We start from the raw sequence: 50,633 nt of genomic DNA, 5'->3' as shown, positions 1-50,633 counted from the left end.
GGAGGTGGGACGACGAAATCGAATTCTAACGAATTACCGATTTCTGTCCCACTCTCTTTTCTTATTTATTCACGTTTTCCCATTTCCAGTTTTGAACTTCTGGAATGTCGTCTCCGTTTTCACGGATGTAGTCATGGTGGAAGGCGATTGTTTCATCCATCTTCGCTGCAAATGCGCTTGCTGCATCTCCAAGAGCTGCATTAGCTGCATCTTGTGCCAAGTGGAAGCGATCCAACTCAGACATCACACGCATATCAAATGGTGTGGTGATATCCCCGTTTTCACGGTAACCATGTACACGAAGGTTATGGTTGTGACGGTTGAAGAAGATATCACGGATCATGCCTTCGTAACCATGGAAAGCAAAGATGACTGGTTTATCCGTTGTGAAGACTTTGTTAAATTCTTCATCTGAAAGTCCACGCGCATCAACGGATGGGTGACGCAATTTCAAGATATCCACAACGTTGACAAAGCGGATCTTCAATTCTGGGAAGGCTTTGTGCAAGATTGTGATGGCTGCAAGAGCTTCTAAGTTTGGCTCTGTACCTGCAGCTGCAATAACAAGATCTGGCTCTTCATCTGCTGAAACAGTTGATGCCCAATCGATCACCTTGTATCCTTCACGAACCAATTCTTCTGCTTCAGCTGCTGAGTAGAATTGAGGACGTGGGTGTTTAGAAGAAACAATCAAGTTGATCACATCTTCTCCCTTGAAGGCTTCATCCATTACCGCAAGCAAGCTATTGGTATCTGCTGGCAAGTACTCACGGATATATTCAGGAGTTTTCTCAGCCAAGTGAGTCAAGATACCTGGATCTTGGTGAGTGTAACCATTGTGGTCTTGTTGGAAGACAGTTGAAGTTGCAATCAAGTTCAAGGCTGGGTAGTTTTTACGCCATGTTGTATGTGTCTTAGACTTACGCAACCATTTGAAGTGTTGAGTGATCATAGAATCCACAACACGAAGGAAGGATTCGTAAGAGGCGAAGAATCCATGACGACCTGTCAAGACATATCCTTCAAGCATACCTTCTGCTTGGTGCTCTGACAATTGAGAGTCAATGACACGACCAGCAGGGCTCAAGGCTTCATCGTAGTCTGGTTTCATACGTCCTAACCATTGACGGCTTGTACGAGTGAAGACTTCTTGAAGACGGTTTGATTTGGTTTCGTCTGGACCGAAGATACGGAAGTTATCTGGGTTCGCATCTACCAAGTCTGCCGCATACTTACCAAATTCGATCATGTCTTGAGCCATGATTTCACCTGGTGTGTTGAATTGAAGGGCATGTTTCTTCCAATCAGCTGTGTTCATTGGTTTGATCACACCAGCATTTGTGATTGGGTTCATCGCCATGCGACGGTCACCTTTTGGTGCAATTTCCGCAATTTCAGGAACTAGTTTACCAGTTTCGTCGAACAATTCAGCTGGGCGGTAAGATTCCAACCATGAAAGAAGAGCATCGACATGCTCCATGTGGTGAGCATCTACTGGGATTGGAACTTGGTGCGCACGGAATCCACCCTCGATAGGTGTTCCTTCCCATGCTTTTGGACCAGTCCAACCTTTAGGAATACGAGCAATCAAGACAGGGTAAACTGGTTGAGTTGCTTCTTCAGCAGAACCTTTACGAGCTTCTGCTTGGACTTTCTTGATTTCTTCAATTGCTTCGTCCAATTTTTCAGCGAACAAAGCGTGTGCAGCTTCATGGTCTTCTGAAATTGCAGTGACATTCGCAAAGATTGGTTTCCAACCAAGACCTTCAAAGAAGAGGGCCAATTCTTCGTCTGTTTTGCGTTCGAAGATCGTTGGGTTGTGGATCTTCCCACCATTGAGGTAGAAGATTGGAAGGATCGCCCCATCGTTGACTGGGTTCAAGAAGGTATTTGACAACCAACCAGCCATCAATGGACCTGTTTCACCTTCACCATCACCGATAACTGTGGCAGCAATCACATCCGGATTATCCAATACAGCACCTGCAGCGTGAGAAAGGGCATATCCAAGTTCTCCACCTTCGTGGATAGATCCTGGTGTTTCAGGCGCTGCGTGAGAAGCGATTCCTCCTGGGAATGAGAAGATCTTACACAAGTGTTTGAAACCTTCTTCATTTTGTGGGATGTTTGGATTCAATTCAGTATAAGAACCATCTAAGTAAGAGTTCGATACCATTACTTGTCCACCGTGACCTGGTCCTTCAATGTAGAACATATCCAAGTCGTATTTGTTGATGGCACGGTTCAAGTGAGCATAGATAAAGTTTTGCCCTGGTACAGTTCCCCAGTGTCCGATTGGGTGAGCCTTCAAGTCATTTTCAACGACTTCGCGCTTCAACAATGGGTTATCTTTCAAGTACATTTGAGCAGCTGAAATGTAGTTGGCTGCACGCCACCAAGCGTCTACTTTATCCAAGTAAGCTTTGCTGTTATAATCGACAGTCATCTTGTCTCCTCACAATTTCTAGACAGGTCTGTTGAACAACCTGTTCGTTTGATCAATAGTTTAAACAATCTGTTTTCACGACAAACAGATGATATTGAAGAAAATATTCAATATTACTTCTATTCTATCAAGAATTTCCCTTTTTGTACATCAGAAAGTAAGAAAAATATTCTTTGAACGTCAAATTTTAATTTCCCACTAAAGTGGTTCCATTCCCTACAGGGATAGGTTTTAAAAAAAGACTTTGCTGATTTTTGCAAACGAGCAAAGTCCCAAATGAAATGGAGGAGGTTAAATGACTTTTTGACCTTTCTTGTAGACATCTGTCACGAGATTTGTCGCAAAGAAATAGAAGAGATAATCTAGATTAGGTGCATCGTAAATCGTGATGTCGGCCTGTTTGCCAACATCGAAAGAGCCGATTGTTTTAGCACGATCAACTGAATAGGCCGCATTGATGGTCACCGCATTGAGAATTTCTACTGGAGTTAGGCGCATCATGAAGCAACCCAGATGCATGGCAAACTGGAGATTGGCTGTTGGACAAGACCCTGGGTTGCTATCTGTTGTCAGGGTGATGGCCATGCCAGCGTCCAACATCTTACGAGCCGGTGCATAGGTATCTTCCATGAGGCTGAAGGTTGTAGCTGGCAAAAGATTTCCAATCACTTTTGCTGCAGCTAATTTTTGAATGCCTTCATCGGTAATCACCATCAAGTGTTCTGCACTAGTAGATTCCAATTCCGCCGCCACATCCACGCCACCAATGGATTCGATTTCATCGGCATGGATCCGCAGCTTGAAGCCCATCTCCTTAGCTTTTGAAAGAAGATAGCGAGATTCATCTGCTGTAAAGACACCTTTTTCACAGAAGATATCACAGAACTCAGCTAGCTTTTCTTCCTTCACTTTGGGAAGCATTTGCTCCACAATGAGATCTAAATATTCTTGGGAACGGCCCTTGTATTCTATGGGAATCGCATGGGCTGCCATAAAGGTCGAAACCAGATCAATTTCATGGTCACGGTCCAAGGCAGCCACAACATCCAACTGGCGTTTTTCCGTTTCCCAATCCAAACCATAACCACTCTTGGCTTCAACAGTAGTCACCCCATGACGCAACATGTAATCCAACAGTCGTTTGGACTTGTCATAGAGATTTTCAAAAGAAGCTTCCCGTGTCGCCCGAACCGTGCTCAGAATTCCACCGCCTTGGGCGAGGATGTCTAAGTAAGAAACACCCGCTAATTTTTTCGCAAATTCATGTTCCCGACTACCTCCATAGACCAAGTGGGTGTGGCAGTCAATCAGGCCAGGAGTCGCAACTTTTCCTTCACAGGATTTCACTTCCGTATGGTCATCGATCAGTTCAGGGTCTGGTTGACCTGTCCCAACTGCAAGAATCTTTCCATCTTTAATGGCGATATAAGCATCGGAAAGAATTTTTGCCTCTGCCATCTCCTTGCCATAGAGAGGATGACCCAGATCATTCGGACAAAACAATTGGTTAAAGTGGGTTAATAGGATATCAGCAGACATATGAAACATTCCTTTCTATTTCCATTGTTATTCATTTTACAATTCTACAGGAAAAGCGTCAAAAAAAAGTCAAAAAGTTTTTCCCTCATTTTTTTTTGCTTTATTAAAAATTATATTTTTTTTTGACTCTCTATTGACGTTTCTTGGATACAATAAAGAAAATATAAATTCACAGTCCAACTATAAGGAGGGTTCTGCTATGTCATTTATAGACGAGAAAGAAATTGCAGCTGCTATGTCTGTCAAACTTGACTTTGATGTCCTACCCGAAAAGGCGACTTTTCAAGAAGGCATCCGTCGTGCACCTGATAGAGGCTTCCGCTTAACGCAAGCTCAGACTGAAATTGCCCTTAAAAACGCTTTGCGTTACATTCCTAAAAAATTCCACCAAGAGTTGATCCCAGAATTTCTGGAAGAACTGAGAACGCGCGGTCGGATCTATGGCTATCGCTTCCGTCCAAAAGATCGCATCTATGGAAAACCAATCGATGAGTACAAAGGAAAATGCACTGCTGCTAAGGCTATGCAGGTCATGATCGACAACAACTTGAGCTTTGAAATTGCTCTTTATCCATATGAATTGGTCACTTATGGGGAAACAGGATCTGTCTGTGCCAACTGGATGCAATACAACTTGATCAAGAAATACTTGGAAGTCATGACAGAAGACCAAACCTTGGTGGTTGAATCGGGTCACCCTCTTGGCCTCTTCAAATCAAAACCAGAAGCTCCTCGTGTCGTCATTACCAACGGTCTCTTGATCGGTGAGTATGATAACATGCGCGACTGGGAAATTGCTGAAGAAATGGGCGTTACCAACTACGGTCAGATGACAGCCGGTGGCTGGATGTACATCGGTCCACAAGGGATCGTTCACGGTACTTTCAACACCCTTCTCAATGCTGGTCGTCTCAAACTCGGTGTGCCTGATGATGGCGACTTGACCGGTAAACTCTTCATTTCATCTGGTCTCGGTGGAATGAGCGGAGCTCAAGGGAAAGCAGCTGAAATCGCAAAAGCGGTTGCCATCGTTGCAGAAGTGGACCGCTCTCGGATCGAAACTCGTCACTCTCAAGGCTGGATTAGCCAAGTGACCGACAGTGCGGAAGAAGCTGTGAAATTGGCTCAAGCAGCACTGGAAGCTGGTGAATCAACTTCGATTGCCTACCATGGTAATATCGTAGACTTGCTCGAATATGTCAACGAACACAATGTCCACGTTCATCTCTTGTCTGACCAAACCTCTTGCCACAACGTTTATGATGGTGGCTATTGCCCAGTTGGCATTAGCTTTGAAGAACGGACACGTTTGCTGGCAGAAGACAAAGAAACCTTCCGCCGTTTGGTTGATGAAACCTTGGCTCGTCACTTTGCAGTGATCAAAGCCTTGACAGCTAAAGGTACCTACTTCTTCGACTACGGTAATGCCTTCATGAAATCTGTTTACGACTCAGGTATCAAGGAAATTTCTAAGAATGGCTTGGATGACAAGGATGGCTTCATTTGGCCATCTTATGTAGAAGATATCATGGGACCTATGCTCTTTGACTATGGTTATGGTCCATTCCGTTGGGTCTGCCTCAGCGGTAAACATGAAGACTTGATTGCAACCGACCATGCAGCTATGGAAGCGATCGATCCAACTCGTCGCTACCAAGACCGCGACAATTACAACTGGATCCGCGATGCTGAAAAGAACCAATTGGTGGTTGGTACACAAGCACGTATCCTCTATCAAGATTGTATGGGCCGTGTCAACATTGCTTTGAAATTCAACGAACTCATTCGCCAAGGTAAGATTGGACCAGTCATGATCGGACGTGACCACCACGACGTATCTGGTACAGATGCTCCATTCCGTGAAACATCAAACATCAAAGATGGTTCGAACGTCACTTGTGACATGGCGGTTCAATGTTACGCTGGTAACGCTGCTCGCGGTATGAGTCTCGTCGCTCTCCACAACGGTGGTGGTACTGGTATCGGTAAAGCTATCAACGGTGGATTTGGTCTCGTCCTAGACGGTAGCCACCGGATCGATGAAATCATCAAGTCTGCCATTGCCTGGGACACTATGGGTGGGGTTGCTCGTCGGAACTGGGCACGGAATAACCATGCCATTGAAACAGCGATCGAGTACAACCGTCTCCATGCAGGAACAGACCACATCACCATTCCGTATCTGGCAGATGAAGATTTGGTCAAAGAAGCCGTTCAAAAATTGTTTTAACATCAAAAAATAAAAACTGAGAAAGGGGAGGAAAATGCAAAGACTCCTCCTCCCCAACTTCTCCTATAAAAAGAGGTAATCATATGGCAAAAATTGTTGAGTGTATTCCAAACTTCTCTGAAGGACGCAATCAAGCTGTGATCGACGGATTAGCAGCAACAGCAAAAAGTATTCCAGGTGTCACTTTACTAGACTACTCGTCTGACGCCAGTCACAACCGCAGCGTCTTTACACTCGTTGGGGATGAAGAAAGCATTCAAGAAGTGGCTTTCCAATTGGTGAAATACGCTTCTGAAAACATTGATATGACCAAGCACGAAGGCGAACACCCTCGTATGGGGGCAACAGACGTTTGTCCATTCGTTCCCGTTAAAGATATCACTACAGCTGAATGCGTTGAGATTGCTAACAAAGTAGCCGAACGCATCAATCGTGAATTAGGTATTCCAATCTTCCTTTATGAAGATGCTGCAACTCGCCCAGAACGGAAGAACTTGGCGAAAGTGCGTAAAGGACAATTTGAAGGAATGCCAGAAAAATTGTTGGAAGAAGACTGGAAGCCAGACTACGGTGAACGCAAGATTCACCCAACTGCAGGGGTTACAGCTGTCGGTGTCCGTATGCCACTCGTTGCCTTCAATATCAACCTTGATACAGACGATCTAGAGATTGCCAATAAGATTTCTAAAATCATTCGTGGATCAAGCGGTGGATACAAATACTGTAAAGCGATCGGTGTCATGCTAGAAGATCGCAACATCGCCCAAGTCTCCATCAATATGGTCAACTTGGAACAATTCCCATTGTATCGTGTTGTGGAAACCGTTCGTTTCGAAGCGCAACGCTATGGTGTTCGCATCATCGGAACAGAACTCATTGGACTGGCTCCTGCTAAGGCTTTGATCGACTCTGCTGAATACTACTTACAATTAGAAGACTTTGACTACAGCAAACAAGTCTTGGAAAATCACTTGTTGGGTTAGAAAGGGAGTTCTATGAAACTAGTTGACTTAAGTATTACGGAGTTTGCCAAAGTTCTTGGTTCAGATGCTCCAGCTCCAGGTGGTGGTTCTGCTGCTGCTCTATCTGCTGCGAATGGGATTTCCCTTACAAAAATGGTCTGTGAACTGACCATTGGAAAGAAAAAATACGCAGAATTTGAAGACCACATCAAAGGGGTTCATGAAAAAAGCGCTCAACTCCAAGACCAATTACTAGAAGCCATCGATAAAGATACAGAAGCTTTCAACGTCGTATCAGCTGTCTTTGATCTTCCAAAAGAAACGGAAGAAGAGAAAGCCGCTCGTCGTGAAGCCATGCAAAAAGCTTTGAAACACGCGACAGTATCTCCTTTCTCTATGATGGAGCTCATCGTTGAGGCTCTTGAAACCACCAAAGAAGCTGTTGGCAAGTCCAACACCAATGCGGCTAGTGACCTAGGGGTAGCTGCTCTGAATCTTAAAGCTGGCCTTCAAGGTGCTTGGCTCAATGTCTTGATCAACATTTCAGGAATCAAGGACCAAGACTTCGTCCAAGAATACCATAGCAAGGGACTCGAACTCCTCCAAACCGGTTCTGATCTTGCAGATAACATTTACCAAACCATTTTAGAAAGTCTATCTTAAACCTAGCAAATAAAAATAAAGAAAGAAGGGATTCTATGGTTTTATCGGATATTGAAATCGCCAATTCTGTCCAAATGAAGCCCATCACCGATATCGCTGCTGAACTTGGATTGACCGAAGACGATATTTCGCTCTACGGAAAATACAAGGCAAAAATTGATAGCAACCAACTGGAACAACTCAAGGATAAGGAAGATGGAAAGCTAATCCTCGTGACAGCCATCTCACCAACACCTGCTGGAGAAGGAAAGACAACCACCTCTGTTGGCTTGGTCGATGCTCTTTCAGCTATTGGTGAAAAAGCCGTCATTGCCCTGCGCGAACCTTCTCTTGGCCCTGTTTTTGGGATCAAGGGTGGAGCTGCCGGTGGCGGGTACGCCCAAGTGGTTCCAATGGAAGATATCAACCTTCACTTTACCGGAGACTTCCATGCCATTGGGATTGCCAACAACTTGCTTGCAGCCTTGATTGACAACCATATCCATCACGGCAATGAGTTGGGCATCGATTCTCGTCGCATCACCTGGAAACGGGTGGTCGATATGAACGACCGTCAACTCCGTCATATTGTCGATGGTCTTCAAGGAAAAACAAACGGGGTTCCTCGTGAAGATGGCTTTGACATCACCGTGGCTTCTGAAATCATGGCTATTCTCTGTCTCTCAGAAAATATCCTTGACCTCAAAGAACGCCTCGATCGCATCATTATTGGGTACAACTACCAAGGACAACCAGTCACAGCTAAAGACCTCAAGGCTGGAGGTGCTATGGCAGCCGTCCTCAAAGATGCCATCCATCCAAACTTGGTACAAACCTTAGAACATACTCCTGCTATCATCCACGGCGGACCTTTTGCCAATATTGCTCATGGCTGTAACAGTGTGCTGGCTACTAAACTAGCTCTCAAATATGCAGACTATGTTGTGACAGAAGCTGGTTTTGGAGCAGACTTAGGTGCTGAAAAATTCATTGATATCAAGTGCCGCATTGCCGGACTCAAACCTGCTGCCGTAGTCCTCGTCGCAACCATCCGAGCCCTCAAGATGCATGGTGGAGTTGCCAAAGCAGACTTGGCTACCGAAAATGTCCAAGCCGTTATCGATGGACTACCAAACCTAGACAAACACTTGGCCAACATTCAAGAAGTCTATGGTCTACCAGTGGTCGTTGCCATTAACAAATTCCCACTGGATACAGAAGCAGAGCTAGAAGCTGTCTATGAATCTTGTAAGAAACGCCATGTAGATGTGGTCATTTCAGATGTCTGGGCACATGGTGGAGCTGGTGGTCGTGACTTGGCTGAAAAAGTCATTCAACTGGCTCAAGAAGAAAACCACTTCTCTTATGTCTATGACGAAGAAGACAGCATTGAAACAAAATTGACCAAGATCGTCACAAAAGTCTATGGTGGTAAAGGCATCAGCTTAACACCAGCGGCCAAACGCGAACTCAAAGAATTGGAAGCTCTTGGCTTCTCAAACTACCCAATCTGTATGGCCAAAACCCAATATTCCTTCTCAGACGATGCGAAGAAGATGGGAGCACCAAAAGATTTCACAGTTAAAATCAGTAACCTTAAGGTGGCTGCCGGAGCTGGCTTCATCGTAGCTCTCACTGGTACCATTATGACCATGCCTGGCCTACCTAAAGTTCCTGCCAGTGAAAAGATTGATATCGATGCCCACGGCAATATCACTGGTCTCTTTTAAGAAAGAAGGCGTCCTATGGTGACTCTCCTTCATCTTACCCCCGCAGATTATCAAATTTCTACCTGGTCCGGTGGCCAAACCACCCAACTCTTTCTCTCCCCAGAGGGAGGAAGCTATCCAGATCGGACCTTTGACTTCCGCCTCTCTACTGCAACGGTAGAGGTTGAAAAAAGTAACTTTACCGATCTCACGGGCTACCACCGAATCTTGATGCCCTTGAATGCCTCCATTCGACTCAACCATCAACAGAAAGAAGTGGTTTTGAACCCCTTTCAAAGCTACTTCTTTGATGGGGGAGATCCTGTATCTAGCCAAGGGACTTGTCAAGACTTTAATTTGATTTACAAACCTTCTTATCAGGGGCATATGAGTGCTATATCCCCAAAAGAGAGTGTCAAAAGTCAGAGTCGCTATCAATTGATCTACGCTCTCTGTCCACTAACACTCGAATGGGGAAACAATCATTCTCAAACTCTCCAAACTCACGAGCTCCTGGTGATCGAACAAGCATCTCCTCTTCAAGAGATGACAATCACGTTTTTACCCCATCAGTCTGGGGAGCAACCGATTGCTATCTGGACTGGACTACAATAATGTTCACAAAGGAGAAACATTATGAACGGAGCACATAAACAGTCGATTGAGGAACAAGAAAAAGCGAAATTCAGCTTTAGCGGTGCCACTCTTTACGGTATCAACGCCGTAATCGGATCTGGTATCTTCCTCCTTCCTCAAAAAATTTATTCTGGCCTCGGACCAGCTTCTCTAGCTGTCATGTTCGGGGTTGCCATTCTCGTCATGCTACTATCAGCCTGTCTGGCTGAAACAGCTGGCTACTTCGACAAAAACGGTGGAGCCATGCAATACTCAAAAGCCGCTTTCGGAGACTTCGTTGGCTTTAACGTTGGGATTCTCGGTTGGGCCGTTACTGTTATCGCTTGGGCTGCCATGTTAGCCGGATTTGCTAAGATCTTCATCATCACCTTCCCAGCATTTGAAGGCTACAACCTTCCGATCAGTATCGGTATGCTGATTCTCTTGAGTCTGATGAACATTGCCGGTCTGAAAACCTCTAAGATGTTTACTCTGACAGCTACTGTTGCAAAATTAATTCCAATTGTCCTCTTCTCACTCTTTGCCATCTTCTTCATTCCCGGTGGCGTGAGCAAGGGCAACTTCACACCTTTCCTTCAATTGGAAAGTGGAACAAACCTCTTCAGTTCTATTTCTAGTACAGCCGTCTACATCTTCTACGGTTTCATCGGATTTGAAACCATGTCTATCGTTGCAGGGGAAATGCGCAACCCTGAAAAGAACGTTCCCCGCGCTATTCTAGGTTCTATCAGTATTGTATCTGTTCTCTACATGTTGATCATCGCAGGAACAATCGCCATGCTTGGTGGTCGCATTATGCAAACTGGTGCACCAGTACAAGACGCATTTGTCGAAATGATTGGCCCTATCGGAGCTCCACTCGTTTCTTACGGAGCCCTCATTTCAATCGCCGGTCTAAACATCGGTGAATCCATCATGGTCCCTCGTTTTGGTGCCGCATTAGCAACTGAAAAACTCTTGCCAGAAGGGCTTGGAAAAACAAACTCTAAGAATGCCCCTGTCATTGCCATTATCATTTCTGGTATCTTCGCCTTCTTACTCTTGTTATCTGGCTCTTTCGAAACATTAGCAACCTTCAGTGTTGTCTTCCGTTTCTTCCAATACATTCCAACTGCTTTGGCAGCCATCAAACTCAGAAAAATGTACCCAGACAAAAAGGTTACCTTCCGAGTACCATTTGGTCCTGTTATCCCAGTTCTAGCTGTTGTGATCAGTATCTTGATGATTGCAGGGGACAACATGATGAACTTTGTTTGGGGTGCCATCGGTCTCGTGATCGCAAGTGGACTCTACTTTGTTTTCCACGGCGATAAACTACATAAATCGAAAACCCTTCCTCACTAATTTTCTTTACACACTAGATGGGAACAGAGACGGGAGTGAAGCTCGGTTTTGCTCCCTAACCCATCTAGGACTCCACGAATGTCAAACCTGAGCCCTTTTCTCTATGACTCCTTTCAATTTTTTTAGATCAATAGACAATGGGCCCATGTTTGGTATTCAAACCGAAGTAAACAACACTACTTCCACAGAACAACTATTCATAATCGGAGGTTTTATATGACTCAATTGATTCATTTAGATGGTAATAGCTTAACACTCGAAGAAGTCATCGCTGTCGCTCGGCACGGTGCCCAATGTGAGCTTGATGAACAAGCCAAAGAAGCCGTTATCGCATCCCGTAAAATCGTTGATGACATTGTCCGGGAAAAACGAGTCGTCTATGGTGTAACCACTGGCTTTGGTTCCCTCTGTAATGTCAGCATCTCTCCAGAAGATACTGTTCAACTGCAAGAAAACCTGATCCGAACTCACTCATCTGGCTTCGGTGATCCACTTCCTGAAGATGCTGTTCGTGCCATCATGCTGATCCGTATCAACTCACTCTTGAAAGGTTATTCTGGCATTCGTCTGTCAACCGTTGAAAAACTGTTAGAATTGCTCAACAAAGGAGTCACTCCTTATATCCCTGAAAAAGGCTCTCTCGGAGCTTCTGGAGACCTTGCTCCTCTTTCTCATATGGTTTTACCAATGTTGGGCCTTGGACGTGCCTACTACAAAGGAGAACTTCTCAGTGGTCAAGAAGCCTTAGATCGTGCTGGAATTGAAAAGATCCAATTAGCTGCCAAAGAAGGGCTTGCCTTGATCAATGGTACGACTGTCCTAACCGGTATCGGTGCTCTTGCGACTTATGATGGTATCCAATTGCTCAAACTCTCTGATATCGCTGGTGCTCTCTCAATGGAAGTTCACAATGGAATTACCAGTCCATTCGAAGAAGACCTTCATTCCATCCGCCCACAAAGTGGACAATTGGCAACTGCTCGCAACATCCGTAACCTTCTTGAAGGAAGTAAGAATACCACTGTTGCGACTCAACAACGGGTACAAGATCCTTATACACTTCGCTGTATCCCTCAAATACATGGAGCCAGCAAGGATTCTATTGCTTACGTAAAAGAAAAAGTTGAAATCGAAATCAACTCTGTCACAGATAACCCAATCATTACCAAAGAAGGACACGTCATCTCAGGAGGTAACTTCCACGGTGAACCAATGGCGCAACCATTTGACTTCTTAGGCATTGCCCTTTCTGAAATTGGGAACGTATCTGAACGTCGGGTGGAACGCTTGGTCAACAGCCAACTCAGTAAATTACCATCCTTCTTAGTCAAACACCCTGGACTCAACTCAGGCTTCATGATTACCCAGTATGCTTGTGCATCCCTTGCATCGGAAAATAAAATCTTGGCTCACCCTGCTAGTGTCGATTCTATTCCATCTTGTGAAAACCAAGAAGATTTCGTCAGCATGGGAACGACTGCCGCTCGTAAAGCAGCAGAAATTCTTAAAAACTCACGTCGCATCGTTGCTACTGAAATCATGGCAGCTTGCCAAGCCTTGGATCTCAAGCCAGAAAATCATGAACTTGGTAAAGGGACAAAACCAGCTTATGAGCTGATTCGTCAAAAACTGAACTTCATTGAATTTGACAAAGATATCGAAATCTTTGAAGAACTTAATAAAGCATCTGCTGTTGTCGAAAGCGAAGAATTCTTAGCAACCATCGAAAAAGCAGTTGACTTAAGCATTCAATACTGATACAGTAAGAATAAAGCAAAACAGAGGCTGGCGATCTTCTCAGCCTCTGCCTGCTTTCAGAAAAATAAGGGAGGCGACAAGCTTGCTCACAAACTACTATCCAATGACCTACAGCTACTACCAAGGTAGCATCGAGGACAATCCCTACACGGCCAAATGGGGAATGGTCACCAAATTTTTAGACCTAAACGACGAGACCCTCACTCCATTTGAGGGGATGACCTTTGGGATCATCGGCTTTAAGAGCGACAAAGGAGTCTATATCAATAATGGGCGTGTAGGAGCAGTCGAGGGTCCTACAGCCATCCGTTCTCAAATCGCTAAACTTCCATGGCACTGGGGAACCAATGTGACAGTGTATGATGTGGGAAATATTGACGGGCCTAACCATTCACTAGAAGAACTCCAAGAAAGTCTCTCACAAGCGATCCAGCGCATGTACCAACTAGGGATCCAACCCATTGTCCTAGGAGGCGGTCACGGAACTGCTTACGGCCACTATCTAGGGATTCAATCCAGTTTAGAAAAAGATGAACAACTGGCTGTGATCAATCTGGATGCCCACTTTGATTTGCGACCTTACGACCAAACCGGTCCCAACTCTGGAACAGGTTTTCGTCAAATGGCTGATCATGCGAAAGAAAAAGGTCAGGACTTCCCTTACCTCATCCTGGGGATCCAAGAGCACAATAATAACCTCTTCCTCTTTAATTACGTTGCTAAAACACCAAGCATTGATTTTTTAACTGGCCAAGATCTCTTCCAGATGAGCCACCAAGCCATTCTGGATCGAATCGATCAATTTTTAGAAAACCAAACCGCGATCTATCTGTCTATTGATATGGATTGCTTTGCGGTCGGCTCTGCTCCTGGTGTTAGCGCCATCCAATCGCTTGGTGTCGATCCTAAACTAGCCCTCCTGCTTCTCCAACACATTGCTGCTAGTGGTAAGCTAATCGGATTTGATGTCGTGGAAGTTTCTCCTCCTCATGATATTGACAACCATACTTCAAACCTTGCTGCGACCTTTATCTTTTACTTGACCCAAATATTGGCGCAACAAAAACTGAACTAAGAAGATTTCTACACACATAAAAAGCATAGAAACACCCATTGCTAGGGTATTTCTATGCTTTTTCTTCGTTTTCAGGCACAATGATCTTTGCCTGAAAGGAGAACAGGCCACTTAGCCCTCTCTTATGATTTAGGCAAGAGCCACTACAGGTCTTTTAATTTTTTAAGAAAATGACGATCTCTGTAGGGATTCAAGTGTTGCTCTGCCACCTTCTTGTAGTAATTCTTATCTTCTTTCAAGAAGGTGCTCAGGGCAGGAGCGAGCTCTTCTCCTTTCTCCTTTTGATCAGATAAGAAAGCTAATAGATAATGAACCATCCCCTTATCCCGTGAATTAGCAGATGGTTTCATCGTCCTTTCTTTTCGAGCCAGATAAGCCGCAACCTTTTCTTGATCTCCTTGCTGACAAGCAATTAAGGATTGGTAAAATTCGAGCAATTCTTCCTTCCAAGGGAAGCGAACACTGGACAAAATCTTCTGAGCTCTGTCAAAACAGCGGCGAGCTTGGATCAAATCTCCCTTCCAATAATAGGCGATCCCAAGATCAATATCAAAGACGACACGGACGGAATCAACAGCTTGATCTCCCACCAAACGCAGAACCTCTTCTAAGTGGGTGACAGCTACTTGGAAATGGCCCCTAATTTGCTCGATTTCAGCGAGATAGGCCAAAGAAGCCGCAATTTGAATGGCATACTTGGCCTGCATGCTATTGGTCAAACTAAAGCAATCAATGGAGCGATACAGATGCCGGGTTGCCTGCTCCTCATCCCCAACCATCAGGTGATACAAGCCCTTCAAACGCAACTGGATCGCGATGACCTCATGATTATTAGCTTGGATGGCATCTTCCAAAGCTAAATCTGTATAATAGGCCATCTCAGAGATATTTTCCGTTTGAATGCAATAATAAATGATTTGCCGATAACCCTCTAAGAGGAAGTCGGATTGCTTGAGTTCCCGCGCATAGGAGATGACTTTTTGGATATCATGAATCCCCTTTTGATACTCCCCACTTCGAATAAAATAGCGACCTTCTAAGTACAAGTAACGCAGTTGTAAATGCTTGTATTCTCTATCTCTTTGGTGCCTTGAAAAGAGGTTATCTAATTCTTGGCGAATGCAGGATAGCTCTCCAAAAATGTCCAAATGGCTATTTGTACCATCTGATAGGAACCCCTCATCTACCTTGGAATAAATCGGAAACAGCTCATGCTCCAGCTGAAGGATTTCTTCTAAATAGGTCAACTCAAAAGATATGGAACGCAAAAGATTTTGGGATTGCTTGTATTGGTAGGCAATTTCCTTATAAAGAAGAAGGTCCGTCGAATCTTCTAAGCTTTCTTCCAATTTTTGCGCAATTTGTTGGTGGAAGAGCCGCCGTCTAGCTGGCGAAAGAAGATGGTAACAATACATGGCCACCAATTGCTTGCAAAATTGAACCAAGAGAGCCTCGCCTTCTTCTACGATTGAGACGATCGCTCTTTCAGATAAAGGCTCGATTAATTCTGTCAAAACAGGAAGCTCTGTAGCCGTCAATTCTGCCAAGATAGACAGGGAGATTGGCTTATGAAAACAAGATAAGTAGTGAAGAAGGGCCTCTTCCTCACTGCTCATATCCCCAAGCTCCTGAGAAAGATAGGCTTGAATGATATCAGGCAAGGGTTCTAAATTTTCATTTTCTTTCCACTCTTCGATATAGCTGGACAGCAAGAACGGACTGCCTTCACTCCATTCGACCATCTGCTCCATCACTGCCGGCTCTATTGCTCCCAGTTCCCCTTTCAAGAGAGCACGACTTTCACTTGGATCAAAATTGGTCAACTCTAGTTGAGACAACCGTTTCTCTACCTTCAAGCTCCCCAAGAAGTTGACGAAGGAAGCTGGCAGAGGCTCTTCCGCTGTAAAAATCAGTTGCCATTTCTCCTGGTTTCTTCTCTCCTCTAGTTGTTTCACTTTTTCTAGAGACACTGCATCGATCCACTGGGCATTTTCAAGCAGAATCAGGAGCGGTTTTTCTTTGCTCAGGACCTGAAGCTGATTCCATACCGAAATGAGATCATCCTCCTCTTCCAGAAGGGAAATCCCCATCTCATCCCCCAGTTTCTCTAGCGCTTGTCTGAGATCATTCCAGCTGCTTTCTTCGTAGCGTTGACTAGTAGCTCTTCCTTCTACCTTAATAAAATTAAAACTGCGATTGGACATCAAGACCAACTGCCGTAAGAGACGTTTCTTGCCTGTTCCAGATTGCCCCATCACGAGAAAAGGACCAACCGCTTCACCCGTCTCGACTAAAGAGAGGTATTCCTCGAGTTGTGAGAGTTCTTGTTTCCGACCAAAAAAGGGAAGTTCATGGATATTTAAGCGATGACTCAGTTTATGAGTTCGTTTGGCTTCCAAAACCGAGTGATAAAGTTCCTCAATTGCTCGACTGGGACGCACACTGAGCTCGCGATCCAATAAATCGACTAGCTTATAATAGGTTTCAAAAAATTTTCCTAGCTGATGATGGAAGCTATAATACTCCATCAAGAGCTGGTAGTTTTTCTCTTCAAATTCATCCAGCTCTACCAAATGATGGAGCAAGAGTTCTATACTAGGATCTGCAAAACCGACCTGCTCAATTTTTTGATAGCAACTTTCGACATAGAGCTTCCTATAAGCATCTCGTTTGCGAGAAGCCCACTGGTCAAAGTCTTCATCATCCTTGACATAGAAGCCCTCTAGAAAGTCTCCCCGATAAAGATCCAAGGCACTTAGTGGATCTCTTTCAAAGAGCTGAACATCCAAAGAAAGACTCAACTCAGGATTAAGAGCCAAACTACTTCTGCTTGGTGAGACAATGATATCTCCTTCAAAGATTTTATTGGCTTGGTAAACCGTATTCCGTAAGTTTTTGCGAGCTACTTGGTTTTCCTTATCTCCCCAAAGGATACCGGCGATTTCATCACGGTTGACTTGGCCCATGACCGCTAAATAATAAAGCAAGGCCTCCATCTTCGAAAAAGAAAACCGAATATCTTTCTGATTGAAAACAACCTTAGGGGGTCCAAATAACTTTAACGTGAGATCTTTCTTCATTGCAAGCGCCTCCAAAAACTTCATATTAATACTATAAAAAAAAAGTTGGCTTTTAGCAAGTGATTTAACCAAATAAAAAGAGACTGAGAAATTTTCTTTCTCAATCTCTACACTTCCTACTAAAAGTGTTGATTAATTCACTTCAAAATTCGGTTGATGATCAAATAACGCCTTTGTTGCTTGGTAGACGTGGTAAGCGACATCTTCATTGTTCATGGTGTAAAGGTGGACTCCAGCCACATCTTGAGTAACCAAATCAACGATTTGATCGACTGCATAAGCCAAGCCAGCTGCGCGAAGAGACTTTGGATCATGCTCATACTTGTCTAAAATCGCTTTAAACTTCCGTGGAATATGAACATTTTCACAAGTCTTAAGGAGACGAAGGGCCTGATTACGATTGAGAATCGGCATCACTCCTGCATGAATGGGAACATCGATCCCAGCCAAGGTACACTTATCTTGAAAATCATAGAAACGCTCATTGTCAAAGAAAAGTTGAGTGACCAAACTAGAGCATCCTGCATCTACCTTCTTTTTAAGATTTTGAATATCTGAAATTTGGTTGGGCGAATCCGGATGTCCCTCAGGATAGCAGGCACCAATTACCTCAAAATGGGGCGCTTCTGTTTTGATAAATTCAATCAGATCCGTTGCATAACGAAAGTCTTTTAGAGGTTCCACACCAGGGATAATATCCCCACGCAGAGCCAAGATCCGATGAACCCCGACTTCATCTAACTCATTAAGAGTATCCGCCACTTTTTCCTTGCTCAAATAGACTGCTGGCAAGTGAGCAATTGTCGGAATAGACAATTCATTTTGAATGTAATTGGCTAAAGCAACCGTCGTCTCTTTGATATTGTATTTATTATTGCTAGCGGTCACACTAATGAAGTGAGGGGCTAGCTCCTGCATATTTGCCAAGGCACGTAAGAGCTTGGCATTGCCTACTTCAGGATTTGGAGGAAAAACTTCAAATGACAGAGACGGTGTGTGTTGTGACATATTCTATCCTTTTCTTTTGTTTCTTTGATCAAGAACTCTGAGCCACTATTTCTAGGATAAGGGAACGATTCGAAAACCCTCTACACGATGATAGAAGGTCCTCGAAACAGTTCTTACAAGTGTTCACGCGCTTCTTTAGCAGCATTAACCAGTTTGATCAAGCTTTCTTTTGTTTCTTTAATTCCACGAGTCTTCAAACCACAGTCAGGGTTGATCCAAACTTTGCCACTTGGTACTTTTGCCAAGATTGCTTCAATAGTGTGATCAATTTCACCGTCTTGTGGGACACGTGGTGAGTGGATATCGTAAACCCCAGGTCCAACTTCTGTTTGGAAGTTTTTCGCTTTCAACTCATCCAAGATTTCAAGGTTTGAACGGCTAGCCTCAAATGAGATAACGTCCGCATCCAAGTTGTCGATAGCTGGGATAATATCTGTAAATTCTGAGTAACACATGTGAGTGTGGATTTGTGTGTCTGGTGCGACAGTTGAGTGTACCAAACGGAAGGCTGGAATCGCCCAGTCAAGGTAGTCTTCATACCAGTCACTACGACGGAGTGGCAATTTTTCACGAAGAGCAGCCTCGTCGATTTGGATGATCTTCACGCCTGCAGCTTCAAGGTCAAGAACTTCATCCTTGATGGCAAGAGCGATTTGAAGAGTAGAATCCTTGATAGAGATATCTTCACGTGGGAATGACCAGTTAAGGATGGTAACAGGTCCAGTCAACATCCCTTTAACCGGTTTGTCTGTACGGCTTTGTGCGTAGCTAGACCATTTCACAGTGATTGGGTTAAGACGAGTCACATCACCCCAGATGATTGGTGGTTTCACCCCGCGCATACCGTATGATTGTACCCAACCGTTTTTAGAGAAGAGGTAACCAGACAAGTTTTGACCGAAGTACTCAACCATGTCGTTCCGCTCAAATTCACCGTGTACAAGTACGTCAAATCCAACTTCTTCTTGCCATTTGATCCATTCGTCGATCGTTTCAGCAAGGAAGGCATCGTATTCTTCTTGTGTCAATTCACCCTTACGGAAGGCCAAACGTTTAGCACGAACTTCCTTAGTTTGAGGGAATGAACCGATGGTAGTTGTTGGAAGTGCTGGAAGCTTGAAGGCTTCTTTTTGGATTTCTTCACGTTCTGCGAAAGCTGGCAAACGAGTGTAGTCTGCTTCTGTCAAAGCTGCGATGCGAGCATGAAGTTCAGCATTTGCTCCAACGCGTTCTGTTGCAAAGAGTTCTTTGTTAGCAGCAAGAGCTTCTGCACCTTGACCGTTACGGATGGCATCCAAGTCACGCAATTCACCCAATTTTTCAACTGCAAAGGCGAAGTGGTTCAAAATAGCTGGTTCAAAATCTTCGTTAGCCGTTGTAAATGGCACATGAAGAAGGGAGCAAGAAGTCGTCAAGACAACCTTTTCAGCTGGAACTTGATCCAAGATTTCCAAGCTCTTTTCATAGTTGTTGCGCCAGATGTTCTTCCCATTGACAATACCTGCATAAAGAGTCTTATCAGCTGGGAAGCCACCTTTCACCAATTCAAGTGTTTTCTTGCCTTCAACAAAGTCAAGACCGATACCATCTACTGGCAAGTTTACAAGGTCATTGTAAACATCACGAACATCACCAAAGTAAGTTTGGATCAAGACTTCAAGACCTTTCTTATCAGCCAAGAGTTTGTTGTAGAGGTTCAAGAAGAGAGCTTTTTCTTCGGCTGTCAAGTCTTTAACAAGAGCTGGCTCATCGAGTTGAATACGAGTCGCACCAAGCTCAGCCAATTTGGCAAAGACTTCTTGGTAAGCAGCAACCAAGCTGTCGACGAAGTCTTCAGCTTTCACACCATCTTCAAAGTCAGATAATTGAAGGAAAGTGAATGGTCCAACGACTACTGGACGAGTGTTGATCCCCAATTCTTTAGCTTCTTGGTACTCATCAAAAATCTTGTGACCAGCCAATTTCACTTCTGTTGTTTTTTCAAATTTAGGAACGATGTAATGGTAGTTGGTGTTGAACCATTTTTTCATTGGAAGGGCACGCACATCCCCTTTTTCACCTTGGTAACCACGCGCCAAAGCGAAGTATTGTTCAAGGTCTGTCAAATCCAAGTTTTGAACAGATGCAGGCACGACGTTGAAAAGGAAGGCTGCATCAAGGAAATTGTCGTAGTGTGAGAAGTCATTTGAAGGAATCTCTGAGATGCCTTGTTCTTTAACAATGTTCCAGTGTTTAGCACGCAAGTCTTTAGCAGCTGCCAAGAGCTCGTCTGCTGAGATTTCTTTTCTAAAGTATTTTTCAGTTGTAAATTTTAATTCACGGAATTCACCCAAACGTGGGAAACCGATAATTGTAGTTGACATGTTGTGTCCTCCAAAAATTCTAATTGACACTATCATATCAGAAGATAGCCGTCTTGTATAATTGCTTTTACACGAATTTTGATATAGCCAAAAACTATAACACAGATTTAATGGGCCTTGAGAGCAGAAATCAAAATCAAAAACTAGGACTTCTTATAAATATTTCCTATAACCCAAGCATCCCCAAAACCATTTTTGAGCGGATTTTGAGCGGATTCCGCTAGAAGAACAGCCCCTAAAAAGCAAAGCAGGCCTTCTCTATCGAGAAAGACCTGCTTCTACGAGGAAGTAATTTCCTCTATTTTTTCATTTGCTTCATTAGGCTAATTTAACACAGAAGGCATCCCAAGGGGCCAACTTGCCTGATTCGAGGACTTGTTCTACCTTGGTATTGGCAATGAGAACCTCTTCAACCCCATTGACGAGCGGTAACTCTTGCTCTTGACTGGAGAGATTGACAACCACCAAATAGGCTTGCTCTCCTTCTACCCGCTTGTAGGCAAAAACCTTGTCTGCTGCGTCCACCAATTCATAATCAGCGGTCACAAGCCAAGGGTACTCTTTTCTCAAAGCAATGAGGGCTTGGTAGGTATAGAAAATAGAGTCTGGATCTGCTAGGGCAGCCTCTACATTGATCTCTTTGTAGTTTGGGTTGATCGCAAGCCATGGACGACCTGTCGTAAAGCCAGCTTCTGCTTCATCATTCCACTGCATCGGTGTCCGGGCATTGTCCCGACCAATATGGCGGATTTGATCCATGATCACTTCGAGCGGAACCCCTTTTTCTAAGGCTTCATGGGCATAATTGATCGACTCGATATCTTCTACGTCCTCAAGGGTCTTAAATGGATAGTTGGTCATCCCGATTTCTTCGCCTTGATAGATATAAGGAGTTCCCTTCATCAAGTGAAGCAGAATCGCTAAAGCCTTGGCAGATTTGACACGATAGTCCCCATCATCCCCCCAAGTTGACACAATCCGTGGCAAATCATGGTTGTTCCAAAAGAGGGAATTCCAGCCTTCCTCTTCTCCTAATTCCGTCTGCCACTTAGTGAAAATTTCCTTCAATTTAGGTACATCCAATTCCTTCGCGTAGTGCCACTTTGGTTGACCCGGTTGGTATTGAAGGCCAATGTGTTCAAATTGGAAAACCATGGACAATTCTTGATTTTTCGGATTGGAGTATTGCTTGGCAATCTCTGGAGTCGCCCCCCAAGTTTCTCCCACCGTGAGCAGATCCTTATCACCAAAGGTCGCTTGATTCATTTCCTTCAAGTAAGGATGGAGCATGGGACCATTGCTGATGATTTCCTGATCTGGGATCTTACCGATCATATCGATCACATCCATACGGAAGCCACCAATTCCCTTATCAATCCAGAAATTCATCATGTCATAGATCTGATGACGGAGTTCCTCATTTTCCCAGTTGAGATCTGGTTGCTTCTTACTAAAGTTATGCAGGTAGTATTGACCTGAAGCTTCATCAAACTCCCAAGCAGAGCCACTAAAAGCAGAAATAATACCATTGGGCTCATCGCGCCAAATATAGAAATCCCGCTTTGGACTTTCTGGATGTTCACGCGCCTCGATAAACCAAGCATGCTCATCAGAGGTATGGTTGACCACCAAGTCCATGATAATTTTGATCTTGCGTTTATGACCTTCTGCGATCAATTCTTCCATATCTTCCATGGTACCAAAGATGGAGGCAATATCCTCGTAATCCGAGATGTCATAGCCGTTATCATCCATGGGACTCTTGTAGACTGGTGAGAGCCAGATGGCTGTAATCCCTAGCTTTTCCAGATAGTCTAGCTTGCTCGTGATCCCCTTGAGATCCCCGATGCCATCGCCATTACTATCCTTGAAACTTTTTGGATAAACTTGGTAAATTACGGCATTATGCCACCATTTTTGTTCCATTTTTTCTTCTCCTTTATGATTGTGAAATCATTTTCATCATACAAAAATAGGGGTGAAATTGCAAGAGTTTACAAGTATTCATTCTCTTCACTGGAATAAATCACTTCAAAGAGACGTTGGCGCAAGCCTTCCTCCAAAGGCGTGATGACCTTCATCAACTGTTTCCAATCCTTGGCTTTTGAACAAGCCGCAAATAATTCGTTTTTCCTATCGTAGGCCAGGTTGGCAGATTTTAAGAGCTCAAACATCCGATCTTCTTTGGCAATCGGATGCGATTGCAGCTCACCCATCGCAATTTCCTGACTTTGATTGTCCACTATGATAGGGGCTGTCTCAAAGGTATGGAGCAAGAAACGGTGCCGTCTCTTTTCAGGAAGCAAGGCAATCTCACCTGTTAAATCCAGCCTAATCTTTCTTTCATCCCAATCGACTGTTACGCGGGTTTCAACCTTGCTAGCTCCTTCTCCTTCGACGAGTACGAAAGAACGATTGTCACCTGGGAAGAGATGCCAGTCCAGCATTTCTGGAAGGTCCACTCCTGTCTGTGCTTGTGCATCCATAGGGATGATAGCTCCCGCACGTGCAAAGACTGGAATATCCTGGCTGGTCCTAAAGACCGTGAGCTTGCCTCTTCCTTCATACTTCCAATCATGGAAGAAATCATACCAAACGCCGTCTGGGAACCAAACGCTCACAGAAGCACTATGAAAGACCGGATCCAGCGCTTCGGTAATTGGCGCCACCATGAGTTCACTGCCAAAGAAATATTGATTCTTCGCTTCATAAGCCTCTTCTTCATTTGGGTAGTGGTAATAGAGGGGTTGAACCAAGGGTAGCCCTTCTTCGTGCGTCGCAACATTCATGGTGTAGAGATAAGGCAGTAAGCTATGGCGCAGGCGCAAATACTGCTTCATCAAGCAACAGGTCTCAGACGAGTAAAACCACGGTTCCTTGCTGTTAAAGGCATTACAAGAACTATGGAGACGATTGATCGGGCTAAAGACCCCAAACTGCAACCAGCGAAGCGACAAGTCTTCATCATAGTAGCCCCGCATATGGCCACCGATATCATGACTCCACCAGGTGTAGCCGATATTGGAAGCTGTGCTGGTAAAATAGGGTTGAAAGGCTAGGGATTCCCAAGTCACAATAGTGTCCCCTGAAAAACCAATCGGATACCGATGGCTACCAGGACCCCCATATCGTGATAAGATGAGTCCAGCTTGGCCTTTTCGGCAATTGTCTAGATAATGATAGTGATTTAACAACCAAAGGGGATCCATCTTGCCATGACTACCTTGCTGCCAATCAATCCACCAAAAGTCCACTCCTTGATCTTCCAAAGGATGGTGGACATCTTCGAAATAAGCTTCGCGAAAAGCTGGACTATAAAAATCAAAGCTAGCCGCTTCTTCTTTTTCCGCATCCAGTCCCAAGCGTTTTGCGACCATGGGATAAGCATCTTCGAAGGCGCGAATTCCATCTGCCGGATGGACATTTAAGGTCACCTTTAAACCACGCTCATGCAGGCCATTTAAGAAGGCAGCTGGATCAGGAATCAAATCCCGGTTCCAACTATAGCCAGTCCAACCACTTCCAAAGCGAGCAGGAATCGCCGTCTTGTGCCAGTCCATATCGATCACACTGACTGCAAGAGGCACCCCTTCTGCTTTGAACCGATCCATCAAATCTGTATACTCCTGACTGGTATAAGGCCAATAGCGACTCCACCAGTTTCCCAGAGCATAACGTGGCAAGAGTGGGGGCTGTCCTGTCAGATGGTAAAAATCTTTTAAGGCGCCTAGATAATCGCGCCCATAACCGAAGAAATACAGATCCACTTCTGGATAGGGCCGTGCTCTAAAACCGCTTTCGTCATCATACAAATAGGAAGCGGAATCGTCTAAAAGAGCATAACCGGCCTTGCTCAAGATCCCATCTTGCAACTCCATAGCCCCATCGACCTCGTCAAGCGTCCGACTGGTCCCCTTTAAGGTCTCCGGCTGATCTCCATAATGCCACCGGCTCCCATAGACTGCATACTGACCCTTGAGTTCGATAAAAAGCCGATCCGGGGCAAAAGGTCCCTTTTCAAAATGGAGGTGGAGATGCTCTGTATGAAGATCGAGAACAGCTTCTGTCTCTACGACCTCACAGGCAACAGGTCCAAAATCTCGATGTTGTACAACTTGCGTCTGACCATCTTCAAAAACACCATCTTCAGAGTATTCCAAGCGCACCAAAGATTCCGTTAATACGGATATCCGATAGTTTTCTCCCTCTATGACTGGTCCTGCCATTTGTCTGTCCTCCTCTTTTTATAGGGCATCTGACTCGCCCTCTTTTCATCTGCTTCGCTTCACTAGGTAAACGCTTACGATTTTACTATAGCACTCAAAAAAAGGCCTGTCAACACTTGACAGAGCCTTTCCTAAAATTTTATAAGATCAACTTCCCCAATTGATCAAGAGATACATGAGACTCGAGCCAAACATATCTGCCAAGGCATGCATGAGGAAAAATGGCAAGAGATTCTTGACGACCTTCTTGTACATGAAGTAATAAAAGAGTCCATAAATGACGCCAATCACAAGGGCCCAGAGAAGCCCTTGATAGGTGTGGAAAGAAAAACGGATCAGGGTTGAAAAGGCCAGCGCCTTCCACTTGTTCTTCTCACTCACCGAAGTCATTAAGCCCAAAAAGAAAAATTCTTCATAAAATCCATTGAGCAAACCATAAGCAATCGCCATGGGACTCAAAGCCATGAACTTATGGAGGATCTGCATGGGATCGATATAAGGCCAAAGACTCGGACTTAGGTAATTGTATTCACCCGAGACTGTTGAGATAACATCCCCAAAAAGTCCCATCGCTGCAAAGAGCAAAGGCACCCAGATCAAGGTGGACCACTTGAAGCGGATCGGCAATTGTTTAAAATCAAAGCGACGGAGTAGCAAGTAAAGAAGAGCTAGAGCCAGCAAGATCAACTGCAAGGTCATATTGCTGGAATAAGCAGCTCCTTCACTTGCAGTATTGCTACTGTTTGTGGCTACTGCAGTCTGCGCGACTGGCTGAAAACTGGCTAAAAACAGCTGGGTCGAGCGGACAATGAATTGCCCAAAGAGAATGGCCGTCACAATGCCAATATCAAACCATTTGAGCTCTTTTAAGGGCTGTTTGGGTCGTATTCTGTTAAAAAATATCATCTTTCATCCTTCTATTCCCACCATGGAAGTATTTTTGTTTCTCTTACTTTAGCAATCATTGCTTAAAGAAGAGTTAACCTAGAGAAAAAAACGACCTTTTGGCCGTTTTATTTTATATTGAAGACAACGTCATCTTAAAAACTTTCCTTAGGTGAGGACGGACGTCAGCGAACTTCTTTGAAGTTCCATGACTTAGTTTTGAACCTCTTCGCTTTTTAATTTATAGTCTCAAAACTCCCGAGTGTTTGAAACAATCATGTTTCAAACACTTTTCTCACAGCGGAAAGTTTCAGTATATTGTTGATTCATTTTAAAAATTAAAAATCATTTTTCTGCAGAATCACTTAACCTATTTTATTTAAAACATAGGTTATCAACATTCTGAAACAACTTTTCGGCCGTTTCCATTACACAATTAGTCTAACAAATCTTGGATTCTATCCAGATATTGGTTGTCCGTCACTGCCATCACGCGTACCTCCGCTGGCCATACAAAATCTGGTCCTAACTGGCTCCGCAGGGGCTGCTCTTCTGCATCTCGATAGCCAATGATATTGAGTTGATACTGGTCTCTGACCGCCAACTCTCGAATACTCTTTCCAACCCAGGCAGATGGAACGGTAAACTCAACCACGACCACCTCATCATCCAACTGGAAAACTTCAATCCGGTGTTGGAAAAGAATCATTTTAGCGAGGGACATGCCTGCTTCTACCTCCGGCAGGATGACCAGATCAGCCCCAATCTTTTCAAGAACTTCCTTGGTCACTTCATTCTTGACCTTGGCAATGACGTGCTCGACGCCAAGTGCCTTACAGTGCATGACCGCCAGGACACTTGATTCCAGATTTTCACCTGTTGCGATGACAACTGTGTCACAGTTCCCAATATCTGCCGCATCCAGGAGGTCCATTTCCGTAATGTCTCCAACAATTCCAGTTGTAATCATAGATTCATACTGGTTGATCACATCTTCATGATCGTCAATTGCAATGATATCCACATCCTGGTCCTGCAGAGTTTTTAAGACACTCTGTCCAAAAATCCCTAATCCCAGAATTCCAATGGTTCGATTTGCCATAAGTCTCTCCTATCCGATAATGATGTCTGCCTTGGCATATTGCAAGGCATCTGCTTTTTTGGCTTTGTAATTGTTCAAGCTGACCATAAGGGTCAAGGGGCCGATCCGACCGATAAACATGAGCACCATGATGATCCCCAGCCCTGCTCCATTTAAAGTCGAGGTCACATTGGCCGTTACGCCCACTGTCGCTAAAGCCGATACCACCTCAAAGACCAAGTACAGAAAACGTTGACCATCCGGCGTCACAAGACAAAGGCCAAAGAGCCCCAGGATAAAGGTCAACTGGAAAATCACTGCTGTGCCCAAAGAGCGTTGCACCAAGTCTGGTGCGATGGTACGCTTACCCAAATTGGTATGTGGTAATCCAAGTAATTCCTTGCGAGCCAAAAGAACTAAGACCAGGAATGTCGTAATTTTCATGCCCCCTGCTGTCCCACCAGGTGCGCCACCTAGAAACATCTGCAAGAGATAGATAAAAAGTGTCACTGGCCGAACTGCTGTATAATCTAAGGAGGCAAAACCGGCCGTCCGCATGCTGACAGTTTGGAAAAAGCTGACCAAGACCTTCTCTCCCAATGGCAGGGACCCAATGGTTGCCGGATTATTAAACTCGGTCAAGAGGCTGGTTACTGTCCCAAAGAGGAGAATCGCAGCTGTTAACCAGAGAACCACCTTGGTGTGAAAGCGAAGAGTCCGTCGTCCGGATTGGTTACGGGCCTTGGTGACCAGGTCAAACCAAACCATAAAGCCCAAACCCCCTGTAATAATAAGGGCAGACAAAGTCAGATTGACCAACCAATCGGTCTGGAAGCTCATCATACTATCGCCCCCAAAATTATCAAAGCCCGCATTACAAAAGGCGGAAACCGCGACAAAGATAGAGTTAAAGATTCCATGGCCCCAGCCGAAGCGAGGAATGAAGCGAATCATGAGGAACAAGGCTCCCAGTCCTTCGATGGTAAAGGTGGTAATGAAAATAGAGCGCACAAAACGGGTCAAGCTTTGATTATTGCTAAAGCTAAAGCTGTCCCGAATAGTCTGCCGGTCCTTGAAACTGAGCTTTTGGCGGCTTTCCATAAAGAAGAGACCAATAAAGGTCAAAATCCCTAGGCCTCCAATCTGAATCAAGAGCATACAAATCAATTGCCCCCAGCCATTATAGGTCGAAGCCACCGACTGGGTAAAGAGCCCTGTCACACAGACCATAGAGACCGCGGTAAAGAGGTGGTCGATGTAGCCTGCTGTTGAGCTTACTTGCTGGACAAAGGGCAAACTCAGTAAGAGAGAGCCCATCAGGATAACCAAGGCAAAGCTGAAAAAGATCCGCCTTGCTGGAGACAGACCTTTGATCTTGGACTGCCATCGTTTAAAATATGATTTGACTAACATAACTTCATTGTATCATAAAAAGAGAATAGACCTACAAGTAATGAACCATTTCTAGGCATAATTCTAAGGCCTTCTCAAAAGCTTCTGAGCCCCAGTCACGCTGGTCATAATGTTCCAGATCTGCTAGAGAATCTGCGGTAAATAGGAGCAAGCCCCAAACCGCCTCACGAAGCTGGGCCACTGCAGCAAGAGAGGCACATTCCATCTCCACCACACTACACCCTTCTTCGATGCGATAGGCCACCTTGTCAGGTGTCTCCCTATAAAAGCCATCGGTCGACCAGGTCATGACCTCTTGATAAGGAATGGACGCTTGTTTGAGAACTGCTTCAATAGCAGTCAGTGCGCGGCCGTCCACCTCTATATAACGCGAAGGCGCGACATAATGATAACTGGCTCCTTCATCTCGCAAGGCCTTGGTCGGGATTAAAAAAGCATTTTCTTCTATGTCCACCAAGACCCCGCAGCTACCGGCCGATATGATCTTCTTCACTCCATAGCCAATCAACCAATCCATGAATTGGGCGGCAGGGGCAGATCCAACTGGCGCCTGGGCCAAGCAGATCTCCTCTCCTTTGTACTCCATAACATAGACCGGATAGATCTTGGTAGCTGAGACAAAGCTAGCTACTTGTTTGGCTCCAACAGCTTCCGCAAAGCGATCAATCTCATCTTCCAAGAAAGCATACACACATTTTTCAGGTAGGTGCAGGTCTAACCCCTCATGGGTCGGCATAATGACTGCCTGTGGATTGTCATCAAACTCTAAAATGGGTATTTCATGTTTATGGATCATTCCTTCTCCTTTTTAACGGGTATTTCTTTAATGACACGGGCTGGATTTCCTCCAAGGACCACATTGTCTCCAAAGGATTTTGTGACCACTGCTCCTGCGCCAGCAACCACATTGTCACCCAGCGTGACACCAGGAAGGATGGTGACCCCTCCTCCTGCCCAGAAGTTATCTCCTATCGTAATCGGCGCCCCGTACTCGAGACCAGAATTGCGCTCGTCTGGATCCAGTGGGTGCAAGGGGGTCAAGAATTGGCAGTTAGGACCAATCATGGCATTCTTTCCAATCGTAATGGGACATACATCCAACATGGTCAAATTGTAATTGGCATAGAAATTTTCTCCCAGATGGATATTAACCCCATAATCTACAAGAACCTGGCGATTAAGATAGAGGTTTTCACCGGTTGAACCAAACCACTCTTTGATGATAGCTACCCCTTTTGGGGGATCCACCTCTTGGTTAAAGGCTTCTTGTTTCTCCCGAGAGGCTTGGGCCAAAGCCCGTAATTCAGGGTCAGCAGGTCTATAAAAATCACCCGCAATCATTTTTTCATATTCACTGGCCATAAGGAAACCTCCACGTTATTTTGACATATTATAGCAGAATTCCCCCTTTAAAACAAACGTCAGAATAAGGGTTTGCAAGAAAAAAGATCACAAACGCTTAAAAATAATTAAAAACACTTGCATTAGCTTAATAGATAATGTAAAATATAGGCAAGAACAGAAATAAGGAGCAAGCTCATGTATCAGGAACAGCGACTCGAAAAAATCCTAGAACTTTTAGAAGAGCGAAAACAACTATCGGCCAAAGAAATGGTCGACTACTTCAAGGTCTCAAAAGATACCATCCGTCGTGACTTCGCTCTCCTTAGCCAACGCCAGCTGGTTCGCAGGACACACGGTGGTCTCCTTCCCTTAAACAAAGAACCTGGCCCTTCTTATCTAGACCGCAGTCAAAAGGCCAACAAGGAAAAGACTGCCATGGCTCAAAAGGCCCTGCAATTGATCCAAGATGGACAAGTGATCTTTCTCGACGTTTCCACCTCGATGACCCTGCTTGCTGGCTTGCTTAATAAGGAAGTCACAGTCTATTCGCATTCCCTTGACAATGCCATCCAGCTCAGTAGCCATTCCCAGGTTGACTTTCATCTTTTAGGAGGGAAATTCTACCCTAAAAACCGCTTCTACTATGACGCGAATCAAGCACAAATACTGGACAATCTTCGCTTTGATCTCGCTTTTTTTGGAGCAAGTAGCTTAGCCAATGGCGAAGTCACCTTTGAAGATGCTGAAGACGTTACAGTCAAATCCCTCGTCTTTGAACGGGCTCGTACCAAGGTGCTGGTGGCAGAAAGCAGCAAGTTCTCCCAAAATGCCAACTACTATCTTGCTCGTCTCAAGCAATTTGATTATTGGATTACCGACCAAAAACCAAGCCCTGAAATCCTTAAACAAGTCGGCAACGAAACCACTATTCTCTATTAGGAGGTAATCTTTATGTCTCACATTCGTCTCATCATCAGCGATATCGATGGCACCATCTTAAATGACCACCATCAGATCGATCCACAGTTAGCATCATTGATCCCGGATTTAAAGCGTGAAAAGATTCCTTTCGTGCTGGCCTCTGCTCGCTCTCCAAAAGGGATGGCACCCATTGCCAAAGAGCTCGGCATAGAAGACTGTCCTATGGCCTGCTACAATGGAGCCTTGATCCAAAAAGGAGAGCAGGTTCTGTTTGAGCATCCCTTAGACAAGATTGAAGCCCGTCAATTTATTGATTGGGCCAACCAACACTTTCCTCAGGTTTCGATCAACCTCTATAGTGGAAAAGACTGGATGACCGATCATCTCGACCAATGGAGCCAAGAGGAGGCCCGGATTACAGGAGAAAAACCTATCATTCTTCCCCTATTGCATCCTTTACTGGATGCGACAAAGCCCCTCCACAAATTGCTCTTAATTGGGGAAGCAGAAGAGATCCAAGCCCTCTATCGTGCTATTTCTACCGACGACTTCCCTTCTACCGCCTTTTATCTCTCCAAAGCCAACTACCTAGAAGTCACGGCTAAGCACGTCTCTAAAGAGGATGCTCTGGTTGAACTCGCCAACCACTACCACTTGAGCTTAGAAGAAGTCCTCACCATGGGGGACAACTTCAACGACCTCCCTATGCTCAAAAAAGCAGGCATCGGTGTCGCTATGGGCAATGCTCCTCAAGAGGTGAAAGACGGAGCAGCAATCGTGACAAAGACCAATAATGAAAACGGGGCTGGGCAAGCGGTTGAAACCTATGTCCTGATTTAGAAACATAAATAAAGTGACTAGCTAGTATTTTTTACGACTAAAAAATATAGTAGAAATACTGATAAAATAAGGATTCCTGCAAATTTGTGGGAATCCTATTTTCTTTCGTATGTATTGTATAATTAAATTATTTTGTGTATATTTTGCTTATTCAGCTTATTATTAATAATTAGAGATATAAAAAGCTCGCAAAGCCTTGATTATTATACCGTTGACAAGTTTTTCAAAAACCTGTATGATAGAAAAAAGTTTATTAAAAAGGGGACGTATTTTGAAAAAATATACTATTTCACGTAAACAAACTTTAACTTTAGCTTCCGTTGTTTTAGGAACTGTCTTCACAGGAACGACTATTGCTTCTGCTGATGACGTTGCACCTGCAACAACCCAAGCTGCTCCTACAGCTACTACAGCAGCAAAATCACCTATCACTACTGCAACCGAAGAAATCAACGCCAAAGCCAATACACCAGTTGTTCCTGCTGATAAAGCAAAAACTGGAGATGTCATCGCTGTGGACGTTAAAAAAACTGGCCCATCTGCTAAAACAGACGGTGCAGATACAACCACTACCTCAACAGCAACTATCAAAACCACTAGCTTAGACGATCAAGACACACCTGTTGGCACTTCAAAACCAGTCTCTTCTACCAAGACAGCTACATCAACCAAAGAAACAGCTGACTACACTGAGACAACAACTGAAACCGTCAACAAAACAACTGTAGTCGAAGTGACAAAAGAAGCAGATGTCGTCAATAAAAAAGAAGTTCAAGCAACATCAGACATCGTCTTTGTCATCGACAAATCAACTTCAATGGATTCTCACATCAGGGATACGATGAAGAATGTCGAGACCTTCGTTCGCAATCTATCGGCAAAAAATATTCAAGCTCGTTTAGGATTGGTTGAATACGAAAGAGCTAGTGAAGTTAAATACCATGATTTCAATGGATCTAAGTTCACAAGTGATCCAGAAAGTTTCATTTCTGCTTTGAAAACCATCAAAACTAAAGGCTACTATGAAAATGCTACTGTTCCATTGCATCATATTGCTACTTCAGGGGACTACAACTGGGGGGCTGGGGCAAACAACCATCGCTTTGCTTTCTTGATTACAGACGAGGACATTGATCTTACAAAGGATACACCAACCAAAGAAGCGACACTGAAGGCCCTTCAAGATGCTGGCATCTCTTTGACAGTGGTTGGTGAAACAGCTGAGAAAAAAGACTTTGATCCATTGGTCAATGGAACAAATGGTCTCTACTTAGATATCGACAAAAACTTTGCTGACTTGTTGAACGTTCAATTTGCCAACAAAGTCGTTGAAACTGTCCAAAAAGGTCGTGTCTTCAAAGTCCAAACAGACAAGTATGAGTTGATCTCAAAAACTCACCGCGTGGCGAAAGCAAAACCACAAACGCCTAGCATCCAAACACCTGCAACACCGACTCCTACTCCTCAGAAACCGGCTGTTGTCACTCCTGCGAAACCGACCGTTTTCACACCGGCTAAAGATGAGCCTGTCAAAACAGCAGTTTATATCGCACCAGCTGCTCTTCCTCAAAAAGAAGCAAGCCTTCCAAATACAGGAAGCAAGACCTCAATTGCTTTGACGACTCTAGGTCTTGGTCTTCTTAGCATGGGTGCTGCCTTTGGCCTCTCTCGTAAAACAAAGAAAGACTAACATGAAAAGCCTAATCCGTTGATTGGGCTTTTTATCACTCAAAATTTCCCCTTTGCTATTTTCATTAGAAAGCGGAAATCTTCAACTTCTACCAAGAGATTCTTGTCCCCCGCTATGATATAATGGGGACAGTACAAGGGAGGAAACCAATGTTACAAGAACTAGCCTTTACAGGCCAATGGAGACACTATCAAAAACGCGTTCTCGATAAGAGTGACGCTTTTATGGCGGATGGCCACCTGCATTTGGTAGCAGCTCCTGGCTCTGGAAAAACAACCCTGGGAATCGAATTTATCAGACGCTTTGGCCAGCCAACCCTGATCTTGGCTCCTACGGTCACCATTCGTCAGCAATGGGTGGACCGGATTATCCAAGCATTCTTGAGTGATGAAAGCCAAGCGGAGCAATTGATCTCTCAGGACCTCAAACATCCTAAGCTGATTACAGTGGCTACCTATCAGGCCCTACACAGCGCCGTGAACCAAGTCGTCGGTCAATCACAAGCTGAGGATACCGATGACCAGGCAGAGATTGAAACATTTGATTTCAAAGGCTTTGATATCTTTACTACTTTCAAAGCCATCTCACTCGGGACCCTTTGTTTAGATGAGTGTCATCACCTGCGCAATGAATGGTGGAAGAGTTTGGAAGCCTTTCGTCAGGCCTTCCCAGACTTAAAGATGATCTCCCTTACCGCCACCCCGCCCTATGAAGGGGATCCTGCCCTTTGGGATCGCTATATCCGCATGTGTGGTGAGATCGATGAGGAAATTACGGTTCCCGAATTGGTCAAGGAAGATACCCTTTGTCCCCACCAAGACTATGTCTACTTTGCCTTTCCAACCAAGGAAGAGCAAGAGCAGTTGGACGCTTTTAGCCAACAAAAGAATGCTCTCTTGCAACAACTGACTTCCGATTCCCTCTTTTGCCAATACCTCCAAACCTGCCAGGCCTTATCTGGTCAGATTAGCGATGATGAATTGCTCAATGAGCCCAAGTATCTCTCTGCTACCCTGATCTTTCTTCGAAGCAAGGGAATTGACTTTCCCAAACGTTTCCAGGACCTTTTAGGAGCCAAGAAACTACCTGCTTTCACCCTGGACTGGCTTGAAATTCTCCTGCAAGGTCTGCTCTTTCAGGTGCCTCACTGGTACAATCTACCTGAGGAATACGAGAAGCAACTGCTTCATGAATTAAAAGCAGCCAGCTTGATCGATCGAAAACAAGTCAAACTGGTCCGCAACAAAAAACAAGACCTTCTACTCAACCAATCCCTCGGAAAACTTAATGCCGTCCGAGAGATTTTCAAGGCCGAATACCAGGCTCTTGGAAGCCAACTACGACAACTGGTATTAACAGACTATATTCGTCAAGATTTTGAAGTTCATCTAGGAGATAAGGACGCCCAATTTACTCAATTGGGAGTGCTCTCTTATTTCGAATCTATTCGCAGGGAAAGCTTAGAGCAAGCAACTCCTCCTGCCATCGCTGTCTTAACCGGTAGCATCGTCATCATCCCGACGGTTGCTAAGCCAAGACTAGAGGAGCTGTTAGGAGGGAATCGACTGACTTATCAAAGTGTTGGCCAATTATCTCCTGATGACTTTCTCAAGGTTCGTTTGGTCGGTTCTCAACATGATTTGGTGACAGCTGTGACCCAGCTCTTTCAAGAGGGCCTCATCCAGGTTGTTATTGGAACCAAGTCTCTTCTAGGAGAAGGCTGGGATGCTCCTTGTGTCAATTCCCTGATCCTAGCGAGCTTTGTCGGCAGCTTTATGCTCAGCAACCAAATGCGAGGCCGTGCCATCCGAGTGTGGCCTGAGGATCCAGACAAAACTAGTAACATCTGGCACCTGGTCTCCATTAATCTTTCCCTAAAGAAATGGTATGAAAAGTCCGATCTTGAAAAGGAAGAGATCGAAGCCATCACTGATCAGTTGAAAGAATACAGTCCTGATCTGGAGCTCTTAGAAAGACGGATGAAGCAATTTTTAGGTCTCCATTACAAGGGGCCCTTCATCGAATCTGGCATTGAACGTCTAGCCTTTGACAATATCCGCTATACCAAAAAACAGTTGCAAAAACTCAATGAAGAGACCTTAGAGCGCTCTACCCATCGTCAAGAACTCCGAGACGGCTGGAAATCAGCCCTGCCGATTCTGGAGAATATGGAGATTGCTAACGAGGTACAAGTGGATAAACACTTCCTGCCCCTGGCCCTATTTTTTGACGCCAGAAAGCTAGCTCGTTGGCTGACGGCCGCAGCTTTGACCGATTCTGTCGCCAACCTTTTTTACTATTCACATAGAGGCGGAGGGAATAAAGCGTCTCTAATTCTTCTATTCGTTTTAGCTGTTCTCGCTCTCCTTGCTTGGCTGCGCTACTATCTCTATAAGAGCCCTTATAAACGGTTAGAAGTCTTCGGCCAGGCTATTCACCAAGCCCTACTCCTTTCTGGCCAGATCCAGACCCAAGAAACCCGCATCCAAGTCGTACGAGACAGAAAGGATGCCATCAACACGCTGATCTATTTGAAGGGCGGAACCATGCGGGAGAAGGAACTCTTCTCGCAAACCATGATCGAATTCTTCGCACCGATTGAAAATCAGCGCTATATCCTGAAAGCACAGGAAAAGGTATCCGATCAAACAGAATATTTCGCTGTACCAAGCCTCTTTGACAAACGGAAAGAGGATGCCCAAGCCTTTGTGGAGCAAATCCGAAAGAGCCTAGGTAAGTATGACCTCGTCTATACCCGAAGTGCCGAAGGTCGCGCTATTCTCCTTGATGCGCGCATTAAGGCCTTAGCTAATAAACAAGAGCGCACCTTCACCAAGAAACAAGTGATGTCGAATTTGAAATAAAAGTTGTAAAAAACCATATTCCCATTGAAATGGAATATGGTTTTTTGGTTTGTTTCTATCAGATCCCCCTATTTCCACAAGCCACCTAAGATTTGCTTTTCGACCAAGGAAAGATCTTCATCGGTCACTTGCCCATTAGTTCCAAGAATATAGAGCTGACCAAAATAGGCAAGCAGCGGGCCAATCAGAATACGCAGGAATTGGGAAATAGTCAGATCAGGATTGATGCGAGGGTCCGCTTTCAGTTCTTGAAGGAGGTCACCAATTCTACCCTGAATGAAACTCCAAATATGTTCTTGCTCCTGCTTGATCTTTTCATTCGAAAATATCTCCTGTAACACGATTTTTAAGAGAGCTTGATTGGTTTTGAGGTAGTTCATTCGGTCATAAACGAAATAGTGAATTTTTTCCTCTGTTGTTTGAAAATTTAAGAGTTGATCCAGAAAATTTCCCAGAAGACTAGGAAGGATCGGATGTAAAATAGCCGTCAGCAACTCATCTTTGGTCTGGAAATACTTGAAGAGAGTGGCTTGGCTAAGCCCGGCATGCTCCGCAATTTGAAGGGTTGAAGTCCCATTATACCCCTTGGTCGAGATCAAATCGACGGCTGCCTGCATAATTTTCTTCTTTCCTTTGGGATAGTCTGCTCCCTCTAGATACGCTTCAAACGACTCAAAAATACTCTCGTTCATGTCCTTCCTCACATCCTCTTATTATTTTTATACCTTACGATACCGACGCAATCCGACAATATTCAGCATTGTCAAAGCGACAAGGAAAAGCAGTAAAACACCGATATTTGGCAAAATATCCCCAAGGTTACGTCCGTAAAGAATAATCTGACTCATGGCATCACCTGAGTAGGTCAAAGGCAAGAACTTCCCAATTGTTTTTGCCCATTCTCCCATTGAATCAAGAGGAATGATTCCTGAGAAAAAGAGCTGCGGCATAATCACAAGAGGAATAAATTGCATCATTTGGAATTCTGATTTGGCCAAGGTGGACAAGAGAATTCCGAAGGCGAGTGCTACAAGAGCCAATACTACATTAACTATTATAATATTTCATAAACTTCCGACAACTTCAATATTCAACAACCAGATAGCTGCTAAAACAACAACCGCTGTTTGAAGAATAGCGATGATCCCATAAGACATCATGTAACCATAGACGATTTCAGAGCGTTTAACTGGAGTGGCTAATAAGCGATCTAGGGTGCCGCTGGTGCGTTCTTTCAACAGCGCCATCCCTGAAATCAAGAAAACAAAGAAGAAAACGACAAATCCAATCAAGACTGGAATCATACTGGCAAAGAAGCCTGTATCTTCATTCCCATACTCATAAGATTCCTTAATTTCTGGTGATTTTGCATCCAGTTTCAATTGAGGAAGGGCCTGTTTAACACGAGTTAATAGTTGATTGGTGCCTTCACTGGCGATACTGGTTCGCAATACTTGACGGGTCATAGCAGTTTTCGAAGCATCTGTATTGGCATAATCTACCAGATACTCCCCGTCTTTATAAGAAATGACGGCGTCGACTTTCTCATCAGCCAAGTCTTCTTTGGCTTGATCCATGTCTTTGTAAGTTTTCACACTGACATGGTCCATATCATCCATCTTCCTTACCAAACTAGTTGGTAGATCCCGTGTTGCAAGCTTGACGTTCACGGTTGTACTAGCCGAAAACATGAGGTTCATCAACCACATGATAAATACTGGAGCCACAAACATCATGGCAAGGGTTCGTTTGTCACGAAGCAATTCTTTGATAACTTTTTTTGCAATGGCAAGGGTTCTCATCTTATTCTCCTTCTGCTTTCAAAAAGACTTCTTCAATACTTGACACACCATAATTTTCCTTGAGATTTTTTGGTGTATCAAAGGCAATGATGTTTCCACCTAACAAGAGGCCAACCTTATCTGTCAACTCTGCTTCATCCATGACATGGGTGGTGACCAAAATGCCTACACCCTTGTCTCTAAGTGTGATTAATTCCTTCCAGATTTTCTTTCGAAGAGAAGGATCGATTCCAACCGTCGGTTCGTCCAAAATCAAGAGCTGAGGATTTCCTAAAAGCGCAATCGCCAGCGACAAGCGTCGTTTCATCCCTCCGGAATAACCAGATACGGCCTTATTTAAGTGATCTGTCAGATCTACCACCTGAGCCACATGGGCAATTTCTGTTGTTAAGTCTTTTTTGGAAAGGCCTTTTAGCTGACCGAAAAATTCCAAATTTTCTTGCCCTGACAAGGCCTCATATAAAGCATCAGACTGGGCCATATAGCCAATATCTCCCAGAATATGACGATTGGGCATGGTGCGGTCTAAGACTAAAGCGATACCGCTATCTGCCTTTTCCATTCCTAACATGGTTTTAATCATGGTTGATTTACCAGCACCAGAAGGACCGATTAGACCAATGATTTCCCCAGACTGTAATTCAAAACCAACGTGGTTTAACACCAGTTGTTGACCAAAAGATTTTTGTAAATCTTGTAAATGTAGCAATGTTTTCATATGCATCCTCCTAAGTGAGTGTTTACTCACTTTTTAAGTATGAGACTATTATAGTGAGTGAACACTCACTTGTCAAGTAGAAAATTTCATTTTTTTCAGAAAAATAAAAACACCAGATGAATACATCTGGTGTTGATAATGGAAATTTCTGCTGTTAAGCTTCTGTCTGCATCTACTCGCGATACTCTGAAATAGTCTGTCCGGTCCATTTTTTAAAGGCTCGTGAGAAGGAAGACACTTCGGAGTATCCTAGTAAATAGGCTACATCAACTGTTGTCATGTAATGACAATTTGCGTCACAATGAAATTGATTGGTCTACTCCCCTTCCTTCCATCATATACTGTCATTTTTCTGATATAATAAATTGTTCAAACATCGCAGAAAGGATAACCCATGTCAAATCTTATCAAACACAAACGGGTTGAGTATAGTGAACTCTTTTATGATCTGGTCTTTGTTTACGCTATTTCCAAAACCACTGCCCTTATCCATCATCTTCACCATGGAGTCTTATCATTAGATGCCATCTTTGGTTTCCTGATGACACTTCTGGTTTTGGTCAATTCTTGGATGATTCAGACCGTCTATACCAACCGCTATGGAAAGAATTCCCTTTTCAATATGACCGTCATGTTCATCAATATGGCAATGTTGCTCTTAATCTCAAACATGATTACCAATGACTGGCAGAGCTACTTTCATACCTTCTGCTGGACAGTGGGAACCCTGACCTTAACCCTATTTCTCCAATACTTAGTAGAGTATTTGCGTAAGTCTACTACTCCAGCCAATCGAAAAAGTATCAAGGGCTTTCTTTGGATGACAGGGCTCAGGACCTTGGCTATCTACATAGCTGCACTTCTTCCGATAGATTTTGGTATCTATGTCTATATGCTAGGGATTCTCTTGACCTTCGTCATGCCTATTATCTTAACTCGACATACAAGTCTTTTTCAGATTAATCTCCCCCACCTGATTGAACGCATCTCGCTTTTAGTTATCATCACTTTTGGTGAGATGATTATGGGCCTTGCAGATTTTTTTACACTTGAAAATTTCTCTATCCACTCTATCCTTTACTTTATCATCATGGTCAACCTCTTTATGAATTACTTTGGTAAGTTTGACCATGCCATTGATGAAGAAGGAAAGAATAAGGGAATCTTCCTAATTTATAGTCACTATCCAATTTTCATCGGCTTGATTATGGTGACTGTGTCTATGAGTTTCTTGGTCAATCCAGAAGTCCATCACCATTTTGCGACTGGCTTCTTCTATACGGGTATCGGCCTCTTTCAAGCTGCTATCCTTGCAAATGGCTATTTTAACAAGAGTCACCTCAAGTATGACAAGCTCTATTATGGTTTGCAAGCAGGGATGTTCCTTATCGGACTGGTTCTCTCCCTTCTTTTCTCAGCCAATCCAACCATTGTCATTACCATCGCAACCGTGATGACTTTAGCAATGGAAGTTCACTTTATCCATTTTTATATGACCCGAACCAAGAAATTTTCAAGTCCGGATTGGGAATTGTATTAAAAAATTCTAGTAGATATTTTCTACTAGAATTTTTTCGTTAGTCCAGTACAATCATAGCCTTAATCGTCTTACGTTCATCCATATCTTTGTATGCCTGATCAATCTCGTCCAAGCTATAACTATGAGTGAAGACGCGACCTGGATTGATATCGCCATCAAGGACAGCCTTAAGCAAGAACTGTTTGTCGTAGGTAGTGACCGAGGCTGCTCCACCTGCCACCGAGATGTTTTGAGCAAAGGTCGAACCAAGGGCACGATTATTGTAATGAGGCACGCCGACAAAACCTAAACGTCCTCCATTGTGAAGAACCCCAAGGGCTTGATCGACAGCTGCTGCGGTACCGACACATTCAAGGGCCGCATCTGCTCCACCTCCGAGGATTTCACGAACCTTGGCAATGCCTTCTTCACCACGCTCAGCGACAACTGCTGTCGCGCCTGACTCCAAGGCCATCTGTTGACGGTCTTTGTGACGGCTCATAAGGACGATTTGTGATGCTCCCCGCATTTTGGCTGCGATCACTGCACATTGACCAACGGCACCGTCCCCGATGACCACTACTTTGTCACCAGGCTTCACGTCTGCTACACGCGCTGCATGGTAGCCCGTCGGCATGACATCAGCCAGCGTCAAGAAGGATTTGAGCATAGCTTCTGTATAATCAGATGGTTGACCTGGAATCTTGACAAGGGCCCAATTAGCAAAGTGGAAACGGATGTACTCTGCTTGCACCCCGTCAGACCAGTTGGTGCCAATATGGCGGTCACAAGTCCCATCATAGCCAGCACGACAGGCATCACACTCCCCACAACCATGGGTGAAAGGCGCAATGACAAAGTCTCCTGGCTTAACCGTTGTAATGGCCTCACCGATTTCTTCCACGATCCCAATAGCTTCGTGGCCACTATTTTGATGACCTGCTTCAATATCCGGATTGCGGTAGCTCCAGAGATCGGATCCACAGACACAGGTGCGAACGATGCGGAGAATGACATCATCTGGCGCTTCGATGCGTGGACGTTCTACTTCTACTAGACCCACTTGCCCAGCTTTTGTATAAACTGTTTTCTTCATAGGAACAACCTACTTTCTATTGCTTACTTACCTACAGTATACACTTTTTCTTAGGCTTCTGCTCGTACCAACTCGTCATTAATGATGGTGATGATCATGCCCATGACCTTGATCCACTTCCAGTTCTTCGATATTTCGCTTGTGGGCGCGGTGGGTCGCCAAGTCTTCATCCACTTCGATGGTAACATTTTGAAATCCACTCTCTTTGAGCAAGGTGCGGATAGACTCTTTACAGACCTCCATATGCTTGACATGCTCCAGACAAACATGGACAATGGCGTTTTTTTCCAAACCATCCATGGTCCAAAGATTGAGCTGATTGATACTAGCGACATGGTCCAACCGCTCCAAATCACTCTTGACTTGCTGGATATCTACTCCTTCTGGCACGGCATCCAAGAAAATCTTGAGCGTGCTCCAAAAACGTGGAATGGCTTTTGACAGAATAAAGATGGAAATGGCAAGAGATAAGAGCGGATCCAGAATATACCAGTCGGTAAATCGGAGGACAATGGCCATTAGGATGACAGCCACCCAGCCCAGAGTATCTTCCAGAAAATGCAGGCTGAGAATGGATTCGTTCTTGGTTTGCCCCTTGCGAATGACGAGACTCGCTAGCACATTGATGCTGACGGCTATGATTCCAAGCCAGAGAATGCCCTCATCGTTGACAGGTTGTGGGTGAAATATTTTCGTTATATTTTCTAAAATAACCAGAACGGACCCTGTCATGAGAATCACTGCCGTTACCATGGCCCCTAAAAGGCTAAAGCGCTTGTAGCCCAAGGTATAGTGGCTGTCTTCTTCACGGTTAGAAATGCTCTCCAAAAAGGCGGAGATCCCAATAGCGATCGCATCCCCCAAGTCATGGACCGAATCCGCAAGGACAGCGCTGGATCCAAAAATCCCTCCTGCAATAAACTCAACAATGGCATAACTCAAATTCAAGAAAAAAGCGATCCAGACCGCATGTTTTGTCTTCATAATCCTATTTCCTTTGTTATAATAGATTCATGAACATCATGTTCATTATCATTATCTAACATTCACAACAGAAAGGATAGGGGCAAACCGTTTAGGGTGTACGTTACTGAACAGTTTGTTCAAAGTGTCCATATGACTGCTCAGGATCGTCGTATTACTAAGACTCGAAAAGCCATCTATAATGCTTTTTTACAACTACTCAATCAAAAAGACTACGAGGCTATCACGGTTCAGGAAATCATAGACCTTGCTGATGTTGGGCGCTCGACCTTTTACAGCCATTACGAGAGTAAGGAATTATTGCTAGATGAACTCTGTCAAAAGCTCTTTCACCATCTCTTTGAGCGTGCTGAACACCTCTCACCACAAGACTATCTAGCTCATATCTTTCAGCATTTCAAGAAAAATCAAGATCATGTGACCAGTCTCTTGCTCTCTAAAAACGATTATTTCATCCGGCAACTGCGAAAAGAACTAGAACACGATGTCTACCCAATGGTAGCCGACGAACTCATCCAATCGTACCCTAACATTCCCCACTCCTATCTCAAACACCTGGTCGTCAGCCATTTCATCGAAACCCTCAGCTGGTGGTTGAAAAAAGGCAAGTCCTACACCGAACAAGAAGTCATCCAATTTTATTTGGAGATTCTAAAAGTGGGCTCGAACTAGAAGGGAGTATTTTCAATGACCAGCGTGCAATTTTACTTTCTATTTCCATCACTCTTCATGCTTCACGAACTCGAAGAAATCGTTTGGATGCCATCCTTTGTCAAAAAAATATCAATCCAGTATCCAAACAATCGAATCCTAACTTATTACACTCCTTTTGCTTTCAACTTTATTGTCTTGGAACAATTTCTCATCCTAATGACGTCGCTATATCTTAGTTACCAGTTTAATAACTATAGCATTTACGCAAGCATCATAATCGCTTATATCTACCATGTGTTCGGACATCTGATTCAGACAGTCGTTATTCGAAAATATGTGCCTGGGTTGTTAACGGGCATTTTAACAAGTTTGTTTGCTCTTTGCAATCTCAAAAATGAATTTCCAATTAAACTTTATGGTTACTCTCTTTTTACCTTATTGGTTATTATTTTAAATCTTGTAGTATCATTTATGATTCTTCATAAAATCAGTCATAAAAAATAGTACTCAGGCAATCATATCTTAGAAAGGAAACCCTATGTTCTTCCCCATTCTTCTCGGCTTTTTTACAGCCTTCTTTGCCCTTGCTTTTGTTCTTCTTCACTTATTGGCCTCCCTTTCAGAATTTAAAAAGGGAAATCACACTTTAGGAAATACATTTCTCCTCATCGGAAGTAGCCTTGCGACCTTATCTCTCATCCTCTACTTCTTTTTACCGATTGTCTCTCTAGCCCTTTGGCTGATCGGATGTGGTTTGATTTGCTACGGAGCCTATTGGAATGGAAAACACAAAGGAAACTTCCACCCAGTCCACCACCTGATTCGGATGGGCATCGCTCTGGTGATTACAATTTTATTAGCTCTCATATAAGAAAAGCTCAGGTTTTCAAAAAACTTGAGCTTTTGTAGTTTCTATTTATTATGCCATCAACAGCATGAGAATAGGAATCACCACCATGGTTGCAAGGGTCGTTTCTGTCACCATGACGGCTGCATAGTCACTATCAGCTCCATAGAGTCTGGCAACAACTGGCGCATTGGTCATCACAGGCATAGCGGACTGGATGATAAAGACCTGCTTCATCAAACTTGGAAGAGGCACCCAGTAGACGATGGAGGCCATCAAGAGAGGGGCAACCAGAAAGCGACCTAGTAGAATCAATAGTTGCTCTTTTCCCAGAACCAACTGCTTCACACCTACATGAGACACTGACAAACCGATGAATATCATGGATAAGGGGGTTGTTAAATTGCCCAGGTACTGTAAATCACTGGCTAGAAAAGCTGGCAACTTGATCTGTAGCATCACCAAGACTAGTCCCAAGAGAAAGCCCATAAGGGGCGGAGAAAAGACTTTTTTCAGACTGGTTTTGAGATCAAACTGAGCTTCTCCCTCACCATCTCGCTGAATGAGATAAGTTCCCAAAGTCCAGAAAAAGGTCGTATTACACATGTAATAGATCAAAACATAGGGAATACTGGCATCTCCAAAGAGGGCTTGGTTAATGGGGAGTCCCACGAAGATGGTATTGGAGTTAAAAAACATGGAAATAAAGAGGCCACGACGGTCCTGTCTTACTGCAAAGATCCTTGCTACCCCTGTCGCGATGCCAAGTAAAATAACCATAGACAGGGCAGGAAATCGCAAGGCTGGCAACATTTTAAGTAGATCTGCTGCTGTGAAGCGTTGCGTAATGGTGTAGAGCATATAGCAGGGAAGAGCAACTTGAGTGACCAATTTAGCGAGTAGGCCACGCGACTTGTCATCGAACCAGCCTTTTTCACCAATGATAAAGCCCACTAAAATCATGCCCAGGATGACGAGAATCCCTGATATGCTCCTCAAAAAGATGTCCATGTTCTCCCCTTTTCTTTTTTAAATTTGAACTAAAAAAAAACATTTTTTACAAGTCTCAAAAACTACTCTAGTATATCATAAAAAGAGGTGGGGCAACATGCCCAACCTCATGCATTTTATTAATTGTCACTAATACCCCTTCTTAGCTGCCTTACTCCATTGGTACCAACCAACGAGACTGTTGATAAAGTAAATCAAGAAAAACCAATAAAATGGTGGGGACTATGGCGAAAATAGATGATTCAGTTAAAAAGAAAGTTCCAGAATTGCGATTTAAAGGATTCACGGATGAATGGGAACAGCGTAAGTTGGGAGACAAAGTTCGAATAGTGATGGGACAGTCTCCTAATTCAGAAAATTATACTGATGATCCTAATGGGCGCTAAAAATGCGAAGACCTATGAAGACCTATTTTGTATTAGTCAAACAAAAGATCCAAAAGAAATGGTATATGATTATGACCATGAAATAAAGTAAAACCAAACCGAGTGATCTGAGGAAGCACCCGATGATCATGAAACGTTATTAAACACAAAAGTCACCCATGTGAGTTCTTGCCAGAAGCTGAAGTTAATCCTTCAACCTGGAAAACCCGCAGAGGTGACTTTTTCTATACATCTCGATTTTTCTGGCAATAATCATTAACCGATAAATATGTCTGTGAATCACCCAGCGACTTCGCTATGTCCATAATCCGCGGTGGTAGTAATCCCACTCGCTGGACAAGTTCGTGATCGCTGAATAATTCCCGTGGACTGCCGGCGAAGCCAAACTTCCCGTGTTCCATAACATACACCGACTCAAACTCGGCGGCGACCCAATCCATGTCATGGGTGATGGTCACAACTTGGTGGCCCGAATCAGCCAACTGATGGAAAATTGCGGTCAACTTGCGCCGGCTTTCCCAATCAAGCGACATCATCGGCTCATCAAATAAATAAATCGCCGGATCCACTGCCAAAACTGTGGCAACGCTCAACAGCTTGCGTTCCGACAATGACAGGTCATATGGACTTTCAGCTGTTTTATCATCCAAGCCAACTCTTTTTAGAGCCGCTAAAGCCCGCCTCGTAATCGTGTCGTGGTCATCCATGACCTGCGCGACACTCCACTCCACCTCTCGTTGAACGGTCGGGTTGAAAAGCTGATCGTCAGGATTCTGAAAAGTAATCCCAACCTTCAGTAACTTTTCGACTGGTTTAAGATCATTAAAATTTTCTCCATCGATCTTAATCACACCGGTTTGTGGTGTCAGCAAGCCCGTCAACAATTTGAAGAGCGTTGATTTGCCGGCACCATTTTGGCCGACAATCGCCACCATCGGATCGGCGAAGTGTTTGTCTTCAACATCCAAGCTAAAGGACCGTTCCGGATAAGTGAACGTCAGGTGTTTCAGTTCAATTGTGGACATAACGAACCTCCTTCAGTTCAGCGTCATTCACCGGATACCGGCCATCAGCCAAGTGCCAATCCATTTTTTGAGCAAGTTGCTGGATTGTCGGGGCTGGAATCTGCCAGTCAGCTGCCAAATGATTAAACACCTCACCCGGCCTGCCCTGGGCTACCATTTGACCCTCGTGCAGCACCCACACAACGTCGGCGACTTCGCACAAATCGTCAATTTCACTGGTGACAATGAAGACAGTCGTCTCTTTGACTTGGGCCAGCCATTGGAAAAATTGTCGGCGGCCAAGGGGATCCATCTGACTGGTCGGATCATCCATAATCAAAACAGCCGGGTTAGCCACAATCGCCGTGGCAATTGCCAACCGCTGGATCTGACCACCGGAAAGGCTCTCGGGACGCAAATTCAGCTGTTCAATCAGCCCCATTTGCGTGGCAACTTCTTCAACCCGTTTTTGAATCAGTCCTTCAGCCATTCCCTGATTAATCAAGTCAAAGGCGATTTCATCGGCAACCGTGTCTGCCAACCCGCTTAGTTGGCCAGCTGGATTTTGCAGTACAACTCCATTCATGGCATTATAAACGGGCCAATTGTCGGACACTCGCTGGCCAAACATGTGCCAGTCGCCCTCAATCTCAGCAGACACAATTTTGGGAATGACCCCTGCCAGCACACGGCACAAAGTCGATTTGCCGGAGTGGCTATTCCCGATAATCCCAACCACCTGGCCGGTATGAACCTCCGCGTTAATCTGACGCAGTTGTGGTTGCTCAGTACCCGGATAACGGGTGGTCAAATTTTCAATTACAATCCGTTTATCTTCGTCCATATCTTCCACCCAATCAATAAAATTGCCAATCCAGTCAGACCAATGTGCAGCGTCCGCGACAGGCGATACACGCGCTGGGAGGTTCTGACAGTCCGGTTGGGATTATCAAAACCTCTCAGTTGGAGAGAAATCGACCGCGCCATCGATTGATCCAAGGTCTTAATCACCAATGGAATTAGAACCGGCAGGACTGACTTTAATTTCTGAATCAACGTTTTTTGCGGATTGGTTCCGCGAACTTTTTGTGCCTGCTGGATTTTCCGCATATTGCGCATCATTTCCGGCAAAATATAACAGACCGACATCAGAACGTAGACGGTTTTATAAGACAATCCGGACAGTTCCAAATAGGCCGCGTTTTCTGAAATACTCGTGGTCACCATAAAAAAGCCACTGGTCAAAATAATCACCAATACTCGACAACCCAGAGTGGTGGCGTAAATCAGGCCTTCTTTGTAGAACGATACCCCAAGCACAGAAAACAGCACAGTTTGATTCCGACTGTAAAATAACCCTTGGATGATCAGCATAGTGCAAATCAGAAACAGGCTGAATCCTAGCGCCTTAAAGGTGGTAGAACTCAATTTGGAAAATAACAATAGCAGTGTTGCGACAAGAATTAATCCGGCCTGAAGCAATAAATTCATACTGGCAAAGCTCAACAACGTCATGTCCAAGATGAACAAGAGCTTAGTAATCGGATCGATCACCTGGTACCACTTGAGCTTGACCCGTGGCGCTCCAGAAATCAATGTTTGATCAGTCATCATTTATCACCGCTAAAGAAGTGCACCATCCGCTTCGGCAACTGACGATAGATGAAGAATGCCAGGTAGGCCACGCAGACTTTATCCAAAATATCCAAGACAAACTCATCGATAAATGAGGCCAGCCACACTGGTGCATGATTGGCGACCATTACCGCAAACAATGAGTCACCCCAAGCGATACCGGTCTGACCACCCCAAAAGATGACGTTGAGTGGCGTTGAAATGACAGCTGAAACGATGGCAATAATAATAGCAGAAACAAATACTCGTCGCGCTGACGAGAACCACCCATTGGCGTGCAAAACTCCGACAGCAATCCCAATTCCGATGCTGGTAATCGCATATACGGTTGAAATTGGCGATAAGGTCAGCCCATAGATCACGTTGTTGATGAAACCACTGATGGCACCGGCAACCGGCCCAGCCAACATGCTGGCAAGAAAGGTTCCCAAAGACCCCAGCCAAACGGGCAACTTTAACCCCTCCGCCAAGGCTTTGGCAACATAGTTAATCCCCACGGCAGCGGGAATCAAAGTCATGGTGGCAGCACTTAACTTAAATTTCCACATACTGGTACGATGAATCGGTTCTGTTTTCATAATTTTCTCCTTTTGTTTTTAAAGAGCCGTGTCTGTTTAGACTTTCGGACGCAACGCTCTATAGATTTTTGATTTGAACCGCTTCTCCTTTCACAGATCCCTTAGTCGACATCAGGGATTTTCTTGAAAAGGATTGTTCAACAGTTCACAACTAATCATACGCCTATTTCATCAGAAGTCAAGAATTTTCTGAAGTTTTCTTGAAAACGTTCGGGAATTGAAAAAAGCTCCACAAAGCTAGAGGAAATTGCCCTTACTAAGTCATAAAAAAGACTTCATCTTATCCTAGATTGGTGAAGTTTTTTGATTTTTCTTCTTATCTCGTACCCACAGCATAGCTAGTCCAAAAAGGTGACTACCAAACAAGGCAGTCACAAAAATCAGCTTGCCCCTATCTGGATAAGTAAGGGGGAGGCTGCTAAAGCCATAGCAAGCCCACTCGATAAAGATCGGATGCGAAAAGTAAAGGGCTATACTCATTTGCTTTAAATACTGTAAATCATAGCTTTTCAAAAAGGACGATCGCAGGCAGGCATTGACAAAATAGACCGTCACAATAGGAAATAATAAGAAAAAGTTCTTATCGATTCCTTCATGTTGAAAAATGATGGTACCTTCTATACAGAACAAACCAAAGGCGAGAGATAGCTTTTGCCAACGGTGAACCTTAAAGGTTTGTGCATGAAAATGGTCATACAGATAGTAACCCATATAGATAAAAATAGGCGTGTAAAAGAGACCATTTCTCGCTGTAAAAAATAAATTGCTGTAGAGCTTGGTAGCCTTTAAGAAGACTCGTGGTGTCCAGATAAGCCGAATAGGTCTCGATCAAGCCCCAGCAGTATAGGAGCAAGGTGATCAACCCCGTCCAAACCATGCTTAGACGTTTGACCAATTGATTGACCAAAAACAAGCCCAGTAGAAAGGCCGGAATATACCAGAGTTGGTAGCACATTCCCAGATAGATCAGTGCAATGAGAACACCTGCTGGAAAAAGATAGATAGGAAGATGGAGACTAGAGAAAAAGAGCCAGGCATAAGGAAGGTAAACAAAACTCCAAAACAAATAGGTTTTTACGATTTTGACCAGATAGGCCTTTATTTTCTGAGAATTCCCTAGTGATTGCTTGAGGAAAAAGCTGGCACAGACGATAAAATATGGCACCGCTAGCCGGCCAAGCATGCTCTTGAGACCAAAATGCAGTGGCTCATAAGAGGTCAAGCGACCACTATGCACCAATATCACTGCAATCGCAAAGAGGTATTGAAAAAAGCTGATACTAGAGGTGTTATAGAGGGGATTCTTTTGCATGGTCCTACTCCTTGCCCAAAGCAGTTTCTATGGTTATTTTAGCATGAAAGGGAAGGCCAAGCAAGGAATCTTACATCCTTATCTACCTTTTTTCCTCTATTTTTGATATACTCAAAGCATGCATAAACAAACGATTATTGATTTTAAAGAGCTTGGATTGCGCCACCTTTTCACCAAGCCCATAAAGGAATTAAAAACTAGAAACCTCGACCAGGTAGAGGCTCTTCTTAGAGAAGTCGAAGCCTACCAAGAGAAAGGCTTTTATGCTGTTGGCTATATCAGCTATGAGGCTGCTCCTGCTTTTGAGAAGAAGTTTGCTGTCCATCCAGCACCTCTTATGGGAGAGTATCTCCTCTATTTTACGATCCACGAGGAGGTCGAAACCCTTCCTTTCCCAGAGCACTATGGGGCAGTGGATCTTCCAGCTAATTGGAAGGAAGAGGTAGAGGCACCTGCTTATAAAGAAGCTATCGAGACCATCCATCACCATATCCGCCAGGGAGATACCTACCAGGTCAACTACACTGTCCAGCTTTCTCAAGAGCTAAAAGCAGACCCTTTGGCCATCTACAACCGCTTAGTGGTTGAGCAAAAGGCCCATTACAATGCCTTCATCCAGCACGATGATGTCTCCATCCTCTCTATCAGTCCTGAGCTCTTTTTTGAGCAAGACGACCGGCTACTGACCACGCGCCCGATGAAGGGAACGACGCACCGTGGTCTCACCAACCAAGAGGATCTGCAAGAGGCTGCTTGGTTAGAAGCCGATCCGAAAAATCGAGCAGAAAACATGATGATCGTCGACCTCCTCCGCAATGACATGAACCGGATTTCGGAGATTGGAAGTGAGCAGGTGACCCGTCTTTGCCAAGTCGAGCAATACTCCACTGTTTGGCAGATGACCTCGACCATTGAAAGTCGCTTACGAGCTGAGGTCGACCTGGTCCAAACCTTCCGAGCTCTCTTTCCTTGTGGCTCGATTACAGGAGCACCGAAGATCTCCACTATGGAAATCATCCAAAAGACGGAGA

At 44.3% G+C, this 50,633-nt stretch carries 41 protein-coding genes and 2 pseudogenes; 18 read left to right on the top strand and 25 right to left on the bottom strand.

Annotated elements, in window-relative coordinates; translation table 11 throughout:
* Nucleotides 1-61: 61 nt before the first annotated feature.
* Nucleotides 62-2,446: a phosphoketolase family protein gene (locus tag ADH92_RS07345; protein ID WP_049497966.1), complete on the bottom strand. Its 2,385-nt coding sequence runs from the start codon at nucleotides 2,444-2,446 to the stop codon at nucleotides 62-64.
* A gap of 291 nt (nucleotides 2,447-2,737) precedes the next feature.
* Entirely contained in the window at nucleotides 2,738-3,985 is a 1,248-nt protein-coding gene (hutI, locus tag ADH92_RS07340; RefSeq protein WP_049486240.1) for an imidazolonepropionase, read from the bottom strand.
* Between the two features lie 199 nt (nucleotides 3,986-4,184).
* Between hutI and ADH92_RS07335 the strand changes: the two genes are divergently transcribed.
* The 8 genes from ADH92_RS07335 (at nucleotide 4,185) to hutG (ending at nucleotide 14,341) form a co-directional block, all read left to right on the top strand.
* Nucleotides 4,185-6,215 carry a urocanate hydratase gene (locus ADH92_RS07335; RefSeq protein ID WP_049486239.1) on the top strand — a complete coding sequence of 677 codons (2,031 nt, stop codon included), beginning with the start codon at nucleotides 4,185-4,187 and terminating at the stop codon, nucleotides 6,213-6,215.
* Nucleotides 6,216-6,298: 83 nt separating this feature from the next.
* On the top strand, nucleotides 6,299-7,198 hold the full coding sequence (gene ftcD / locus ADH92_RS07330) for a glutamate formimidoyltransferase (RefSeq protein ID WP_003008641.1): 900 nt from the start codon (nucleotides 6,299-6,301) through the stop codon (nucleotides 7,196-7,198).
* A 12-nt stretch (nucleotides 7,199-7,210) separates the two neighbouring features.
* Nucleotides 7,211-7,840, top strand: a complete 630-nt coding sequence (locus ADH92_RS07325) for a cyclodeaminase/cyclohydrolase family protein (protein ID WP_023919035.1) — start codon at nucleotides 7,211-7,213, stop codon at nucleotides 7,838-7,840.
* 35 nt (nucleotides 7,841-7,875) lie between these two features.
* Nucleotides 7,876-9,549, top strand: coding sequence for a formate--tetrahydrofolate ligase (locus tag ADH92_RS07320; RefSeq protein WP_049497965.1), 1,674 nt, complete (start codon nucleotides 7,876-7,878; stop codon nucleotides 9,547-9,549).
* A 15-nt stretch (nucleotides 9,550-9,564) separates the two neighbouring features.
* Complete coding sequence (locus ADH92_RS07315) at nucleotides 9,565-10,143, top strand: HutD/Ves family protein (protein ID WP_031576515.1); 579 nt, start codon at nucleotides 9,565-9,567, stop codon at nucleotides 10,141-10,143.
* A 21-nt stretch (nucleotides 10,144-10,164) separates the two neighbouring features.
* On the top strand, nucleotides 10,165-11,508 hold the full coding sequence (locus tag ADH92_RS07310) for an APC family permease (RefSeq protein WP_031576513.1): 1,344 nt from the start codon (nucleotides 10,165-10,167) through the stop codon (nucleotides 11,506-11,508).
* A gap of 216 nt (nucleotides 11,509-11,724) precedes the next feature.
* Nucleotides 11,725-13,266 carry a histidine ammonia-lyase gene (gene hutH, locus ADH92_RS07305; RefSeq protein WP_031576511.1) on the top strand — a complete coding sequence of 514 codons (1,542 nt, stop codon included), beginning with the start codon at nucleotides 11,725-11,727 and terminating at the stop codon, nucleotides 13,264-13,266.
* A gap of 82 nt (nucleotides 13,267-13,348) precedes the next feature.
* Nucleotides 13,349-14,341 (top strand): formimidoylglutamase, encoded by a 993-nt coding sequence (hutG, locus tag ADH92_RS07300; RefSeq protein WP_024054987.1) that lies wholly within the window; start codon nucleotides 13,349-13,351, stop codon nucleotides 14,339-14,341.
* 143 nt (nucleotides 14,342-14,484) lie between these two features.
* Here the strand turns inward: hutG and ADH92_RS07295 are convergent, their stop codons facing one another.
* The 10 genes from ADH92_RS07295 to ADH92_RS07250 form a co-directional block, all read right to left on the bottom strand.
* Nucleotides 14,485-17,421, bottom strand: a complete 2,937-nt coding sequence (locus ADH92_RS07295) for an ATP-binding protein (RefSeq protein WP_049497964.1) — start codon at nucleotides 17,419-17,421, stop codon at nucleotides 14,485-14,487.
* Between the two features lie 132 nt (nucleotides 17,422-17,553).
* On the bottom strand, nucleotides 17,554-18,429 hold the full coding sequence (gene metF, locus ADH92_RS07290; protein WP_049497963.1) for a methylenetetrahydrofolate reductase [NAD(P)H]: 876 nt from the start codon (nucleotides 18,427-18,429) through the stop codon (nucleotides 17,554-17,556).
* Nucleotides 18,430-18,542: 113 nt separating this feature from the next.
* Nucleotides 18,543-20,792 carry a 5-methyltetrahydropteroyltriglutamate--homocysteine S-methyltransferase gene (gene metE / locus ADH92_RS07285; RefSeq protein ID WP_049497962.1) on the bottom strand — a complete coding sequence of 750 codons (2,250 nt, stop codon included), beginning with the start codon at nucleotides 20,790-20,792 and terminating at the stop codon, nucleotides 18,543-18,545.
* Nucleotides 20,793-21,110: 318 nt separating this feature from the next.
* A complete protein-coding gene (locus ADH92_RS07280; protein ID WP_049497961.1) occupies nucleotides 21,111-22,718 on the bottom strand; it encodes an alpha-glucosidase in 1,608 nt (535 codons plus the stop codon).
* Between the two features lie 68 nt (nucleotides 22,719-22,786).
* Nucleotides 22,787-25,018, bottom strand: a complete 2,232-nt coding sequence (locus tag ADH92_RS07275) for a glycoside hydrolase family 31 protein (RefSeq protein WP_049497960.1) — start codon at nucleotides 25,016-25,018, stop codon at nucleotides 22,787-22,789.
* A gap of 147 nt (nucleotides 25,019-25,165) precedes the next feature.
* Entirely contained in the window at nucleotides 25,166-25,924 is a 759-nt protein-coding gene (locus ADH92_RS07270; protein ID WP_049497959.1) for a CPBP family intramembrane glutamic endopeptidase, read from the bottom strand.
* A gap of 415 nt (nucleotides 25,925-26,339) precedes the next feature.
* Complete coding sequence (locus ADH92_RS07265) at nucleotides 26,340-27,005, bottom strand: potassium channel family protein (RefSeq protein WP_049490379.1); 666 nt, start codon at nucleotides 27,003-27,005, stop codon at nucleotides 26,340-26,342.
* A gap of 9 nt (nucleotides 27,006-27,014) precedes the next feature.
* On the bottom strand, nucleotides 27,015-28,397 hold the full coding sequence (locus ADH92_RS07260) for a TrkH family potassium uptake protein (RefSeq protein ID WP_049497958.1): 1,383 nt from the start codon (nucleotides 28,395-28,397) through the stop codon (nucleotides 27,015-27,017).
* Between the two features lie 31 nt (nucleotides 28,398-28,428).
* The gene (locus ADH92_RS07255) at nucleotides 28,429-29,193 is read right to left on the bottom strand and encodes a nucleoside phosphorylase (RefSeq protein WP_049497957.1); all 765 of its coding nucleotides are present in this window, start codon (nucleotides 29,191-29,193) and stop codon (nucleotides 28,429-28,431) included.
* On the bottom strand, nucleotides 29,190-29,759 hold the full coding sequence (locus tag ADH92_RS07250; RefSeq protein WP_049497956.1) for a sugar O-acetyltransferase: 570 nt from the start codon (nucleotides 29,757-29,759) through the stop codon (nucleotides 29,190-29,192). The genes ADH92_RS07255 and ADH92_RS07250 overlap by 4 nt, the downstream gene beginning before the upstream one ends.
* 177 nt (nucleotides 29,760-29,936) lie before the next feature.
* Here ADH92_RS07250 and ADH92_RS07245 point away from each other — a divergent pair, with 177 nt between their 5' ends.
* From ADH92_RS07245 to ADH92_RS07230, 4 genes are all read left to right on the top strand, one after another.
* Entirely contained in the window at nucleotides 29,937-30,680 is a 744-nt protein-coding gene (locus tag ADH92_RS07245) for a DeoR/GlpR family DNA-binding transcription regulator (RefSeq protein ID WP_049497955.1), read from the top strand.
* A 12-nt stretch (nucleotides 30,681-30,692) separates the two neighbouring features.
* A complete protein-coding gene (locus ADH92_RS07240) occupies nucleotides 30,693-31,502 on the top strand; it encodes a Cof-type HAD-IIB family hydrolase (protein ID WP_049497954.1) in 810 nt (269 codons plus the stop codon).
* A 271-nt stretch (nucleotides 31,503-31,773) separates the two neighbouring features.
* Nucleotides 31,774-33,192 carry a VWA domain-containing protein gene (locus ADH92_RS07235; protein ID WP_239681861.1) on the top strand — a complete coding sequence of 473 codons (1,419 nt, stop codon included), beginning with the start codon at nucleotides 31,774-31,776 and terminating at the stop codon, nucleotides 33,190-33,192.
* A gap of 149 nt (nucleotides 33,193-33,341) precedes the next feature.
* A complete protein-coding gene (locus ADH92_RS07230) occupies nucleotides 33,342-36,056 on the top strand; it encodes a DEAD/DEAH box helicase family protein (RefSeq protein WP_049497952.1) in 2,715 nt (904 codons plus the stop codon).
* Between the two features lie 68 nt (nucleotides 36,057-36,124).
* Here ADH92_RS07230 and ADH92_RS07225 read toward each other — a convergent pair whose 3' ends face one another.
* The 4 genes and pseudogenes from ADH92_RS07225 to ADH92_RS10645 form a co-directional block, all read right to left on the bottom strand.
* Nucleotides 36,125-36,748: a TetR/AcrR family transcriptional regulator gene (locus ADH92_RS07225; RefSeq protein ID WP_006596535.1), complete on the bottom strand. Its 624-nt coding sequence runs from the start codon at nucleotides 36,746-36,748 to the stop codon at nucleotides 36,125-36,127.
* A gap of 27 nt (nucleotides 36,749-36,775) precedes the next feature.
* Nucleotides 36,776-37,858 (bottom strand): annotated as a pseudogene (locus ADH92_RS07220) (ABC transporter permease).
* Nucleotide 37,859: 1 nt separating this feature from the next.
* Complete coding sequence (locus ADH92_RS07215; RefSeq protein ID WP_049497951.1) at nucleotides 37,860-38,576, bottom strand: ABC transporter ATP-binding protein; 717 nt, start codon at nucleotides 38,574-38,576, stop codon at nucleotides 37,860-37,862.
* Nucleotides 38,577-38,748: 172 nt separating this feature from the next.
* Nucleotides 38,749-38,856, bottom strand: a pseudogene (locus ADH92_RS10645) (helix-turn-helix domain-containing protein); the annotation flags it as partial.
* A gap of 114 nt (nucleotides 38,857-38,970) precedes the next feature.
* Between ADH92_RS10645 and ADH92_RS07210 the strand changes: the two are divergent.
* Complete coding sequence (locus ADH92_RS07210; RefSeq protein ID WP_003008695.1) at nucleotides 38,971-40,116, top strand: low temperature requirement protein A; 1,146 nt, start codon at nucleotides 38,971-38,973, stop codon at nucleotides 40,114-40,116.
* 37 nt (nucleotides 40,117-40,153) lie between these two features.
* Here the strand turns inward: ADH92_RS07210 and ADH92_RS07205 are convergent, their stop codons facing one another.
* Together ADH92_RS07205 and ADH92_RS07200 are read right to left on the bottom strand one after the other, a co-directional pair.
* On the bottom strand, nucleotides 40,154-41,191 hold the full coding sequence (locus ADH92_RS07205) for a zinc-binding dehydrogenase (RefSeq protein ID WP_049497950.1): 1,038 nt from the start codon (nucleotides 41,189-41,191) through the stop codon (nucleotides 40,154-40,156).
* A gap of 78 nt (nucleotides 41,192-41,269) precedes the next feature.
* A complete protein-coding gene (locus ADH92_RS07200) occupies nucleotides 41,270-42,175 on the bottom strand; it encodes a cation diffusion facilitator family transporter (protein ID WP_049497949.1) in 906 nt (301 codons plus the stop codon).
* Between the two features lie 132 nt (nucleotides 42,176-42,307).
* Here ADH92_RS07200 and ADH92_RS07195 point away from each other — a divergent pair, with 132 nt between their 5' ends.
* From ADH92_RS07195 to ADH92_RS07185, 3 genes are read left to right on the top strand one after another with little or no spacing between them, the layout of a single operon-like run.
* Nucleotides 42,308-42,847, top strand: a complete 540-nt coding sequence (locus tag ADH92_RS07195; protein ID WP_049497948.1) for a TetR/AcrR family transcriptional regulator — start codon at nucleotides 42,308-42,310, stop codon at nucleotides 42,845-42,847.
* A gap of 15 nt (nucleotides 42,848-42,862) precedes the next feature.
* On the top strand, nucleotides 42,863-43,333 hold the full coding sequence (locus tag ADH92_RS07190; protein WP_049497947.1) for an HXXEE domain-containing protein: 471 nt from the start codon (nucleotides 42,863-42,865) through the stop codon (nucleotides 43,331-43,333).
* 34 nt (nucleotides 43,334-43,367) lie between these two features.
* Nucleotides 43,368-43,700 (top strand): hypothetical protein, encoded by a 333-nt coding sequence (locus tag ADH92_RS07185; RefSeq protein ID WP_049497946.1) that lies wholly within the window; start codon nucleotides 43,368-43,370, stop codon nucleotides 43,698-43,700.
* A gap of 48 nt (nucleotides 43,701-43,748) precedes the next feature.
* On the opposite strand, the gene ADH92_RS07180 is transcribed toward ADH92_RS07185, so the two are convergent.
* Nucleotides 43,749-44,687 (bottom strand): AEC family transporter, encoded by a 939-nt coding sequence (locus ADH92_RS07180; protein WP_049497945.1) that lies wholly within the window; start codon nucleotides 44,685-44,687, stop codon nucleotides 43,749-43,751.
* A gap of 224 nt (nucleotides 44,688-44,911) precedes the next feature.
* Between ADH92_RS07180 and ADH92_RS11200 the strand changes: the two genes are divergently transcribed.
* A complete protein-coding gene (locus tag ADH92_RS11200; RefSeq protein WP_173018768.1) occupies nucleotides 44,912-45,073 on the top strand; it encodes a hypothetical protein in 162 nt (53 codons plus the stop codon).
* 224 nt (nucleotides 45,074-45,297) lie between these two features.
* Here ADH92_RS11200 and ADH92_RS07170 read toward each other — a convergent pair whose 3' ends face one another.
* The 6 genes from ADH92_RS07170 to ADH92_RS11430 form a co-directional block, all read right to left on the bottom strand.
* Nucleotides 45,298-46,098 (bottom strand): energy-coupling factor ABC transporter ATP-binding protein, encoded by an 801-nt coding sequence (locus ADH92_RS07170; protein ID WP_049497944.1) that lies wholly within the window; start codon nucleotides 46,096-46,098, stop codon nucleotides 45,298-45,300.
* The gene (locus ADH92_RS07165; protein WP_049490421.1) at nucleotides 46,085-46,921 is read right to left on the bottom strand and encodes an ABC transporter ATP-binding protein; all 837 of its coding nucleotides are present in this window, start codon (nucleotides 46,919-46,921) and stop codon (nucleotides 46,085-46,087) included. The genes ADH92_RS07170 and ADH92_RS07165 overlap by 14 nt, the downstream gene beginning before the upstream one ends.
* The gene (locus ADH92_RS07160) at nucleotides 46,897-47,688 is read right to left on the bottom strand and encodes an energy-coupling factor transporter transmembrane component T (RefSeq protein ID WP_173018717.1); all 792 of its coding nucleotides are present in this window, start codon (nucleotides 47,686-47,688) and stop codon (nucleotides 46,897-46,899) included. Before ADH92_RS07160 ends, ADH92_RS07165 begins: the two co-directional genes overlap by 25 nt.
* Nucleotides 47,688-48,290 (bottom strand): hypothetical protein, encoded by a 603-nt coding sequence (locus tag ADH92_RS07155; protein WP_003008715.1) that lies wholly within the window; start codon nucleotides 48,288-48,290, stop codon nucleotides 47,688-47,690. The genes ADH92_RS07160 and ADH92_RS07155 overlap by 1 nt, the downstream gene beginning before the upstream one ends.
* Nucleotides 48,291-48,575: 285 nt before the next feature.
* Nucleotides 48,576-49,001, bottom strand: coding sequence for a hypothetical protein (locus ADH92_RS11435; protein WP_239681860.1), 426 nt, complete (start codon nucleotides 48,999-49,001; stop codon nucleotides 48,576-48,578).
* On the bottom strand, nucleotides 48,982-49,602 hold the full coding sequence (locus tag ADH92_RS11430) for an acyltransferase (RefSeq protein ID WP_239681859.1): 621 nt from the start codon (nucleotides 49,600-49,602) through the stop codon (nucleotides 48,982-48,984). The genes ADH92_RS11435 and ADH92_RS11430 overlap by 20 nt, the downstream gene beginning before the upstream one ends.
* Before the next feature lie 118 nt (nucleotides 49,603-49,720).
* Here ADH92_RS11430 and ADH92_RS07145 point away from each other — a divergent pair.
* The coding region (locus ADH92_RS07145) for a chorismate-binding protein (protein WP_049497967.1) at nucleotides 49,721-50,633 on the top strand (913 nt) is incomplete at its 3' end.

This window comes from Streptococcus parasanguinis (assembly GCF_001073155.1).
GTDB lineage: Bacteria > Bacillota > Bacilli > Lactobacillales > Streptococcaceae > Streptococcus > Streptococcus parasanguinis_D.
This window is presented reverse-complemented; position numbering and strand designations above follow the sequence as displayed.

Excerpts from the sequence above, each read along its gene's own strand:
- ADH92_RS07345 (WP_049497966.1), bottom strand. The coding sequence starts at position 2,446 with ATGACTGTCGATTATAACAGCAAAGCTTACTTGGATAAAGTAGACGCT.
- hutI (WP_049486240.1), bottom strand. The coding sequence starts at position 3,985 with ATGTCTGCTGATATCCTATTAACCCACTTTAACCAATTGTTTTGTCCG.
- ADH92_RS07335 (WP_049486239.1), top strand. The coding sequence starts at position 4,185 with ATGTCATTTATAGACGAGAAAGAAATTGCAGCTGCTATGTCTGTCAAA.
- ftcD (WP_003008641.1), top strand. The coding sequence starts at position 6,299 with ATGGCAAAAATTGTTGAGTGTATTCCAAACTTCTCTGAAGGACGCAAT.
- ADH92_RS07325 (WP_023919035.1), top strand. The coding sequence starts at position 7,211 with ATGAAACTAGTTGACTTAAGTATTACGGAGTTTGCCAAAGTTCTTGGT.
- ADH92_RS07320 (WP_049497965.1), top strand. The coding sequence starts at position 7,876 with ATGGTTTTATCGGATATTGAAATCGCCAATTCTGTCCAAATGAAGCCC.
- ADH92_RS07315 (WP_031576515.1), top strand. The coding sequence starts at position 9,565 with ATGGTGACTCTCCTTCATCTTACCCCCGCAGATTATCAAATTTCTACC.
- ADH92_RS07310 (WP_031576513.1), top strand. The coding sequence starts at position 10,165 with ATGAACGGAGCACATAAACAGTCGATTGAGGAACAAGAAAAAGCGAAA.
- hutH (WP_031576511.1), top strand. The coding sequence starts at position 11,725 with ATGACTCAATTGATTCATTTAGATGGTAATAGCTTAACACTCGAAGAA.
- ADH92_RS07295 (WP_049497964.1), bottom strand. The coding sequence starts at position 17,421 with ATGAAGAAAGATCTCACGTTAAAGTTATTTGGACCCCCTAAGGTTGTT.
- metF (WP_049497963.1), bottom strand. The coding sequence starts at position 18,429 with ATGTCACAACACACACCGTCTCTGTCATTTGAAGTTTTTCCTCCAAAT.
- metE (WP_049497962.1), bottom strand. The coding sequence starts at position 20,792 with ATGTCAACTACAATTATCGGTTTCCCACGTTTGGGTGAATTCCGTGAA.
- ADH92_RS07280 (WP_049497961.1), bottom strand. The coding sequence starts at position 22,718 with ATGGAACAAAAATGGTGGCATAATGCCGTAATTTACCAAGTTTATCCA.
- ADH92_RS07275 (WP_049497960.1), bottom strand. The coding sequence starts at position 25,018 with ATGGCAGGACCAGTCATAGAGGGAGAAAACTATCGGATATCCGTATTA.
- ADH92_RS07270 (WP_049497959.1), bottom strand. The coding sequence starts at position 25,924 with ATGATATTTTTTAACAGAATACGACCCAAACAGCCCTTAAAAGAGCTC.
- ADH92_RS07265 (WP_049490379.1), bottom strand. The coding sequence starts at position 27,005 with ATGGCAAATCGAACCATTGGAATTCTGGGATTAGGGATTTTTGGACAG.
- ADH92_RS07260 (WP_049497958.1), bottom strand. The coding sequence starts at position 28,397 with ATGTTAGTCAAATCATATTTTAAACGATGGCAGTCCAAGATCAAAGGT.
- ADH92_RS07255 (WP_049497957.1), bottom strand. The coding sequence starts at position 29,193 with ATGATCCATAAACATGAAATACCCATTTTAGAGTTTGATGACAATCCA.
- ADH92_RS07250 (WP_049497956.1), bottom strand. The coding sequence starts at position 29,759 with ATGGCCAGTGAATATGAAAAAATGATTGCGGGTGATTTTTATAGACCT.
- ADH92_RS07245 (WP_049497955.1), top strand. The coding sequence starts at position 29,937 with ATGTATCAGGAACAGCGACTCGAAAAAATCCTAGAACTTTTAGAAGAG.
- ADH92_RS07240 (WP_049497954.1), top strand. The coding sequence starts at position 30,693 with ATGTCTCACATTCGTCTCATCATCAGCGATATCGATGGCACCATCTTA.
- ADH92_RS07230 (WP_049497952.1), top strand. The coding sequence starts at position 33,342 with ATGTTACAAGAACTAGCCTTTACAGGCCAATGGAGACACTATCAAAAA.
- ADH92_RS07225 (WP_006596535.1), bottom strand. The coding sequence starts at position 36,748 with ATGAACGAGAGTATTTTTGAGTCGTTTGAAGCGTATCTAGAGGGAGCA.
- ADH92_RS07215 (WP_049497951.1), bottom strand. The coding sequence starts at position 38,576 with ATGAAAACATTGCTACATTTACAAGATTTACAAAAATCTTTTGGTCAA.
- ADH92_RS07210 (WP_003008695.1), top strand. The coding sequence starts at position 38,971 with ATGTCAAATCTTATCAAACACAAACGGGTTGAGTATAGTGAACTCTTT.
- ADH92_RS07205 (WP_049497950.1), bottom strand. The coding sequence starts at position 41,191 with ATGAAGAAAACAGTTTATACAAAAGCTGGGCAAGTGGGTCTAGTAGAA.
- ADH92_RS07200 (WP_049497949.1), bottom strand. The coding sequence starts at position 42,175 with ATGAAGACAAAACATGCGGTCTGGATCGCTTTTTTCTTGAATTTGAGT.
- ADH92_RS07195 (WP_049497948.1), top strand. The coding sequence starts at position 42,308 with ATGACTGCTCAGGATCGTCGTATTACTAAGACTCGAAAAGCCATCTAT.
- ADH92_RS07190 (WP_049497947.1), top strand. The coding sequence starts at position 42,863 with ATGACCAGCGTGCAATTTTACTTTCTATTTCCATCACTCTTCATGCTT.
- ADH92_RS07185 (WP_049497946.1), top strand. The coding sequence starts at position 43,368 with ATGTTCTTCCCCATTCTTCTCGGCTTTTTTACAGCCTTCTTTGCCCTT.
- ADH92_RS07180 (WP_049497945.1), bottom strand. The coding sequence starts at position 44,687 with ATGGACATCTTTTTGAGGAGCATATCAGGGATTCTCGTCATCCTGGGC.
- ADH92_RS11200 (WP_173018768.1), top strand. The coding sequence starts at position 44,912 with ATGGCGAAAATAGATGATTCAGTTAAAAAGAAAGTTCCAGAATTGCGA.
- ADH92_RS07170 (WP_049497944.1), bottom strand. The coding sequence starts at position 46,098 with ATGTCCACAATTGAACTGAAACACCTGACGTTCACTTATCCGGAACGG.
- ADH92_RS07165 (WP_049490421.1), bottom strand. The coding sequence starts at position 46,921 with ATGGACGAAGATAAACGGATTGTAATTGAAAATTTGACCACCCGTTAT.
- ADH92_RS07160 (WP_173018717.1), bottom strand. The coding sequence starts at position 47,688 with ATGACTGATCAAACATTGATTTCTGGAGCGCCACGGGTCAAGCTCAAG.
- ADH92_RS07155 (WP_003008715.1), bottom strand. The coding sequence starts at position 48,290 with ATGAAAACAGAACCGATTCATCGTACCAGTATGTGGAAATTTAAGTTA.
- ADH92_RS11435 (WP_239681860.1), bottom strand. The coding sequence starts at position 49,001 with ATGGGTTACTATCTGTATGACCATTTTCATGCACAAACCTTTAAGGTT.
- ADH92_RS11430 (WP_239681859.1), bottom strand. The coding sequence starts at position 49,602 with ATGCAAAAGAATCCCCTCTATAACACCTCTAGTATCAGCTTTTTTCAA.